Origin of the sequence: Streptomyces sp. NPDC046862 (genome assembly GCF_040704615.1) — a bacterium.
Taxonomy (GTDB): Bacteria; Actinomycetota; Actinomycetes; order Streptomycetales; family Streptomycetaceae; genus Streptomyces.
This window is the reverse complement of the sequence record NZ_JBEYXP010000023.1, coordinates 55,766-113,436: the sequence shown is the minus strand read 5'-3', so window position 1 is coordinate 113,436 and position 57,671 is coordinate 55,766. Positions and strand designations below refer to the sequence as shown.

General features: G+C 70.6%; 47 protein-coding genes (1 of these 47 cut by a window edge). 21 read left to right on the top strand and 26 right to left on the bottom strand.

Features of this window, described 5'->3' with window-relative positions; all coding sequences use genetic code 11:
- Positions 1-73: 73 nt before the first annotated feature.
- Complete coding sequence (locus AB0959_RS25475) at positions 74-835, bottom strand: class I SAM-dependent methyltransferase (protein ID WP_366828848.1); 762 nt, start codon at positions 833-835, stop codon at positions 74-76.
- 355 nt (positions 836-1,190) lie between these two features.
- Here AB0959_RS25475 and AB0959_RS25470 point away from each other — a divergent pair, with 355 nt between their 5' ends.
- The 4 genes from AB0959_RS25470 to AB0959_RS25455 all read left to right on the top strand — a co-directional run bounded on the left by AB0959_RS25470 (position 1,191) and on the right by AB0959_RS25455 (position 6,042).
- Entirely contained in the window at positions 1,191-2,207 is a 1,017-nt protein-coding gene (locus AB0959_RS25470; RefSeq protein WP_366828847.1) for a LacI family DNA-binding transcriptional regulator, read from the top strand.
- 191 nt (positions 2,208-2,398) lie between these two features.
- Positions 2,399-3,865, top strand: coding sequence for a C4-dicarboxylate transporter DctA (gene dctA, locus AB0959_RS25465; protein WP_366828846.1), 1,467 nt, complete (start codon positions 2,399-2,401; stop codon positions 3,863-3,865).
- Positions 3,866-3,903: 38 nt separating this feature from the next.
- On the top strand, positions 3,904-4,800 hold the full coding sequence (locus AB0959_RS25460; protein WP_366828845.1) for a LysR family transcriptional regulator: 897 nt from the start codon (positions 3,904-3,906) through the stop codon (positions 4,798-4,800).
- 159 nt (positions 4,801-4,959) lie between these two features.
- Entirely contained in the window at positions 4,960-6,042 is a 1,083-nt protein-coding gene (locus AB0959_RS25455; protein ID WP_366828844.1) for a tartrate dehydrogenase, read from the top strand.
- 157 nt (positions 6,043-6,199) lie between these two features.
- Here AB0959_RS25455 and AB0959_RS25450 read toward each other — a convergent pair whose 3' ends face one another.
- The 12 genes from AB0959_RS25450 to AB0959_RS25395 form a co-directional block, all read right to left on the bottom strand.
- Positions 6,200-7,006: a phosphotransferase gene (locus AB0959_RS25450; protein WP_366828843.1), complete on the bottom strand. Its 807-nt coding sequence runs from the start codon at positions 7,004-7,006 to the stop codon at positions 6,200-6,202.
- Between the two features lie 15 nt (positions 7,007-7,021).
- Positions 7,022-7,294 (bottom strand): hypothetical protein, encoded by a 273-nt coding sequence (locus tag AB0959_RS25445; RefSeq protein WP_366828842.1) that lies wholly within the window; start codon positions 7,292-7,294, stop codon positions 7,022-7,024.
- Complete coding sequence (locus tag AB0959_RS25440) at positions 7,291-8,133, bottom strand: phytanoyl-CoA dioxygenase family protein (protein ID WP_366828841.1); 843 nt, start codon at positions 8,131-8,133, stop codon at positions 7,291-7,293. The genes AB0959_RS25445 and AB0959_RS25440 overlap by 4 nt, the downstream gene beginning before the upstream one ends.
- A gap of 158 nt (positions 8,134-8,291) precedes the next feature.
- Positions 8,292-8,945: a DUF3105 domain-containing protein gene (locus AB0959_RS25435; protein ID WP_366828840.1), complete on the bottom strand. Its 654-nt coding sequence runs from the start codon at positions 8,943-8,945 to the stop codon at positions 8,292-8,294.
- A gap of 119 nt (positions 8,946-9,064) precedes the next feature.
- Positions 9,065-9,832: a hypothetical protein gene (locus AB0959_RS25430; RefSeq protein WP_366828839.1), complete on the bottom strand. Its 768-nt coding sequence runs from the start codon at positions 9,830-9,832 to the stop codon at positions 9,065-9,067.
- A 227-nt stretch (positions 9,833-10,059) separates the two neighbouring features.
- Positions 10,060-10,797 (bottom strand): DUF1775 domain-containing protein, encoded by a 738-nt coding sequence (locus AB0959_RS25425; RefSeq protein WP_366828905.1) that lies wholly within the window; start codon positions 10,795-10,797, stop codon positions 10,060-10,062.
- Between the two features lie 831 nt (positions 10,798-11,628).
- Positions 11,629-12,297, bottom strand: a complete 669-nt coding sequence (locus AB0959_RS25420) for a thioredoxin domain-containing protein (RefSeq protein WP_366828838.1) — start codon at positions 12,295-12,297, stop codon at positions 11,629-11,631.
- Positions 12,294-14,423, bottom strand: coding sequence for a cytochrome c oxidase assembly protein (locus AB0959_RS25415; protein ID WP_366828837.1), 2,130 nt, complete (start codon positions 14,421-14,423; stop codon positions 12,294-12,296). The genes AB0959_RS25420 and AB0959_RS25415 overlap by 4 nt, the downstream gene beginning before the upstream one ends.
- Positions 14,413-15,006 (bottom strand): copper resistance CopC family protein, encoded by a 594-nt coding sequence (locus AB0959_RS25410; protein WP_366828836.1) that lies wholly within the window; start codon positions 15,004-15,006, stop codon positions 14,413-14,415. The genes AB0959_RS25415 and AB0959_RS25410 overlap by 11 nt, the downstream gene beginning before the upstream one ends.
- Positions 15,007-15,092: 86 nt before the next feature.
- Complete coding sequence (locus AB0959_RS25405; protein WP_366828835.1) at positions 15,093-15,779, bottom strand: hypothetical protein; 687 nt, start codon at positions 15,777-15,779, stop codon at positions 15,093-15,095.
- 380 nt (positions 15,780-16,159) lie between these two features.
- Positions 16,160-17,470, bottom strand: a complete 1,311-nt coding sequence (locus tag AB0959_RS25400; RefSeq protein ID WP_366828834.1) for a pectate lyase — start codon at positions 17,468-17,470, stop codon at positions 16,160-16,162.
- A 142-nt stretch (positions 17,471-17,612) separates the two neighbouring features.
- Positions 17,613-18,641, bottom strand: a complete 1,029-nt coding sequence (locus AB0959_RS25395) for a LacI family DNA-binding transcriptional regulator (protein ID WP_366828833.1) — start codon at positions 18,639-18,641, stop codon at positions 17,613-17,615.
- A 349-nt stretch (positions 18,642-18,990) separates the two neighbouring features.
- Between AB0959_RS25395 and AB0959_RS25390 the strand changes: the two genes are divergently transcribed.
- The 8 genes from AB0959_RS25390 (at position 18,991) to AB0959_RS25355 (ending at position 33,963) form a co-directional block, all read left to right on the top strand.
- Positions 18,991-20,307, top strand: a complete 1,317-nt coding sequence (locus AB0959_RS25390; protein WP_366828832.1) for a sugar ABC transporter substrate-binding protein — start codon at positions 18,991-18,993, stop codon at positions 20,305-20,307.
- A 212-nt stretch (positions 20,308-20,519) separates the two neighbouring features.
- Positions 20,520-21,488, top strand: coding sequence for a sugar ABC transporter permease (locus tag AB0959_RS25385; protein ID WP_366828831.1), 969 nt, complete (start codon positions 20,520-20,522; stop codon positions 21,486-21,488).
- A 29-nt stretch (positions 21,489-21,517) separates the two neighbouring features.
- Positions 21,518-22,339 (top strand): carbohydrate ABC transporter permease, encoded by an 822-nt coding sequence (locus AB0959_RS25380; protein ID WP_366828904.1) that lies wholly within the window; start codon positions 21,518-21,520, stop codon positions 22,337-22,339.
- Between the two features lie 65 nt (positions 22,340-22,404).
- Positions 22,405-24,417: a beta-L-arabinofuranosidase domain-containing protein gene (locus AB0959_RS25375; RefSeq protein WP_366828830.1), complete on the top strand. Its 2,013-nt coding sequence runs from the start codon at positions 22,405-22,407 to the stop codon at positions 24,415-24,417.
- A 23-nt stretch (positions 24,418-24,440) separates the two neighbouring features.
- Positions 24,441-28,592 carry an Ig-like domain-containing protein gene (locus AB0959_RS25370; RefSeq protein ID WP_366828829.1) on the top strand — a complete coding sequence of 1,384 codons (4,152 nt, stop codon included), beginning with the start codon at positions 24,441-24,443 and terminating at the stop codon, positions 28,590-28,592.
- Between the two features lie 105 nt (positions 28,593-28,697).
- On the top strand, positions 28,698-30,881 hold the full coding sequence (locus AB0959_RS25365; RefSeq protein ID WP_366828828.1) for a beta-L-arabinofuranosidase domain-containing protein: 2,184 nt from the start codon (positions 28,698-28,700) through the stop codon (positions 30,879-30,881).
- A gap of 160 nt (positions 30,882-31,041) precedes the next feature.
- Positions 31,042-31,863 (top strand): inositol monophosphatase family protein, encoded by an 822-nt coding sequence (locus tag AB0959_RS25360; protein ID WP_366828827.1) that lies wholly within the window; start codon positions 31,042-31,044, stop codon positions 31,861-31,863.
- 75 nt (positions 31,864-31,938) lie between these two features.
- Positions 31,939-33,963 carry a GDSL-type esterase/lipase family protein gene (locus AB0959_RS25355; protein ID WP_366828826.1) on the top strand — a complete coding sequence of 675 codons (2,025 nt, stop codon included), beginning with the start codon at positions 31,939-31,941 and terminating at the stop codon, positions 33,961-33,963.
- 43 nt (positions 33,964-34,006) lie between these two features.
- Here the strand turns inward: AB0959_RS25355 and AB0959_RS25350 are convergent, their stop codons facing one another.
- Positions 34,007-34,540 carry a hypothetical protein gene (locus AB0959_RS25350; RefSeq protein ID WP_366828825.1) on the bottom strand — a complete coding sequence of 178 codons (534 nt, stop codon included), beginning with the start codon at positions 34,538-34,540 and terminating at the stop codon, positions 34,007-34,009.
- 1 nt (position 34,541) lies between these two features.
- Positions 34,542-35,321, bottom strand: a complete 780-nt coding sequence (locus AB0959_RS25345; protein WP_366828824.1) for a sulfite exporter TauE/SafE family protein — start codon at positions 35,319-35,321, stop codon at positions 34,542-34,544.
- Positions 35,322-35,405: 84 nt separating this feature from the next.
- Between AB0959_RS25345 and AB0959_RS25340 the strand changes: the two genes are divergently transcribed.
- From AB0959_RS25340 to grpE, 4 genes are all read left to right on the top strand, one after another.
- A complete protein-coding gene (locus AB0959_RS25340) occupies positions 35,406-36,347 on the top strand; it encodes a LysR family transcriptional regulator (protein ID WP_366828823.1) in 942 nt (313 codons plus the stop codon).
- 89 nt (positions 36,348-36,436) lie between these two features.
- A complete protein-coding gene (locus AB0959_RS25335) occupies positions 36,437-36,826 on the top strand; it encodes a YrdB family protein (protein WP_366828822.1) in 390 nt (129 codons plus the stop codon).
- 122 nt (positions 36,827-36,948) lie between these two features.
- Positions 36,949-38,865 carry a molecular chaperone DnaK gene (gene dnaK, locus AB0959_RS25330; protein ID WP_366828821.1) on the top strand — a complete coding sequence of 639 codons (1,917 nt, stop codon included), beginning with the start codon at positions 36,949-36,951 and terminating at the stop codon, positions 38,863-38,865.
- Positions 38,866-38,867: 2 nt separating this feature from the next.
- On the top strand, positions 38,868-39,398 hold the full coding sequence (grpE, locus tag AB0959_RS25325; RefSeq protein WP_366828820.1) for a nucleotide exchange factor GrpE: 531 nt from the start codon (positions 38,868-38,870) through the stop codon (positions 39,396-39,398).
- Here grpE and AB0959_RS25320 read toward each other — a convergent pair.
- From AB0959_RS25320 to AB0959_RS25305, 4 genes are all read right to left on the bottom strand, one after another.
- Entirely contained in the window at positions 39,384-40,004 is a 621-nt protein-coding gene (locus AB0959_RS25320) for an L-threonylcarbamoyladenylate synthase (protein ID WP_366828819.1), read from the bottom strand. The two genes, grpE and AB0959_RS25320, sit on opposite strands and share 15 nt — an antisense overlap.
- A gap of 138 nt (positions 40,005-40,142) precedes the next feature.
- Positions 40,143-41,507, bottom strand: coding sequence for an FAD-dependent oxidoreductase (locus AB0959_RS25315; protein WP_366828818.1), 1,365 nt, complete (start codon positions 41,505-41,507; stop codon positions 40,143-40,145).
- Between the two features lie 127 nt (positions 41,508-41,634).
- Positions 41,635-42,849 carry a hypothetical protein gene (locus AB0959_RS25310; protein WP_366828817.1) on the bottom strand — a complete coding sequence of 405 codons (1,215 nt, stop codon included), beginning with the start codon at positions 42,847-42,849 and terminating at the stop codon, positions 41,635-41,637.
- Between the two features lie 70 nt (positions 42,850-42,919).
- Positions 42,920-45,568, bottom strand: a complete 2,649-nt coding sequence (locus tag AB0959_RS25305; protein ID WP_366828903.1) for a SpoIIE family protein phosphatase — start codon at positions 45,566-45,568, stop codon at positions 42,920-42,922.
- Between AB0959_RS25305 and AB0959_RS25300 the strand changes: the two genes are divergently transcribed.
- Positions 45,464-45,754: a hypothetical protein gene (locus AB0959_RS25300; RefSeq protein ID WP_366828910.1), complete on the top strand. Its 291-nt coding sequence runs from the start codon at positions 45,464-45,466 to the stop codon at positions 45,752-45,754. The genes AB0959_RS25305 and AB0959_RS25300 overlap by 105 nt on opposite strands.
- A 161-nt stretch (positions 45,755-45,915) precedes the next feature.
- On the opposite strand, the gene AB0959_RS25295 is transcribed toward AB0959_RS25300, so the two are convergent.
- The 3 genes from AB0959_RS25295 to AB0959_RS25285 all read right to left on the bottom strand — a co-directional run bounded on the left by AB0959_RS25295 (position 45,916) and on the right by AB0959_RS25285 (position 49,303).
- Entirely contained in the window at positions 45,916-46,383 is a 468-nt protein-coding gene (locus AB0959_RS25295) for a peroxiredoxin (RefSeq protein ID WP_366828816.1), read from the bottom strand.
- Positions 46,380-46,760: a hypothetical protein gene (locus tag AB0959_RS25290; RefSeq protein ID WP_366828815.1), complete on the bottom strand. Its 381-nt coding sequence runs from the start codon at positions 46,758-46,760 to the stop codon at positions 46,380-46,382. The genes AB0959_RS25295 and AB0959_RS25290 overlap by 4 nt, the downstream gene beginning before the upstream one ends.
- Positions 46,761-46,984: 224 nt before the next feature.
- Complete coding sequence (locus tag AB0959_RS25285; RefSeq protein WP_366828814.1) at positions 46,985-49,303, bottom strand: M4 family metallopeptidase; 2,319 nt, start codon at positions 49,301-49,303, stop codon at positions 46,985-46,987.
- A gap of 503 nt (positions 49,304-49,806) precedes the next feature.
- Between AB0959_RS25285 and AB0959_RS25280 the strand changes: the two genes are divergently transcribed.
- On the top strand, positions 49,807-51,756 hold the full coding sequence (locus AB0959_RS25280; RefSeq protein WP_366828813.1) for a DUF1996 domain-containing protein: 1,950 nt from the start codon (positions 49,807-49,809) through the stop codon (positions 51,754-51,756).
- Here AB0959_RS25280 and AB0959_RS25275 read toward each other — a convergent pair.
- The gene (locus AB0959_RS25275) at positions 51,727-52,701 is read right to left on the bottom strand and encodes a hypothetical protein (RefSeq protein WP_366828812.1); all 975 of its coding nucleotides are present in this window, start codon (positions 52,699-52,701) and stop codon (positions 51,727-51,729) included. The two genes, AB0959_RS25280 and AB0959_RS25275, sit on opposite strands and share 30 nt — an antisense overlap.
- A gap of 57 nt (positions 52,702-52,758) precedes the next feature.
- Complete coding sequence (locus tag AB0959_RS25270) at positions 52,759-53,658, bottom strand: LysR family transcriptional regulator (RefSeq protein WP_366828811.1); 900 nt, start codon at positions 53,656-53,658, stop codon at positions 52,759-52,761.
- A gap of 107 nt (positions 53,659-53,765) precedes the next feature.
- Here AB0959_RS25270 and AB0959_RS25265 point away from each other — a divergent pair, with 107 nt between their 5' ends.
- The 3 genes from AB0959_RS25265 (at position 53,766) to lpdA (ending at position 56,796) form a co-directional block, all read left to right on the top strand.
- Entirely contained in the window at positions 53,766-54,152 is a 387-nt protein-coding gene (locus AB0959_RS25265; RefSeq protein ID WP_366828810.1) for a RidA family protein, read from the top strand.
- 82 nt (positions 54,153-54,234) lie between these two features.
- Positions 54,235-55,206 carry an LLM class F420-dependent oxidoreductase gene (locus AB0959_RS25260; RefSeq protein WP_366828809.1) on the top strand — a complete coding sequence of 324 codons (972 nt, stop codon included), beginning with the start codon at positions 54,235-54,237 and terminating at the stop codon, positions 55,204-55,206.
- 177 nt (positions 55,207-55,383) lie between these two features.
- Positions 55,384-56,796: a dihydrolipoyl dehydrogenase gene (lpdA, locus tag AB0959_RS25255; protein WP_366828808.1), complete on the top strand. Its 1,413-nt coding sequence runs from the start codon at positions 55,384-55,386 to the stop codon at positions 56,794-56,796.
- Positions 56,797-56,919: 123 nt separating this feature from the next.
- On the opposite strand, the gene AB0959_RS25250 is transcribed toward lpdA, so the two are convergent.
- Together AB0959_RS25250 and AB0959_RS25245 are read right to left on the bottom strand one after the other, a co-directional pair.
- Complete coding sequence (locus AB0959_RS25250) at positions 56,920-57,354, bottom strand: nuclear transport factor 2 family protein (RefSeq protein ID WP_366828807.1); 435 nt, start codon at positions 57,352-57,354, stop codon at positions 56,920-56,922.
- 118 nt (positions 57,355-57,472) lie between these two features.
- A protein-coding gene (locus AB0959_RS25245) for a GNAT family N-acetyltransferase (protein WP_366828806.1) crosses the window boundary here: on the bottom strand, positions 57,473-57,671 show its end. The gene runs 434 nt beyond the window's last position; 199 of the gene's 633 nt are visible here — the last part of the coding sequence; the start codon falls outside the window, past its right edge — the gene reads right to left on this strand; its stop codon occupies positions 57,473-57,475.

Below are 57,671 nucleotides of genomic sequence, written 5' to 3'. Positions count from 1 at the left end.
AAGTCAGCGACGTGAACGCGTCAAGATGCGCGCAGCAGAACCTGCGTGTTCGTTGTGGCGCGCGTGGGGTCCCTTACCGGCCTGACCCCTTTCCGGCGTGCGCGGTGAGGACCATGTACGGCGCGACGCGGGTCTCGGCGGGCCCTTGTGCGCTGCTCTCGTCGCCGTGCGGCATGAGCGGCAGGTCGAGGTCCGGCGAGGTGAAGCCGGCCTCTGTGAGGAGTGCTTCGTAGTGCGTGAGGGAGCGGTAGTGGCAGGCTGTGGTGACGGTCGTTCCGCTCAGCCTCCGCAGTGTGGTGGGGACGGTGTCCCCGTCGGCGTAGTCGGCTCCCGGCTCGCCGTAGCGAAGAGTGGAGAAGGCCTCGCCGGTCGCCTGCGGATTCAGGTCGGCGAGGACGAACGGCGCGCCGGGGCGCAGTACGCGGTGGATCTCGCGGGTCAGATCCGCGAGTCTGTGGTCGTCCGGGTCGGTGCAGTAGACCAGGCAGCAGACGACCGCGTCGACGGCGTCGTCCGCGATCCAGTGCAGGGACCTGCCGTCGAACAGCCGGTAGTCGACCAGAGGATGGGGCCGGTCGGCGCGGGCGATCTCCAGCATGGAGGAGGAGGGGTCGATTCCCTGCACGGTGCAGCCGCGGACTTCGGCCAGGTGTGCGGCGAGGGCCCCGGTTCCGCAGCCGACGTCGAGGACGACCTGGCCGGTGGCGTCCGCCGGGCCGAGGCGCCGCAGCACTGCCGGGAAGATCAGCTCACGGGCGAGCCTCATGTCGCGGTCCCGGTAGGCGTCGGCCGCCTGCGCGGTGTCCCAGGGCAGGGGCGGGTGGGATTCGCTCATGGGAGGGCCTTTCGGGTGGTGGGTGACGTCGTGGCCCACGCCCCGGCCCTGCGATGCCCTCGGCCGGAGCGGTGAGCCTGCCGGTGCCCTCCCCCTCCTCGATCACGGACAAACTCGATCATTTCGGCAAAATCCGTGTCCTTGTTCGGTGTTGGGAGGGGTTCATGGCGGTGACTCCCAGGTGGCCTCGATCATGGTGGGTGCCCTCCAGGGCGAGGTCATCGGCACAGGTACTGTCGTCGCAGACGTGGAGGTCGCCAAGGTGCCGGACCTCGCGGAGCACGGAACGACAGCTGTCGCCGGCGGCATGGGCGGGAGGAATCGCCCTCGCTGTCGCAATTGAGGGGATTTGACCATGCCTGTGGCCCGCCGCCCCACGCTCAGTGATGTGGCGCAGGAGGTCGGCGTCAGCGCCAAGACCGTGTCGCGCGTGCTCAACGACGACGGTCCGGTCTCCACCGAGACCCGTGAGCGGGTGATGGAGGCCGTACAGCGGCTCGGCTTCCGGCCCAACCTGATGGCGCGACACATGCGGCTCGGCAAGAGTGACAGTGCCATCGGGCTGGTCGTGCCGGACATGAGCAACCCGTTCTTCGCCACGGTGGTGAGCGGGATCGAGTCGGTGACCCACGGCCGGGGCCTCACCCTGCTCATCGGTTCGTCCGCGCAGGACGCCGAGCGCGAACGCTCGCTGGTCGGCACGTTCCTGGCCCGCCGGGTCGGTGCCCTGCTCATGGCGCCGACCCCGAGCGCCGACCACGGCTATCTCAAGGCCGAACGCTCCGCCGGGCTGCCCGTGGTCTTCCTCGACCGCCCAGGAACCGGACTGACCGCGGACAGCGTGCTCAGCTCCAACCGCGGGGGAGCGCGGGAGGGTGTCGCGCACCTGATCCGGCACGGCCACCGCAGGATCGGCTTCATCGGCGACACGCCCGCAGCCCTCTACACCCGCCGGATGCGCTTGCGGGGCTACCGTGACGCCCTCGCCGCGGCCGGACTGCCGTACGACAAGGCGCTGGTGGCGGGCGGCCACGACGCGCAGGCGGCGGCCGAGGAGACCGAGCGCCTGCTCGCCCTGACGGACCCGCCCACCGCGCTGCTCGCGGCGAACAACTTCGCGTCCATGGGGGCCGTCGTCGGCCTTGCCCGGGCCGGCCGCAAGGACGTCGCGCTCGTCGGCTTCGACGACATTCCGCTCGCCGGGGTCCTCGAACCCGCCCTCACCGTGGTCGCCCAGGACCCGGCGGCCATGGGCGCCGCGGCCGCGACGATCGCGCTGTCCCGACTGGACGGCGACCGCTCCCGGGCCCGCTCCGCCGAGATTCCCACCCGGCTCATTCCCCGCGGCTCCGGGGAGCTGCGGCCACGCTGAGACGGCGGCCGCGCTGAGACGGGCGCGTCGAGGCAGCGTTCCCGCGGCGCTTCGTATAGGCGAAGCCTATGCGGGGCATCGGTTTTTGGTCGTGGACCTCGCCATCCGTGACTCGCTTCACTGAGCCGGTGAGTGGTGCGACGACCGGCCGGGATCCGGTGTCGTACGGGTCTTCAAGGCCGGAGGTTGCAATGACGCATGCCCCGAAGCAAGCCGCAGGCGACAGCGCGGTGCGGAAGAAGCCGTGGTACCGGCAGCTGTACGTGCAGGTGCTGGTGGCGATCGTCATCGGGATCGTGCTCGGGTGGCGGTGGCCGGATCTGGCCACGTCGATGGAGCCGATCGGCACCACGTTCATCACCGCGATGAAGATGCTCATCGGGCCGATCGTGTTCCTGACCATCATCGGCGGCGTGGCCGGAGTGGCGGACCTGAAGAAGGTGGGCCGCACCGGGATCAAGGCGCTGACGTACTTCCAGCTGGGCACCATCGTCGCCCTGGCCGCGGGGCTCGTCGCGATCAACGTCTTCCGGCTCGGTGACGGCGTGCACGCCGATCCCTCGCGACTGGACGTCTCGGGTGACGCCGGTCAGTACATCAGGACGGGGGAGCACCAGCACTGGTGGGAGTTCCTCACCGGCATCGTGCCCAACAGTGTCTTCGGCGCGTTCGTCGAGGGCGACATCCTGCAGGTGATCTTCCTCGCGGTGATCTTCGGAGTCGCGCTGAAGTCCGTCGGCAAGGCGGGCGAACCGATCATCGCCGGCGTCAACCGCCTGACCGAAGTGGTGTTCAAGGTGCTTTCCTTCGTGATGAAGGTGGCTCCGCTGGGTGCCTTCGGGGCGATGTCCTACGCCATCGGGAAGTTCGGCCTGTCGACGCTGACCAGCCTCGGCTCGCTGATCCTGCTCTTCTACGTCACCTCTGTCCTGTTCGTGGTGGTCGTGCTCGGAACGGTGCTCGCGGCGTTCGTGCGGCTGAACATCTTCCAGCTCCTGCGCTACTTCAAGGAGGAGTTCGTCCTGATCCTCGGCACGTCGACCGCCGAGCCGGCCCTGCCGGGCCTGATGCGCAAGCTGGAGTTCATGGGCGCCGAGAAGTCCACGGTCCGCCTGGTCGTGCCGACCGGCTACAGCTTCAACCTCGACGGCGCCGCGATCTACCTCTCCCTGGCCACTCTCTACATCGCCCAGGCCACCGACACCCCGCTGTCCATCGGCCAGCAGCTCGGCCTGCTTGCGGTGATGCTGCTGACCTCCAAGGGAGCGGCCGGGGTCGCGGGCGGCGGCTTCATCGCCCTGACCGCGACGCTGTCGACCGTCGGCCACGTGCCCGCCGCCGGGATCATGCTCGTCTTCGGCATCGACAAGTTCATGTCGGAGTGCCGGGCGCTGGTCAACTTCTACGGCAACGCGGTCGCGGCCCTCTTCATCGCCCGCTGGGAGAACGGCCTCGATCTGACGCGAGCCCGCCGGGTGCTGTCCGGTGAGATACGGGAGGAAGCGGAGAAGCGGGAGGAAACGGGAAACCAGGAGGGTCAGGAGAAGCGGGAGGAAAGGGGCGAGCGAGTCGACGTACCCGCCGCCCGTGCGGACGAGGTCGCTCTGCCGTCCGCGCGACCGGCCGAGGAGAACCGGGCGGTCCCCGTCAAGCCGTAGAACGATAAGGAACGATTGAGAACGATAGGGTCCGCCTGGTGGACGCCCGGCAGCTCGAATACTTCCTCGCCATCGTGGAGCACGGCGGATTCAGCAAGGCCGCCGCCGCGCTCCACGTGGCGCAGCCGTCGCTCTCGCAGGCCATGGCGAACCTGGAAGCGGATCTGGGCGTCTCGCTGTTCCACCGTATGGGCCGCGGGGTGGTGCTCAGCGAGGCCGGCGCGGAACTCCTCGAACCGAGCCGCCGCGTGCTGCGCGACCTGGCGGCCGTACGGGACAGGGCAACCGCGCTCTCCGGGCTGCACGGCGGCACCATCGAGGTCGCCGCCATGCCCTCACCCGGCATCGAGCCGCTGACCACGCTGATCCAGCGCTTCAACGAACTGCACCCGTCCGTCACCGTCAGCAGCCGGGCCGCCTTCACACCCGATGACGCGGTGGAGCTCGTCCGCAGTGGCGCCTGCGAGCTGGGGCTGCTCGGCGCGGCCAGCCCGGTCGCGGTGCCCGGCATCGACGTGCTGCCCCTGGAGGAGCAGCCGTTCGTCGTCGTGGCCCCGCCCGGCGGCGACCTCGTGGACGGCGCCACGTTGCGCCCGGAGGACCTCGGCGGGCACAAGCTGATCGCCTCCCGGCCGGGCAGTCTGATGCGCACCATCGTGGACGACATCACCGCGCAGACCACCGGCACCGACATCGTCGCCGTCGTCGACCACCGCACCTCCATCCTTCCCCTCGTGCTGAGCGGCGTCGGCCTCGCCGTCCTGCCCGCCTCCTGGACGCGGCTCGCCCGGCGCTGCGGTGCCGCCGTGGCATCCATCGAGCCCACGGCCCACCTCCATGTCGCCATGATCAGTCTGCCCGCCCACCTCACTCCGGGCGCCCGCGCGTTCCTGGAACTGACCCGGTCGTACGCCCGACGCAAAGGCTCGCCGTAGCCGTAGCCGTAGCCGTAGCCGTAGCAGTCGCATCGATCGGCTCCGCCTATACGCCGTATCGAAAGCTGGTCTTGGACGGGACACCGGCCCGCTGGGTTGACTCGGAGGCGTCGAACACGACGTCGGAGAAGACGCCGGAGAACGCCCCCGGAGGCCCCTGTGACCGCAACCCGCACCTTCCGTATCGCAGCCATCCCCGCCGACGGCGTCGGCGCCGAGGTCGTCGCCGCGGGCCGCGCCGTACTGGACGCGCTGGCCGCCGACTCGCACGGGGCCTTCGCCTTCGACTGGCAGGAGTTCCCCTGGGGCTGCGAGTTCTACGAGCGGACCGGCAGGATGATGGACGACGACGGCCTGGAGCAGCTCAAGGACTTCGACGCCATCTACTTCGGCGCCGTCGGCTGGCCGAACGTCCCCGACCACATCAGCCTGTGGGGCCTGCGGCTGAGGATCTGCCAGAGCTTCGACCAGTGGGCCAACGTCCGCCCCGTGCACTTCCTGCCCGGTGTCACCAGCCCGCTGCGCAAGGCCGACGACACCGAACTGGACTGGGTCGTCGTCCGCGAGAACAGCGAGGGCGAGTACGCGGGTCTCGGCGGCCGCAACCTCTCCGGCCGCGGACAGGGCGGCGAGATCGCCGTGCAGTCGGCCCTGTTCACCGAGGTGGGCTGCGAGCGCATCATGCGCTTCGCCTTCGACCTGGCCCGTACGCGCACGCGCCGCAAGGTCTCGTCCGTCACCAAGAGCAACGCGCAGCAGTACGGCATGGTCCTGTGGGACGACGTCTTCAAGCGGGTCGCCGCCGACTACCCGGACGTGGAGACGGAGAGCGTGCTGGTCGACGCGATGTCCGCGAAGTTCGTCCTGCGCCCCGAGGACCTCTCCGTCGTCGTCGCCTCCAACCTCAACGCCGACATCCTCTCCGACCTCGGCAGCGCCCTCGCCGGCAGCCTCGGCCTCGCCGCCAGCGCGAACCTCAACCCCGAACGCCGGTTCCCCAGCATGTTCGAGCCGGTCCACGGCTCCGCCCCGGACATCGCGGGCCAGGGACTCGCCAACCCCGTCGGCGCCGTCGGCAGCGCCGCCCTGATGCTGGAGCACTTCGGCCTCCCCGACCAGGCGGCCCGCCTGCACAAGGCGATCGAGGCCACCACGGGCGCCGGCATCCTCACCCGCGACGTCGGCGGTACCGCCACCACCGAGGATGTCACCAAGGCCCTCATCGACGCGCTCCAGGTCTGACCGTCGAGGAGGTCACCCCCCCCGGACGTCCCTGCCTGTTCCCATGTCGCGCCGACGGGCCGGGACGGGCCGCCCACCGAGACGGGCGGCCACCCTCCGTGCCGGGCCCACGAGCCACTGTCGCTCCGGGCCCGGCACGCTGTGCTGGAGCGGTCCTTCACCTCCCGCGGAGCTCGGACCGCAACGCCGTAACGCCGCGGCGTCGCAACGTCGCGGCGAACTCGGCGCGATGAGCGGCCGTGTGGTCGTGCTCCCGCTCGGACCAGGCGACTCGGGCGGCGATCTCGTCATCGCCGACTCCGTGCGGCCGGGGCCCGTGAAGGTGTCCCCGCCACCAGAGGGCGTTACGGACCTGACGGTCAAGCATCGCGTCGATCAGGCGGACGCGGTCCTGCGGAGCGAGACCGTAGGAGTCGGCGAGCAGCCGTACCTGAGCGGCCTGAACACCGACGGGCCCTCTGTCGGGCCGTGAGGAAACGCACCAGGTCCAGGCCATGTAGCCGAGGTCCTCCAGAGGGTCACCGGGCGCCGCGGTGTCGAAGTCGATGAACGCGACGGGCCGGTCGTCGTGGAAGACGACGTTGTTGGGGCCCGGGTCGTGGTGGCAGACGACAGGATGCGTGCCGGTCAGGCCGCTGGTGCGGGTGGCTTCATGCAGCTCCCGCAGCAGGCCGCCGGCCGCGGCGATCTGCGGATCGGCCCAGCGACGGAACCTGGCGGGCACCCACCCGGGGATGTAGCTGAGAACATCGCGGCCCTCCTCGTCGGTGCCCAGGTGGCGCGGGGAGCCCGCGAACCCGCGCTGTTCGAGGTGGGCGAGAAGGGCCGAGACGAAGGGGGAGGCCGCTGTTGACGGCCGGCGTACGGTGTCCGCGACCCGGACCACCCCTTCCGTGACGCGCCCTCCGGTCAGGGGCACTTCCTGGGGGCCGTTGGGCACGAACTCCTCCTGGGCCGCGGACAAGTGGTCATGATGTTCCTACACCTCGACCAGCTGCTCGAAGAAGAACTCGTGCTTGAGGAACGACACGTCGTACTCGTGGCCGGGGGAGGGCGGCAGCAGTTGGGACGCCTGGATGAGGCGCCAGCCGTCGAGGAGGGCGTCCAGGCCGGTCGCGTAGGGCGGCTCGTCGCTGTCGCCCGCCGTGGGATTGGTGCGGCCGGTGCCGTCGTACCGGGACCAGCCCACCACCTTGCTGTCGAGAGCGGAGGTCGCCAGATAGAGGACGAGCACGCGCTGACGTGTGGTCATGAGGTTTCGTCTCCGGAGCGGTCGGCGGCGACAGCGGTCGGCTGGTTGGTCACGCGGGTCACCCAGTGGTCGAGGTCGAAGTCGTCGGCGCCGGTCAACTGGCGCCAGAGCAACGCCCGGTTGTAGATCTCCAGCCGCCCGGTGGCCTGTTCGTACCAGGGAAAGGTGCGGGTGAGTTCCTCACGTACCTCGGGCGAGTGCAGGTCGGAGGTGTCCCAGAGGAGCCGCTGGCGCACGGTCGGGTTGAAGCGGATCTTGAACATGTAGCGCACGGTGTCGCTGTCGTTGCGCCTGCCGCCGTGCCAGAGTCCGTGGTGCACGAACACCACCGTGCCGGCCGGGCAGACGAGACGGCTCTGGCCCAGCAGGTTCTGGTAGCGCCCGGTGTCGGTCTCGTTCGTGCGGCGCAGATGGCTGCCGGGCACGCTCAACGTGCCGCCCATCTCCAGGGTCACGTCCTGCGGGTAGTACATGAGCTGTACGTCGAAGGCCTGGGCGCGCACGTCGATGATCGCGTCCCCGTGCAGCGGCTGGGCGCTGCCCTCCTTCGCCCCGCGGATGTGGACGGCGTGGTGGTCGACGCGCGGGTCCGGTCCGACGAGGCTGTGCAGAGCGCCTGCCACCTCGGGGATCCGGAGGAGTCGGCGGGGGAAGGAGTCCGCCGGGTAGGCCTCGGGCACAGGGATCCCGTACGGGACGCCCGGCACTCCGGCGGCAAGGAAGGGAAGCGCCTCCTCGTTCATCTCCTGGGGGACGATTCCGTCCAGGCGCAGTGAACCAAAGGCTGCGAAGCGTGCCATCTGCTGGGAACTCAGCAGTGGTGGGCTGCTGTTCGTCATGACCTCGACGGTAGGTGGCGACGCCGGAGCGGCGCGTGGGCACGGTTCACCACTGCTGGTGGTTTCTCACCACAGCCTCCCACGGTCCGCGAGCCGTGGGGCCCGGCGTCGGCCGGAAGGAAGACCCCACGGAACCCACGGACCGCGCGGCCGCCTCGTCAGGCGGTCAGACCGCCCGTACAGGCGGCGCCCGGCTCGGGCGTCTGCGCTCCTTGGACGTACTTGGACAGGAACTGCTCGACACGGGAGTCGGACGCCTTGGACACGCTGAGCTGTATGCCCCAGGCCGACAGCATGATGGGACCGGACTGGTCCTTGTCCGGGCTCATCAGCGTGTACGGGGTCCGGGAGACCTTGTCGCCCAGCGTCTTGATGTCGGCCTCGGCGGCCTTGTCGTTGTACGTGATCCACACCGCGCCGTGTTCGAGGGAGTGGACGGCGTTCTCCTTGCCGATGGCCTTGGTGTAGACGGTGCCGTCGCAGGTCATCCACGCCTGGTTGTGGTCGCCGCCGACGGGCGGGTTCATCGGGTAGTCGACGGCGCCCTGGACGTGGTTCTGGGTGAGCTTCTTCTTCTCCCACGTCTTCTCGCCGCGCACCGGCTTCTTCGCCTCGGCGGCCTGCTGCTCGTCCTTCTCGTTGGCGCTGGTGAGTGCGTACCCGCCCCAGCCGACCAGTCCGGCGACGATGACCGTGCTGAGGGTGATGGTGAGGACGCGGTTACGGCGCTCGCGGACCTTCTCGGCGCGGCGCATCTCCTCGATCTTGGCCCGCCGTGCAGCGGACGCCGCTTTCTTGCTGGTCTTGCTCATGGTTGTGTGTTCCTCGTCTCCGTCGGGCGGTGGCGCCGCGCGGCGGTGGGTGCGGGGGACTGGTGGAGGGACGAGCACGGCCGCCCGCACGCGCGAGCGCACGGTGCCGTGGGGGTCGTCTAGGTCCGTTGCACCTGGAGGACGTGGAGGTCGGGAGCGACGCCGCTCGGCGCGGGTTCGGCGCACCGCGAGGAGATGCCCGGCACGGGCGGGTTCGGCACGCGGGACAGGACCGCCGGCATCGGCCGGCCGGGAACGGCGAGCACGGCCCGCGCCCTGTCGGCGGCCGGGGCGCAGCAGACGTCGCCGTACGGACAGCCGACCGAATGGGCGCCCGTCGGCCCGTGGTGACGAGTCGGGAAGTCCGCCGGAACCGCGTCGACGGGCGTCGGCTCCATCGGCCCCATCGACTCCCGCGACGCGGTCGAGGCGCCGACTGGTCCGCCGGCGCCGTGGGACAGGGACACGGAGACCAGACACACGACCAGCGTGGCGAGGAGTACGAGCAGGGCGGAGCAGAGCGTCGCGATCCGCGTGGGTCTCCACGCTGCGCGGGTCGTGTGCTCGGCCTGACTCCTCATCACCGCTGATCCTATGCGGTCGTTGATGGTGCGCCCGCGGCTTCTCCGGTCACGCGATCGGGACCGCGCCGTGAGGCGCAGCGCCCTGCGGGCGGCCGTCATCGAGGCCTTCAGCAGCGCGCCGACGGCCGGTCCGCACCATGCGACGGGTGACTCGCCGGTCTCGCTCCCGGCGGTGGGTCTATCGGCGTGCGTGCCGTTCCTGGCCGTGTTCGCCGTGTTCGCCGCGTTCGCGCTCTGCTCGGCGCGTACGACGGCCGGGGCCCTCGCGGTCGCGCAGGCACTTCTGCCGGTCTGGCTCGACACCACTGAGGCGCGGACGGTCTGGGAGGGTCACTGCCGACTGCCGCCCGCGTGGCACCACGACGCCCCCGCCATGGCCGCTCTGAACCTCGCGGCGGACCTGGCCTGGCCTGGCCGCTGCGCAGCTCCTGTGAGCTATCCGCATGTCCGCCGCTGTCGCCCGGCGGCACGACGGCGGCAATCGACTGCGGGGTGGGCCGACCGTCCCGGCCGGCCCACCCCCTGCCGCGTCAGCTCTGTGACGATGCGGTGCGCCGCTTCACCAGCCACCACGCACCGCCGCCGAGGACGGCCAGTGCCACGACCGCCCCACCGACGACCAGGCCTGCGGAGCTGCCCTCGTCGTCCTCGGCGGCCTTGGCGTCGGGCTTGGAGTCCGTGGCCTCAGCGGTCGGCTCGCCGGCCGACGGGGCCGGGGCGGCCTGCTCGTTCTTCGTCGGGCCGGCGCTGGGGCCGTCCGGCTTGGCGCCGGGGGCAGCGGCCTTCAACTTCAGGGCCGGTGCGGGCTGTTCGGGCTCGTCGCCGCCGGTGGGCAGCTCGATCCAGCGGGAGACCTCGCCGTCGCTGTAGGTCTCGACGGTCTTGAACGCGATCTCCTCGGCGTCCGGGAGCTGCCGGACCTTGATCTGGTGCTCGGCGTCGACACCGGCTTTCAGGGCCGGCCCGCCGATGGTGTACCCCTCGCTGGTGGCCTTCAGTTTCCAGCCCTTGGGGGCCTCGCCGAGCGTCACGTCCGCAGGAGCGATGCCTTCGGGCAGTACCACGCGCAGTTCGGTGAAGCCCGCCGACTCGGACTCGGCCTCGGACACGAAGGTGAGAGTGACGTCCTTGGCGAGGGCCTGGGGCTTGTCGGCCTCGACCTCCGCGTGTGCGGCGGCGGGTGCGGCCAGGGCGAGCGTGGCCGTCAGAGCGGCAGCACCGGCGAGAGCGACACGACGGCCGACGCGGGCCACCGGACGCGTGGACATGGACATGGACACGGACACAGGGGGACTCCTTGCTGGTACGGGAAGAGCCGGTCCCGCGGACGCCGGGACCGTGACGAACCGAAAGGCGCTCCCGCCGTGGTGGTCCCCTGCGCACCACCACGTGTTCCAGAAGCGCCTCCCGTGCCCGCACCGCGACCTCGCGGAACGCGCCCGACCTCCGGCCGAACAGCGTCGGCAGCAGCGGATCGACGCCGACCACAGGCCGCGGCAGCACCTGGGCCAGGGCGGCAGTGACCGCCCGGGCCAGAGTGCGCAGCGTGCCGAGCGCTGCCGACATCCGTGCGTCCGCGCGGTGCAGCAGCCACGCCACGACGAGCGCGGCGACCGCGTGGACGGTCGTCATCGCCGCTCCGGCGTGATGCCAGGCATGGCCGTCTCCCGCCGCGGCAGCCGGATGCCCGGCGTGCGTCGCGTGCCACGGCCCCACGGTCGGCGCGTCGCCGTCCGCGTAGGACAGTGCGAGATGCAGCATGCCCTGCGTCGCCAGGGTGAACGCGACGGTCGCGGTGGGCGTGTAGCGGCGGCACGCGAGCGGCCAGACCGCGGCGAACTGGGCCACGATCGCCGTGCCCACCAGCCGCCAGGGCACTACGCCTTCGGAGACTGCGTGATGCCCGAAGGTCGCGAGCACGGTGCCGAGCACGGCGAACACCCCGGCCCGCGCCCACGTTCCCGTACGGCTGCCCCGGCCCGGCCCCGCACGTCCCTCGTGCACGATCACGGACGCCGCACGATCAGGCGTCCGGCTGGCGGAGGTCACGGGCTTTCACCTTGTCGTATACGTCGGGTCGTGCATGGCTGTTCACACGGTCACTTGGACAGCCGGTCGTCGATGAGTGCCTTGAACACCTCGTAGGAGGCGGGTGTCGGGATCATGGTTCCGTCGACGAAGAAGGTCGGGGTGCCCCGCACGCCCAGGCCGAGTCCGTCGCGCTGGTCGTCCTGGACGCGTCCGGCGGCCTCCGGATCGGCGAGGTCGGCGTCGAACCGGTCCATGTCCAGGCCGAGTTCCTTCGCGTAGCCGCGGAAGACGGACTCCTTCCAGTCCTGCGACTCGCCCCACTCCTTCTGGGTGTCGAAGAGCTTGGTGTACATGTCCTCGAACCTGCCCTGGCGCGCGGCGGCCTCGGCGGTACGCGCGGCGAGTTCGCCGTTGCGATGGCCGGGCATGGGGAAGTAGCGGGCGACGAAGGTGACCCGGTCGCCGTACTCCTCGCGCAGCTTCTCCACCACCGGGTACGTCACCCCGCACGCCTCGCACTCGAAGTCGAGGAACTCGACGATCGTCAGCTCGCTCCTCTCCGGGTCGGTGAGGCGGTGGCTGTCGTCGCGGACGGTCAGCGCCTCGGCCGCCGGCTGCACGTTCACGCCACCGGCGTCGCGGTCGTCGGGGGAGAACAGCACGAACGCGCCTAGTGCCGCAGCGAACACAGCCACGATCACCGCGGCCACGGCAAGGTGTTTCCTGAGCTTCTTCACGATTCCTCGCTGGGCGTGGTCGTATGCGGGGGCGGGGTCGAGGTCGAGGTCCGGGACGGGGTCGCGGGGTACATGGGGCGTCGGTCCCGGGCGTGCAGGCTCGCCAGGTAGGCGTTGTAGGCGGCGAGCGGGTCGTTGCCGTCGCCGCGGTCGATCTGCCGGTCGACACGGCGGGCTTCGCGCTGGTCGGAGCGGACCCACTGGACGGCCAGGATGATCGTGGTGATGAGAACGGGGATGTCACCGGTGGCCCAGGCGATGGCCCCGGCGTTGTACTGGTCGTCCATCGCGTCCGTGACCCAGGGCCGGTCAAGCAGTGACCACCAGCCCTCGCCCAGCAGGTCGCTGGAGCTCATCAGCGAGATGCTGAACCACGAGTGGAACGGCATCGTCAGGATCAGCACGAACAGCCGTCCCAGATGCGGGGGACGGCGCGGCCCCGGGTCGATACCGATGACGACCCAGAAGAACAGCAGCCCTGCGACGAGGAAGTGCACCAGCATGACCAGGTGCCCGAGGTGGCTGCGCATCAGTGTCTCGAACAGCGAGGTGTAGTAGACGGCGAAGGCGCTGCCGATGAACAGCAGGCCCGCCACGGCCGGATGCGAGACGACCTTGACGTAGCGGCTGTGCAGCAACTTGAGCAGCATCTCCCGCGGGCCGGCCGGCTCTCCCTTCGCAGCGGCGGGCAGGGCACGTAGCGCGAGCGTGGCGGGGGCACCCAGGACGAGCAGGATCGGCACCGTCATCGCCAGGACCATGTGCTGGCCCATGTGCACGCTGAACAGCACCTTGCCGTATACCGCCAGCCCGCTCATCGTGGCGAACACGGTCACCGCGAGGCCCAGCAGCCATGAGATCGTCCGCCCGACGGGCCACCTGTCGCCCCGGGCACGCAACTTCCGTACTCCTGACAGGTACAGCAGCGCCGCGGCGGCCGTGCCGAAGGCGAACAGGGGGTCGAAGTGCCACTGGGTGAACAGCGGAGTCCACGGGAAGTCGCCGAGCGGCGGCGGCACGGGGAAGCCCAGCAGTTCCTCGGTGGTCGAGACGGAGGCGTCACCGGCGCCGGGGGCGGGCGTGCGGGACAGCCCCACGGCGAGGCCGACGGCCGCCGCCATGAGCAGGAGTTCACCGGCGGCGAGACGGACGAACCCGCGCCACTCGCCGTCCTTCAGAGCGGGCAGCGTACGGTGCCGGTGCCACCAGCCGATGCCGCACAGAGCCGCGAGCGCCAACGTCTTGGCGAGGACCATCAGCCCGTACCGGCTGGTGAACAGGTCCCCCAGGGAGGGCAGTCGGACCGCGACGTTGACGATGCCGCTGGCGGCGACCGCGAGCAGCGCCCCCGTGGCGAGCGGACTGAAACGCCGCACCGCGTCCGGCGCCCGCTCCTCCCGGCGCGCGACCACGACCAGGACGAAGACCAGCCCGCCGACCCACACCGCGACACCGAGCAGGTGAAGGGCGAGGCTGGTGACCGCGGCGTCATGGTTGCCCGCCGCCGAGGAGTGCCCGGTGAACGCGGGCGGCAGGAGCCCGGCCAGCGCGACGACGAGAGCCAGTCGGGCCCAGCGGGCCGTTCCGATCCCCACGCCGAGCGTCGCGATCACGCCGGCGGCGCCCGTCATCAGCGCGTATGAACGGCCCTGCGCGTCCGTGACGACGAAGTCCGCCAGCACGGCGAGGGAGAGGACTCCGGTGACCGGCTGGGCGAACAGGTCCGAGAGCAGGAAGGCGAGCGTGGCGGCCGACGCCACGGCCCACAGCGCGGCTGCGGCAGCCGCCCAGGTGAGATAGCGCAGTTGGGCCGGGCCGAGCCTCCTGCCGCCCGGCAGCAGCACGGCGACCAGCAGCAACGCGCCCACCGTCGCCGTGGCGGCCGCGTTGGTGACGGTACGGGCGGCCGGCAGGCCCCAGGCGGTGAGCGCTCCGGCGTCAGGGATGCCGGGGATCGCGGTAACGGCTCCGCCACCGGCCCATACGGCGATCGCGGCGACGGCGACGGCGAGCCCGACCGATCCGGCCAGCACGAGCGGCAACGGAGGCAGTCGCCTGGTCCTGGTCCTGGTCCTGGTCCTGGCTCCGGTGGCGGTTGTGGTCCCGGTCCTGGTCTCACTGGTCATGACGCGCTCGCTTCCGGCGCGCGACGAACGCCCCCACGAGCGCCAGGACCAGCACACCCATCGCTGCGAGAACGGGAACGCCCGAGCCGCCGGACTCCCCGCCGGCCCTGTCCGGCGCGGACCTCTCGGCGGCGCGAGGAGCCGCCGCACGGTCCGACTCCGTCACGCGAGGCGATGGACCGGAGGTATCGGCGGCCTTGACCGTGAAGGAGTACGCCCCCGAGACCGGATGGCCATCGGCGGAGACGACTCGGTAACCCACCGTGTAGCGCCCGGCGGACCGGGCCGGAGCCAGCGCGAGGGTGACCGTCTTCCCAGAGACCTGAGGCTCGCCTGCGGCGGCCGACGTGCCGTCGGGGCCGGTGACGGCGACCTTGGCGTACCTCTCGGTCATCGAGTCGCTGAAGGTCAGCGTGACGCGCGGTGGCAGTCCGGCGAGTGTGGCGTTCGCCCCCGGGCTGCTGGTGTCGAGCCCGGTGTGGGCAGCGGCCGGAGGGGCGGGGACGGCGAGAGCCGCCAGGGCTGTGGGCAGAACAAGGACACGTGCCGCCGTACGGACGGCACGTCGGTCAGTGACGTGCACGATGCGAGAACTCTCTGGGACACCCGTCGGCCCGAGCCGACGGGACGAGGAGGACCGGCTTGCCGGGCGGCCCTCCCGTCACCCCGTCAGAGCGGGTGGAGAGTGCCGATCGGCGTAGGCCGGAGAAGGACGAACGGGAGAAGGACGAACGGTCCCTGCGCGCGGCGCGGCGGCGCCCTGCCCCCGTGCAGCCGCACCAGCGGCAGCGACACCAGTGGCGAGGAACTCTCGCGGACCACGACCTGCGGACCGGTTCCGTGCGGGCCACCGAACAGTGGCCAGAGGAACAGCAGCAGACGCCGCACGACCACCAGGATCGACGTGCTCTGCCACAACAGCCGCTCCGTGACGCCCAGCAGACGAGCGGTGAGCAGCAGGGTGACCAGATGACCGGCGAGCAGCACACCGGAAGGCGGCCCGGCGGCCGCGCCGTGCTCGATCAGCCGGAGCGGACCGTCCACCGAGCCGCCCTGCCCCGTCACCACGGCACAGGCACCCGGCAGCGCGTACGCGACGTGACAGGCCAGCTGCGCGACGACGAGCACACCCAGCAGCTGGGTGTCCGTCAGCCGATGCCGCGTCAGGAAGACAGCCCCCGGCAGCGCGACGGCAGCCATGGCGGCCATGACGACCCACTGGGGCGCGTGCCCCTGCGACAGCACGTGTCCGGCCAGCGGCAACAACACGCACACCACCGCGAGTACCCCGGCTCTGAGCCCCCGCAGGCCGCCGGACGCCGGCGAGCCGGTTCCTCGCAGGCGGTGCGTACGCATCAGTTCGGGGCCTTCGGCGAGTCGGTCCGTCGCGGCAACGGAAGAGGAACGGTGAGGGTGCCGGATGCCGGATCAGGTGTCCCGCACTCCCGGCAGCGTACCGACCGCCCCACCCACGGCCGCACGCCAGGGTGGGCCGGAGCCGGATACCGAGACCCAGACCGGAGTCGGACACCGAGACCGAGGCCGCGATCAGCTGAACCAGACGACGAGCCGCACATACTCGGCACCGTGCAGTCCGGCCGGCGTCCTCATCACGTCCCAGACCGGTGCCCAGTGGGTTTCCTTCCCGGCGGCCTCACGTCGGCGGCTGAGACATGACCGCATCCTGTCCGGAAGGGACGTCGCTCGTCGCCTCGGTTTTCCACGGAGTGTCCGGCTCATCGAGGGCCCGAGTGGTGGAGGACGTGCCACCGGACGGCTGCCGCCGATCTCAGGGGGCGGTAGGCGTAGACGTCGGCCGGGTTCCAGCCGGTGTCGGTGGTGAAGTCGGCCGTGGCCTCGGCGGCGGCTGCCGCGTTGAGGGCCGCCGGGCGGCCGTTCAGCCAGGAGCCCGAGTCGCGGAAGCGCGTGCCGCCGTAGATGGCGACTGCCACGGCGGGGTGGGCGCCGGGGCCCTCGTAGAGGAAGACGTTCCGCTCGGAGACGATCGCGGACTCCAGGCCGATGCCGAGCGCGTAGACGGTGCTCCGGGCCCGGCCCCGGTACACGTTGTTGACCAGGTGGACCTGCCCGAAGCGGACGCGTGGGGCGCGCTGGGCGATGTCGGTGAAGAGGTTGCGGACGAAGGTCACCTTCAGGTGCCCGCGGTCGCGGTCGCCCCGCCCGTCGCCCGAGCCGATGAGGACCGCCTTGTCGTGGTCGGTGAACCGGCTGTCGGAGACGGTGATGAAGTCGGAACTGTCCTCGATGTCGAGCAGCCCGTCGTGCCGTTGGACCCGCTCGCCGTGGAAGCCCTCCGGCGCCTCGCGGTCCGGGAAGCGGCCGTCGGTGAACGTGCAGTGGTCGACCCAGATGTTCCTGCCGGTGATCACGGTCAGGGCGTCGAAGCGGGCGTTCCAGTTGCCTTGCTCTCCGTCGTCAGGAGACCAGGTGGTGAAGTGGTCGACGGGTGCCTCGAGTCGGAGGTCACGGACGATGATGTTGGTGCCCGTGTTGACGGTCAGGAAGACTCCGAGCAGGCGCGCGTCGCCTCGCGTCCCCATGAGGGTGGTGTTGCTGGGCACGGTCAGCTGGATCTGCTGCTTCTCCTTGTTCGAACCGGTCTGCCTCAGGGTCCGCTGTTGCCTGCAGTAGTCGTAACGGGTGTCGGACCATGCGGTGCCGTCCTCGCCGAAGCACGACATGTACTTGGCCAGGTCGTAGCCGGGGGCGTAGTCCTGTTCTCCGAGGAGGGTGCCGTCGTCGGCCTCGTGGCCGTTGATGTCTCCTTTGACGCGGATGATCTTGGGCGCGTCGGGAGCGCCGCGGTTGGCCAGCGCTTCCTTCAGCTCGGCGCGCGTCGAGACCGTCCAGGTCGACTCCGGGGCGGCCCCGGCCCCTCCCGTGGTGCCCGCGCCGGCGGAAGCCCAGCCGATCGGGCCGGCGGTGTCGGACCCGAGCACGGACGCGGTCGCCGAAGTCGTCGGTAGCAGGACGGCGACCGAGAGCACGGTGACCAAGAGCACGGCGACGAGGGCAGGCCCGCGCATCCCGTGTCCGGGCAACGCCACGCGCCGCCGACTGCGTAAGGGCGAGTGAATCGATTCACGCATCGTCACCGGCGCAACGGTAGGAGCTGTGCCCTCGCGGTTCAACAGTCGTGACGCACAAGGCGGGTTGGAGGCGTGCCGTTCAGGACAGCGGTGCGGTGGACCCCCGGATCACCACCCGGCAGGGCAGGCTCTCGACACCCGAGCGCCGTGCCCCGCCGATCGCCGTGAACAGCGCGTGCGCGGCCGCCCGGCCGACCTGTTCGAGGTTCATGTCGACGCTGGTCAGCGGCGGGCGGGAGGCGGAGGTCAGCACCCGCCAGTTGTCGAAGCCCATGACCGCCACGTCCTCGGGCACCCGGTGGCCGCGTTCGCGCAGTACGTCCATGACGCCGCGGGCTATCTGGTCGCTGCCGCACAGCACGGCGTCCACGTCCGGATGCTGGTCGAGCAGCATCGCGGTGGCCGCCCGCCCCCAGCCCTCCGACCACGCCCCGAACCGTGGCTCGCCGACCAGGGCGTGGCCCGCTTCGGCGAGCGCGGCCCGGGCGCCCTCGGCCCGCTCCCGCGCCGCGAGGTACCCGGGGTCGCCGGTGATGTGCGCGATCCGGGTGCGGCCACAGGAGAGCAGATGGTCCACCGCGATCCGGCCCGCGCCGACGCTGTCGGGCACGATGGACAGGTCCTCCGGGTCCTCCGACGGCGCGTACGCGTAGACGGCGGGCACGGGCAGTTCGCGCCCCAGGGAGGGGCGCGGGTCGGTCCGGCTGCCCACCACGATGAGGCCGTCGACCCGGCGGCCGAGCAGGGCGCGGACGTGGTGCTGCTCCCGGATCGCGTCCCCCCGGGCGTCGCACAGGAACACCGCGACCTCGCCCGCCCCGAACGCGTCTTCGGCACCCATGAGGATCGGGATGCTGAACCGGCCCTCCAGGTCGCTGGTGAGCAGACCGACGGTACCCGTCCGCCCGGCCAGCAGGCCACGGGCCACCTGGTTGGGGCGGAACGACAGCCGCTCCGCCGCTTCGATCACCCGCTGTCTGGTCTCCGCGCGCACCTGGCTGCGGCCGTTGAGGGCCTTGGACGCGGTGGCGACGGACACGCCCGCCAGCCGGGCGACGTCGCTGAGCGTGGCGGGTTGCGAACGAGAGGGGCCGGTGGCCTGTGCCATGGGTCTTCTCCTGTCTCGCGTCGCGTGCCCACGCCCGTCGAGCGTGGCACGCCGCGCGGAAAACAGTACGGGAAACCTTTCGGTCGCGGCATGCCAACGGGTTTCGTGCACCTGGCTCCAAGCACTTCCCGCAAGGGGATTGACGGTCGGTGAGCCGAGTTCTAGCGTCTCTGAAAGCCTTTTCGGTTCGTTTCTGTCGCTTCGCTTCGCTACTCGTTTCTCTGGAGCCCGTGACGAACCCCGTCACAGAGTTCGTCAGATTCCTCGTCGCAGAGTTCAGTGCCACCACATCCATCGTCCCGACCGGCCGGCCTGCCCAGGGCCCGCCGCCCACAAGGGGGGATCGACCATGGGGAGCACGGCCGGACAGTTCGGACGTTTACGCCGCCTCGTCACCGGCGCCATCGCACTCCTCGCCGCCGCGAGTCTGGCCACGGCCTGCGGGTCGGGCGAGGACGGCTCTGGCGGTGGGGGAGGGAGCGGAGCGGCGGACGCCAAGGGAGTTGACGACGGCGCCAAGTTGACGATGTGGACGCGTGCGGCGACCCGGCCGCAGAGCGAGGCCCTCGTCAAGGCGTACAACGCGAGCCACAAGAACAAGATCGAGCTGACCGTCATCCCCACCGACGACTACCAGGCCAAGGTCGGTGCCGCCGCCGGCTCCCGTGACCTTCCGGACCTGTTCGCCTCCGACGTGGTGTTCGTGCCGAACTACACCTCCAGCGCGCTCTTCGCCGACATCACCGCACGCATCGACGCCCTGCCGTTCGCCGAGAGTCTGGCCCAGTCGCACATCAAGGCCGGAACGTACGAGGGCAAGAAGTACGTCGTGCCGCACACGCTGGATCTGTCGGTGCTCTTCTACAACAAGGAGCTCTACCGCAAGGCCGAACTCGACCCCGAGAAGCCGCCCACCACCCTTGGCGAGTGGGACCGGCAGGCGCGGGCCGTGGACGCGCTCGGCGGAGGCGTCAACGGCACGTTCTTCGGCGGCAACTGCGGTGGCTGTGGCGTCTTCACCTGGTGGCCGTCCATCTGGGCAGCCGGTGATGACGTACTCAACAAGGACGGAACCGAGGCCCAACTCTCCTCCGGCACCGCGAAGAAGGTGTACGAGACCTACCGCGGCTGGGTGAAGGACGACATCGTGGCGCCCGGCGCGCGCGACGAGACGGGCACCACCTGGACCGGGGTCTTCCCGAAGGGCAAGGTCGGCGTGATGCCCATGCCGTCCACCACCCTGGGGCTGATGCCCAAGGACCTCGACCTCGGTGTCGCCCCCATCCCGGGACCCGACGGTGGCAAGTCCACCTTCGTCGGCGGTGACGCCATCGGCATCTCCGCGACCAGCAAGTCGGCCGATCAGGCCTGGAACTTCCTCGCCTGGTCCCTGGGCGACGAGGCCCAGGTCGACGTGGTCGCCGCGCACAAGGACGTCGTGGCGCGCACGGATCTGGCGTCCAACAAGTACTCCAAGGCGGACCCGCGGCTGGTCACGATCAACGAACTCGTGGCGCACGGCCGCACCCCGTACGCGCTGAAGTTCGGCCAGACCTTCAACGACCCCAACGGCCCCTGGCTGACCCTCATGCGCGACGCCGTCTTCGGCGACGGAGGCTCCGTGGACAAGGACAACGAGGCGGTCAGCGCTTCACTGGCCGACTGAGCGGCCCGAAAGATCCGGCACGAGGGATCCGGCACGACGGCTCCGGCCCGGGGCGCAGGCCCCGGGCCAGGGCCACAGCACGGCGAGTACGGCACGAGGGGTACGGCGTCCGGGGTGCGCCACGGGGCTCCGGGACCCAGGGGCGGCAGAGCCCGCCGGGCCCTGGACCGTACACCGGGCCCCCGCACTTGGACCTGAGCCGAAGGAGACCCATGCAGGTGAAGGCGCCCGACCGGCCGGCGGCCGAACGCCCATCGTCCCGGCCGGAACGACGGACCCGCGCACCCCGCGCGACGGCGCCCCGTTGGTGGCGGTCCCGCAAGGTCAAGGGCCTCGGCTACGCGGCTCCCACGGCCGTGTTCGTCGCGGTCTTCTTCGTGCTGCCCCTGCTGCTCGTCGGACAGATGTCGCTCAGCGACTGGCCACTGCTCGCGGGCGACCGGGGCGTCAACGCGCCCGAGAACTACACCGACATCACCGCCAGCACCCTCTTCTGGCCCGCGGTGCGCTTCACCCTCCTCTACACCGTGATCGTCACGGTCGTCCTCCTCGGGCTCGCGCTGCTCCTCGCCCTGCTGGTGCAGGAGTCACGCCCGGGCGCCGGCTTCTTCCGTACGGTCTACTTCCTGCCCAGCGCCCTCGGACTCGCCTCCGCCTCCCTGCTGTTCTGGGGGCTGTACAGCCCCACCACCGGCCCGCTCAGCCGGATCCTGGAGAAGCTCGGCCTCGTCGACGACCCCGTGTCGTTCCTCGGCACGCCGACGTCAGCCCTGCTGTCGACCGTCTTCCTCATCGTCTGGAAGTTCGCCGGCTTCTACATGCTCATCCTGCTCGTGGGACTGCAGCGCATCCCTCACGAGGTCTACGAGGCGGCCCGGATGGACGGCGCGAGCCGCGGCCAGATCTTCCGGTCCATCACGCTGCCGCTGCTGCGCCCGTCCCTCGCCCTCACCCTGCTGCTGTGTGTGACCGGATCCCTGCTCGCCTTCGACCAGTTCTTCATCCTCACCAAGGGCGGACCGGACAACAGCACCGTCACCGTCGTCCAGTTGATCTACCGGGAGGCCTTCCAGCGGCTCGACCTCGGTACGGCGGCGGCCCTGTCGATCATCGTGCTGGCCGTGCTGCTCCTGCTCAACGTCCTCCAGTTCCGCGGTCTGCGCCGCGCCGACGAGTCATGACCAACACCCCTCCACGAAGGGACATCACGGTGCTCACCCGCGCCCTGGGCCGGACACCCCACTACGTCGTCGCCGGAGGTCTGGCCGTCATCTTCCTGTTCCCCCTGCTCTGGAACACCTGGGCCTCAGTCAGCGGACAGGCAGGCACCGCGCAGGAATCCGGCTACGGTCTCGGCAACTACCGCACGCTGCTCGACTACGACGCGGGCCTGTGGCAGTACCTCCTCAACAGCACCGTCGTCTCCGCGCTGACCGTCGCCCTGACCCTCGGCGTGTCGCTGCTGGGCGGCTACGCGTTCGCCCGTTTCGACTTCCCCGGCAAGAACGTGCTGTTCCTGCTCACACTGGCCATCCTCATGGTCCCGTACGCCACGCTCCTCATCCCGCTCTACGTGCTGCTCGGCAGGCTCCACCTGCAGAACTCGCTGATCGGGCTGAGCCTCGTACTGGCCATGTTCCAGCTGCCGTTCGCCACCTTCATGATGCGGATCTCCTTCGAGGCGGTACCGCGCGAGTTGGAGGAGTCGGCGCTCGTCGACGGCTGCGGCACGGCGGGCGCGCTGCGCCGGGTCCTCCTCCCGGCGGTGCGACCGGGGCTGATCACCGTGGGACTCTTCGCCTTCCTCGCGGCCTGGAACGACTTCATCGCCCCCTTGATCCTCATCTCCGACAGCGAGAAGGCACCGCTGCCTCTGGCCATCGCGAACCTGCGGCAGCAGAGCATGGGCGCCGTCGACTACGGCGCCACCGAGGCGGGCGTGGTGGTCCTCGCCGTGCCCTGTCTCCTGCTCTTCCTGCTGCTGCAACGGCACTACATACGGGGCTTCATGTCGGGCGCGCTCAAAGGCTGAAGCGCCCTCGCACAACCCCACGGCACCCATCCACGACCGAAGGGACCGACCAAAGGCATGAACTGGTGAGGGAGAACACGACGCGGCCCACCGTGCTGCCGGTGGCGCCCAGCCGGGGCCGACTGCGGCCGCTCGGCCTGGACGAGGTCAGGATCACCGGCGGCTTCTGGGCCCGGCGCAGGCACACCAACGAGACCGCCACAATCGGCCACTGCCGGGACTGGATGGAACGCGTCGGCTGGACCGGCAACTTCCGGGCCGTGGCCGAGGGGCGGATCCACCAGGGCCGGCGCGGCCGGGAGTTCGCCGACTCGGAGATCTACAAGCTCCTCGAAGCCATGTCCTGGCAGGCTGCCGCAAGCGACGGATCCGGCACCACGCTCGACGCGGAGACAGCCGAACTCACCGAGGCCGTCGCATCCGCCCAGCAACCGGACGGCTACCTCAACACCGCCTTCGGGCACCCCGGACAGCAGCCCCGCTACAGCGACCTCGAATGGGGCCACGAACTCTACTGCTACGGGCACCTCATCCAGGCGGGCGTGGCCCAGGCCCGAGCGAGGGGCGAGGGCGAGCTGACGAAGATCGCCCGGCGGGCCGCCGACCACGTGTGCGCCACCTTCGGCCCGGGCGGCATCGAGGGAGTCTGCGGGCACCCGGAGATCGAGACAGCACTGGTGGAGCTCGCCAGGCTGACGGGGGAGCAGCGCTATCTCGACCAGGCCGCCCTCTTCGTCGACCGCCGCGGCCACCACGCGCTCACCGACATCGAGTTCGGCCGCGTCTACTTCCAGGACGACGTGCCCGTCCGAGACGCCACCGTGCTGCGCGGCCACGCCGTGCGCGCCCTCTACCTCGCGGCCGGAGCCGTCGACGTCGCCGTGGAGACCGGCGACGACGCCCTGCTCGCCGCGGTCGTACGGCAGTGGGAGGCGGCCGTCGCCCGGCGGACCTATCTGACCGGCGGCATGGGCTCGCACCACCGCGACGAGTCCTTCGGCGACGACTTCGTGCTGCCACCGGACCGCGCCTACTCGGAGACCTGCGCCGGGGTGGCCTCCGTGATGCTCAGCTGGCGGCTGCTGCTGGCCACCGGTGAGCCGCGCTTCGCCGACCTGGCCGAGCGGACCCTGTTCAACGTGGTCGCGACCTCCCCGTCCGAGGACGGCCGCGCCTTCTTCTACGCCAACACCCTGCACCGGCGCGCCCGGGGAGCGGTGCCCGCCGCGGACACCGACAGTCCGCGCGCCGAGTCGAGTCTGCGCGCACCCTGGTTCGCGGTGTCCTGCTGCCCGACCAACGTGGCACGGACCCTGGCCCAACTGCCCGCGTACGTAGCGACGGTGGACGACCACGGCGTACAACTGCACCAGTACGCCGACGCCGAGATCGCCACGTCGCTCGCCGGAGGCCACGGTGTCGCACTCCGGGTCCGCACCGACTACCCGTCCGGCGGGGCCGTGACGGTACGGGTGGTCAGGTCCCCGGACCACCCCTGGACCCTGTCGCTGCGCGTTCCCGAGTGGACCGCGGGCGCCCCGGCCTCGCTCGTCGACCCGGACGGGACACGCCGCACCGTCCCGCCGGGCACCGCCGGAGTCACCCGGGTCTTCCGGCCCGGGGACGAAGTGCGGCTCGAACTGCCCGTGACACCACGCTGGATCCGGGCCGACCCGCGCGTCGACGCGGTGCGTGGCACGGTGGCCGTCCAGCGCGGACCGCTGGTGTACTGCGCCGAGTCCGCGGACCTGCCGGACGGACGGGACGTCGACGCGATACGGGTCGATCCGTCCGTGAAGCCCCAGGACGTGCCGGACGACACGGGCGGCACCGTCGTCGTCGCCGGAGACATCGACGCGCACGCCGAACGGCCCGCCACCGGATGGCCGTACGAGCCGCTCGACCGCCCCGTGGCGAGGTCTGCCGACCGCACGGAGATCGTCCTGGTGCCCTACCACTCCTGGGCGAACCGCGGGCCCTCCACGATGCGCGTCTGGCTGCCGACGGCGGAACTACGCACGACAGAACCACGCACGACAGAACCGCACCCTGCAGAACCGCGCCCGACAGAACCGTAGGCAACGCTCACCTGGAGGCAGTCGTGCACGGACCGCGAAGACGGCACCATCGCAGAACCCTGGCCGGAGCGCTGGCTCTCGGGCTGCTGACCTCGCTCGCGGCCACCGCACCGGCCGAGGCGGACAACTCGGCCATCGGCTACCCGGTCTACACCGGATCCGCCGAGCCCGTGCCGGAGTTACCCGCGGGCTTCTCCGTCCGCCGCACGATGCGCGCCCAGTACGAGGCCGACCGGAAGACCGGGAACGGCACCGACTTCTGGATGGACCGCATGCTGGCCCGCAAGGGCGAGGACCCCTCCGGCGACTGGCTGTTCACGCGGGGCCGGGCCGTGTTCATGAAGGAGCACGACCCGTCCCGGCTCGGGTTCGCCGGCAAGGTCGCCTACTGGGAGAGCATCGACAACCGGTCCGCGTACACCATCACCCTCTCCGTGGACGGCGAGAACCTCACACTGCGGGAGAACACCGCCGCCAGGACACAGACCCCCAGCTACTGGCGCAGCGAGTTCACCCATGAGGACAGTGGGCTGAAGGTGACACAGACCAAGTTCATCACCGACGCGAACGTCGCCGTGACGAACCTGGCCCTCACCAACACCGGTTCCGCCCGCCGTGAGGTCACGCTGCGCGCCGCCTCCCCGTACACCACGACCAGCGAAGGCCGCGAACTCACGGGCGCCGTGGCCGCGAAGAACAACCTCACCACCGTCTTCCCACGACTCAGCGGCGACGGCATGACACCCGCGTCCGCCTCCGACGGCGAGGCCCTGACACGCTCCCTCGCGATCCCCGCGCGCGGCACCGTCACCACCAAGGTCCAACTCAGCTTCGTCACCGAGGAGATCGCCCGCTCCCGCCCCGCGTACGACTCCGTGCGCACCGCGACCCCGGCCGCCGCCTTCCGCACCCACGTGCAGACGTACAACCGCTGGTGGGCCGAGAACCTGCCCTACCTCGACGTCCCGGACGACAACATCGAGAAGACGCTGTACTACCGCTGGTGGCTGCTGCGGTTCAACTACCTCGACGCCGACATCCCGGGCAACGACTACCAGTTCCCCACCTCCATGGAGGGGGCGCTCGGCTACAACAACGCCATCGCCCTGACCGTGGGCATGTTCGTCGACGACCTCAAGTACCTGCGCGACCCGAGCTACTCGTACGGCCCCTGGGTCTCGGCCGGAGAGGTCTCGAAGAACGGCAAGTACACCGACAACCCCGGCGACCCGGAGAACTGGTCCAACAGCTACACCCAGTACATCTCCGAGGCGGCCTGGCGTTCGTACCAGGTGCACGGCGGGCCCGACGGCATCGTGCGCAACCTGGCGCGGTACGCCGAGAAGGACGTCAAGGGCCAGCTGGAGAACTACGACCACGACGGCAACGGGCTGATCGAGTACGACTGGGGCGCCATGACCGGCAACGACGCCGACGCTGTGTCGTTCGACTGGAAGCCCGGGAACCTGGACCGCGCCGAGTCGGCGTACGTGTACAGCAACGCGACAGCGGCGGCCCGCGCGTACCAACTCCTCGGCGAGACGGACAAGGCCGACGAGATGCGCGGTACCGCGAAGCGGGTCAAGGACGCGGTCCTGAAGTACCTGTGGGACCCGAAGGACAAGCTGCTCAAGCACCGGCACGTCGCCAGCGACACGCTGGTGCCCTGGAAGGAGATCAACAACTACTACCCGTACAGCGTGGGCCTGATGCCCACCCCGGACGAGGACCCCCAGTACCTCGAAGCGCTGCGGCTGTGGGCCGACGCCAAGCAGTACCCCGTCTTCCCGTTCTTCACCGCCAACCAGGCCGACAAGGCGGAGGCGGCCGAGCAGGGGCACCCGGGGAGCAACAACTTCTCCGTCATCAACTCCACAGTGACCTTCCGTTTCCTCTCCTCGGTGCTGCGCAAGTACCCGAGCAAGTACATCGACCGCACCTGGTACAAGAAGCTACTGTCCTGGAACGCCTGGGCCCAGTACGTCGACGGCGACAACCGGTGGCCCGACCAGAACGAGTTCTGGGCCGACGGCAGCGCCGATCCGCAGAAGATCGGCTACCGCTCCTGGATCCACCACACCATCCTCGGCACCACCAACTGGACCGTGATCGAGGACGCGATGGGCTTCCGGCCGCGCGACGACCGGAAGATCGAACTCTGGCCGATCGACATCGACTGGCCGCACTTCGCCGTCACGGACATCAACTACCGCGGCAAGGACGTGGCCGTGCTGTGGGACGAACCGGGCGACGGGAAACGCCCGTACGGCAAGCGGGTCCCCGAGGGCTACTCCGTCTACCTCGACGGGAAGCTCGCCTTCACCGCCGACCGCCTCACCCACCTCGTGTACGACCCCGTCACCCGCAAGGTGACGTTCCCCGACGACTCGGGCGCCACGGCGCGTGTCACCGGCCTGCGAGCCGGAGTGCCGGAGCCGCAGGACGTCGAGTACGGCCGGAAGGACCGCGTCACCGACCTCTTCGCCAAGGCCGGCCGGGACCTGACGGGCGTGGCGAAGGTGAATCTCGCCTCCGGTGCCACGGCCCGAGCCTCCCACGAGGCCCAGGGCAGGGGCGTGTCCGGCGCCGTCGACGGCTTCACCATCAACGAGCCCTACTGGGGCGCCCGCGGCTCGGGCAACACCGAGGACTGGTACGAGGTCGACTTCGGGCGCAGGCGCGCGGTCGACGACGTCCGGCTGTACTTCTACAGCGACAAACGGCCGGGCGGATACGCCGAACCGGCCCTCTACACCGTGCAGTACCAGGACGGCGGAGGACATTGGAAGGACGTCCCACGCCCGGCCAAGTCCCCGATCCACCCCAGGGCCAACCTCAACCAGGTGCGCTTCCAGAAGGTGACGACCCAGAAGCTGCGGGTGCTGATGCGCCACCGGGACGGCCACACCAGCGGCCTGAAGGAGATCCAGGCGTTCGCCACCGGAGTCCGCCCACCGGCGGTCCGGAACCAGGCCCCCTACGTGGAGGCGTGGCGCGACACCACGTACAGCCGTCCGGGACAGGTCCGGCTGACCGGGATCGTCGAGGACGACGGGCTCCCGGAGCGGAAGCTCTCCGCCTCGTGGAAGGCGACGGACGGCCCGCAGGACGGCACCGTCATCTTCGACACCCCGGGTACCTCCACGACGGTCGCCCGCTTCACCAAGCCGGGCACGTACACGCTCGAACTCAGCGCCACCGACGGTGCGTTGGAGTCGTCGAAGAAGCTCGTGGTCAAGGCGGAGGGGCTCGGGGACCGGCAGGTGAACGTGGCACCCTCCGCGACTCCCACCGCCTCCTACACCTCGGGCTGGGAGTCCGTGGCCGCGATCAACGACGGGCGGGAACCCGCCTCGTCCTCCGACGCCCCGCGCTGGGGCAGCTGGCCGCAGAAGGGCACCCAGTGGGTCCAGTACACCTGGGACGACCCGGTCCGCGTGGACGGCTCCGACCTGTACTTCTTCCGCGACGCGCAGCCGGGCGCGGACGACGGCGTCGGCGTTCCGGCGTCCTGGGTCATCGAGTACCGCGACGGCGACACCTGGCGCGAGGTCGCCTCGCCCAGCGGCTACGGCACCGCCGAGGACCGCTACAACAGGACCACCTTCACCCCCGTCACCACGACGGCCCTACGCGCCCGTCTGACCGGTCACCCGAACCTGGCCCTCGGCGTGCAGGAATGGAAGGTGTACGCCGAGACACCCGAGTCCGTCCGCGAGGTCCATGTCCCCACGCCACGCGGCGAAATCCCCGATCTGCCCGGACAGGTGACACTGGTCTACCCCGACGGCTCCACGGCGCGCTCGCCCGTCGCCTGGCCCGCCCTCACCGAGGACCAGGTCGCCGAGGGCGGTACGAGCGTACGGATCACCGGGCTCGCCGACCGGGCCGCGCAGCCCGTCACCGCCACCGTGTGGGTGCGGCAGACCGACGCGGTCGAGATCACGAGCGTCGCCGAGGAACGCGTCACCACCCGGGCCGGCAAGGCGCCCACGCTCCCGGCCACCGTGGTCGCCACGTACAACGACGGCTCCAAGGACAGCCGGATCGCCGTCACATGGGACGCCGTGAAGCCCGACCAGTACGCCGAACCCGGGACCTTCGAGGTGAAGGGAACCGTGGCGGGCACCACCCACCGCGCCACGGCCACCGTCACCGTGACCGCCCCTTCATGACCGCCCCTTCATGACCGTGTGGTCGCCGTACCACGGAGACCATCCACCGCCCCATGTCCCAAGCCACCTCCCCCTCCCGAGCACCGACGATCGGAGTCCGAGAGCATGTCCCAACCCCCCACCCGCCGCCGCCTGTTGAGTCTCGCCGCCGGAGCCGCGGCCGCCGCCCCGCTCGTATCCGCCGCCCCCACGGCGCACGCGGCAGTCGGCCAGGCCCTGCCCGGAACGCCGGCCCAGGCGCTCTCCGGCGCGCCGGCGCAGGCCGCGGCCGCGCCTCCCGTCCCGTCCGCCTGGTCGGTGCGCCCCTTCCCACTGGACCAGGTCACCCTCGGCAACGGCGTCTTCCGGGCCAAGCGCGACCTGATGCTCGACTACGCGCGGTCCTACCCCGCCGACCGCATCCTGGCCGTCTTCCGGGCCAACGCCGGGCTCGACACCCGGGGCGCCCGGCCGCCGGGCGGCTGGGAGACCTCCGACGGCAACCTGCGCGGCCACTTCGGCGGCCACTTCCTCACCCTCGTCGCCCAGGCGTACGCCGACACCCGGGAGGCCGCCCTCAAGTCCAAGCTGGACTACCTCGTCGGCGCGCTCGGCGAGTGCCAGAAGGCCCTGGCCGAGAACGGTTCGCCCAGACCCAGCCACCCCGGCTTCCTGGCGGCGTACCCGGAGACGCAGTTCATCCTGCTGGAGAGCTACACGACGTACCCGACCATCTGGGCGCCGTACTACACCTGTCACAAGATCATGCGCGGACTCCTCGACGCGCACACCCTGGCGGGCAACGAGCAGGCGCTGACCATCGCCTCGAAGATGGGCGACTGGGTGCACAGCCGCCTCGGCGGACTGCCGAAGGCCCAGCTGGAGCGCATGTGGTCGATCTACATCGCCGGTGAGTACGGCGGCATGAACGAGGTGATGACCGACCTGTACGCCCTCACCGGCCGGGCGGAACACCTCGCCGCCGCCCGATGTTTCGACAACACCGCGCTGCTGGACGCCTGCGCCGACGACCGCGACATCCTCGACGGCCGGCACGCCAACCAGCACATCCCCCAATTCACCGGCTATCTGCGGCTGTTCGACCACACGGGGGACGCCACGTACGCTGCCGCGGCCCGCAACTTCTGGGACATGGTCGTGGGCCCCCGGACGTACAGCCTGGGCGGCACGGGTCAGGGCGAGATGTTCCGCGCCCGGAACGCCATCGCGGCCACCCTGAACGACAAGAACGCCGAGACCTGCGCGACGTACAACATGCTCAAGCTCACCCGGCAACTGTTCTTCCACGAGCCGGATCCCGCCTACATGGACTACTACGAGCGGGGCCTGACCAACCACATCCTCGCCTCCCGCCGGGACGCCCGCTCCACGACCAGCCCGGAGGTCACCTACTTCGTCGGGATGGGTCCGGGCGTCGTGCGCGAGTACGACAACACCGGCACCTGCTGCGGCGGCACCGGCATGGAGAACCACACCAAGTACCAGGACTCGGTGTACTTCCGCTCCACCGACGGCAGCGCCCTGTACGTCAACCTGTACCTCGCCTCCACCCTCCGCTGGCCGGAGCGGGGCTTCGTCGTCGAGCAGACGAGCACCTACCCGTCCGAGGGCGTCCGCACCCTGACGTTCCGCGAGGGCGGCGGCAGGCTCGATCTGAAGCTCCGCGTCCCGTCCTGGGCCACGGGCGGCTTCACCGTCACGGTCAACGGAGTCCGGCAGCGGGCCGAGGCCGAGCCCGGCAGCTACCTCACCCTGAGCAGGAACTGGCGGCGCGGCGACCGGGTCCAGGTCTCCGCTCCGTACCGCCTGCGCATCGAGCGGGCGCTGGACGACCCCACCGTCCAGTCGGTGTTCCACGGTCCGGTGCTCCTGGTCGCCCAGAGCCCCGAGCAGACGTTCCGCACGTTCTCCTTCTACAAGGACTTCACGCTCCGGGGCGACCTCGCCGCCGCGATCCGCCCCGAGGGCCGGCCGATGTACTTCACCACGCACGGCCTGACCCTCGCGCCGTTCTACGTCGCGGACGACACCCGCTACCACGCGTACTTCCGGCGCTCCGAACCGGTCGTCGTGTTCGGCAGGGCCGACTCGGGCGTCCCCAACCGCGCCGGAGGTGACGGTCTGACCTTCCTCGACACGCTCTGGCAGCAGGCACCCTTTGCGAACTCGGGTGCCTTCGTACAGGCAGTGCGCGCCCTCGCGGACCGATGGCTGTCCGAGGGCCTCTTCACGCGCGCCGAGCGGGACCGTGTCGTCGCGGCCGCGCTGGAGGCCGACTTGAGGCGCTGAGGGAGGGGAGTACGGCCGCCCCCGCCCGTGCGGGTCGGGGCGGCCGTACGCACGCATCGACAGGCTGCCGGGACGCACACCCGGACCGGCCGAGGCGGCGGCACGCGGCGGTCAGTACCTTTCTCAGGACCGTTCCTGCGTCCACCGGCGGTGAAGAACTGTGAGCAACCCCGACCCCGACATCGATCGCGATCTCGATCTCGACCGAGCACTGACCGTCGCGACCCAGCTGGCCGACTGGGCGGCGGCGATCCGCGGCTCCAGCGGTCGCGGCACGGCCGACGCCTCGGTGCGGCAGAAGGCGAGCCCCGCCGACATCGTCACGGACACGGACGAGGAGATCGAAGCCCATGTCCGCTCCGTCCTGCGCCGCGAGTTCCCGCATCACGGCATTGAGGGCGAGGAGTACGGCGTCCACGAAGCCGCACCAGACGCCCCTCGCTGGCTCATCGATCCGGTGGACGGCACCACGAACTACGCCCACGGCATCGGCTGGTGCTCCTTCTCCCTGGGCCTGGCCGCCGCCGACGGCACACCGCTCCTGGGAGTGGTGGCCGACCCGTGGCGGGCGGAGACCTTCACGGCCCTGCGAGGCCGGGGCGCCCACCTCAACGGCAGCCCGATCCGTGCGGCAGGCCACACCACCCTCACGGGCCACGTGGTGCTCACCGAATGGGCGGCCCACGCCCACTGGCCCGGAATGGACGACCTCCTGGCGGAACTCGCCGCCCGCCACTGCACGGTCCGGGTCATGGGCTCCACGGCCCTCTCCCTCGCCCAGGTAGCCGCAGGCCGGGCCTCGGCGACGGCGATCGGCGAGTTCCACGCGGTCGACGGCCTCCCCGCCCTGCTCATCGGCACGGAAGCCGGCGCCGTACCCCTGCCCCGACACCCCGCGTACGACGCGCCACTGCTCCTGGCCGCCCCGGGCGTGGCGACCGAGGTCGCCCAACTCTGGAGGAGGGCTTGCGGGACACCTTGACGGTGAATCGTTTCACTGCTTCCGTGGAAAGGCTGCCCATGGGAGCGCTCCCACGTCAGGTGAGAAAGGATCCCCATGCAGACATCCCCCCACCAGGAATTCCGCCCGGCCAGACCCCGCCCCTCCGGACGCGGTGTCGCGGCCCTCCTCACGGCCGTGCTCGTCGCCTGTCTGCTCTCCTTGGCCGGTGCCTCCCGCGCACACGCGGCCGCGGGAGACGGCTCGGTGTCCGATCCCAACATCGCCTACGTCGGGCGCTGGGACACCGGCTCGGGCACGACCGCCGTGGCCAACTGGACCGGCGCGTACGTGCAGACGTCCTTCACCGGAACCACGGTGAAGGTGAAGGCACGGGACGCCGTCAACTTCTACGCGAGCATCGACGGCGGGCCCGACGTCTTCCACGCGGGCGTGCGCGGCACGGTGAACCTCACTCCGCAGCCGTTGCCGGCGGGCACCCACACCCTGCGGATCGCCTACCGCTCCGGAGACACCGTCTTCCAAGGGCTGGTGCTGGACTCCGGCGCCCGCACGGTCGCCCCCAACACGCCGTCCGGACTCATCGAGTTCGTCGGCGACTCCATCACCGCCGGGGCCCTCACCGACCGGCTGGCGCTCGACTCGTACGCCTGGAAGACCGGCGAACGGCTGGGCATGCGGCACACACAGATCGCCCGCGCCGGCTACTGTCTCGTCGGCCAGTCCGGATGCACCGGTCTGAGCGGCCAGTTCTTCCGGACCGCCAGCACGGGCAGCCAGAGCTGGGACTTCTCCCGCTACCAGGCGAGCGCGGTCGTCATCAACCTCGGCACCAACGACGTCGGGCACGGCGTGACCGGAGCGGCGTTCCAGTCGGCGTACACCACGCTCCTGCGCGACATCCGCGCCAAGTACCCCAGCGCGGTCCTCTTCGCGGTGCAGACCCTCAAGAAGAGGTACGTCAGCGAGACCAAGGCCGCTGTCGACGCCCGCACCACCGCCGGTGACACCAGGGTGCGCTACGTCGACACCACGGGCTGGCTCACCGACGGCACCGACTACGAGGACGGCAACGGACACCCCAACGAGACGGGCCACACCAAGTTCGCGAGCCGCCTGGCCCCCGTCATCAGTGCCGCCCTGAGCGCCACCACGAGCCGTTCCGCTTCAGCGGAGGCGGCTGCGCCCGGCCAGCCCGGCGACCCGAACATCAAGTTCGTCGGGCGCTGGGACACCACCAGCTCGGCCACCGCCTACACCCCGTACTGGGCGGGCGCGTACTACCGCGTCGGCTTCACCGGAAGGACCGTACAACTCAAGCAGCGCGGCACGATCGACTTCTGGGCACGGATCGACGACGGGCCCGTGAAGTTCTACGACGACGTCAGGGGAACGGTGAACCTGACCCCGACCGCACTGGCTGCCGGGCGCCATATCCTCCAGGTCAACTACCAGGTGGTCGCGGGCTCCTACCGCGGTGACGCCGTCTTCCAGGGACTCGTCCTCGACAGCGGCGCCACCACCTTCGCACCGTCCGCCCCCGGCAAACTGGTCGAGTTCGTCGGCGACTCGATCACCGTGGGCACGACGACCTCACAGAACGCCCGCACCGCCTACGGCTGGCTGATCGGGGAACGGCTCGGCGCCGAGCACACGCAGATCGCTCAGGGAGGGGCCTGTCTCGTCGCCGCGGCGGACGGATGCGTGGGCCTGGAGCGGCAGTTCACCAAGCTCAACCCGAACGCCTCGACACCCGACTGGGACTTCACCCGCTACCGGGCGAACGCCGTCGTCATCAACCTCGGCACCAACGACGTCGGGCACGGGGTGAGCTCGGCCCAGTTCCAGGCCGCCTACAGCAGCCTGCTGCGCAAGGTCCGCGCGGCCCACCCGCAGGCGTGGATCTTCGCGCTGGAGACCTTCCGGGGACGGTTCGTCCCGCAGACCGAGGCAGCCGTCAGGGCGGCTGTCGACGGCGGCGACACGCGGATCTCCTACGTCGACACGACGGGCTGGCTCGGCTCCGGCGACCTCACGGACTCGGTCCACCCCAACGACCAGGGCCACCGCGTCATCGCGGACCGTCTCGCGCCGATCGTCGCGGCAAGGATCGGAGCCTGACCGAACGCCGCTTTCGGCACCGTGCCGTACCGGGCCCCACTGCTCAGAGTTCCCGGGTCAGGCCCCCGGACACCGGCGCGGTGCCGAGTCCGCTGTCGCCGTCCTGGTGGCGCAGTACCCAGTCGTCGAGGTCGAGGGCCGCTTCGAGGGGTTCCCTGGCCATGTGAGCCCGCCACCAGCTCACCCCGCAGGGGGAGCCACCCTGCTCGGAGGCGGCCCCGGCGGGGAAGAACAGTCCCTTCCGGAAGCGCGCCTCGGCCGTCGCGAAGCGTGCCCGCGCGGTGTGCGCCGGCACCCCCAGGACCTCGCCGAGGAGCTCCCAGCTCGCGCCACCCAGCCGCTCGAACACGGCGGCGGCTTCGACGTACCGCCGCGCGGCCACGAGCACACGGGCCGCGTCGGCCAGAGCCACGCCCGGGTCGCCGACGGTGCCGTCGGGATTCAGTTCGTGCTCGCCGACCGGAACGGCGGCTCGGGCGAGGTCGGCCAGCTCGCATGCCTCGTAGGCCGCCACCAGCCGCGCTCGCGCCGCGTCCGTGAACGGTGCGGCGCCTGCTTCCGCGTCACCTTCGGCCATGTCAGCCGGCCCACGGGAAGGAGGTACGCAGGAAGTAGAGGACCGTCATGGTCACGGCGGTGGTGAGGATGACGCCCCGTAGCAACCGCGCGGAAAGCCGGCGCGCCAGATGGGCCCCGGCGAAGCCGCCGACCACCGCACCGGCCAGCATGCCGACGAGGAGAAGCGGAGCGCTCAGCGCCTCCGAAGCGACGAGGAACAGCGCGGTCGCGCTCAGATAGACGGCGGCGACCTGGGTGACCCGCATCGGATTGCCGGTCGCGGCGTCGAGACCGAGCCCCACGCTCCACAGCGCCAGCATCAGGATGCCTACGGCGCCGCCGAAGTATCCGCCGTACAGGGCGAGGAAGAACTGGCCTACGAGGACCGTCCGGGGACTCATGCCGACCGGGCGGCCCACCGCGGTGCTCACCGCACGGGAGAGATGCCGCCCGAAGGCGAGGACCACCGTGGCGAACGCGAGCAGCCACGGCACCGCGGTGTCGAACGCCGCCGCGGGCAGTGCCAGCAGCAGTCCGGCGCCGAGCCCGCCCCCGACGACGCTGACCGTGGTCAGAGCCGTCGTGGACGTCGACCCGACCGGCGTGATCTCGCGCCGGTAGACCCAGGCGCTGGCCACCGAACCGGGGACGAGGGCGATGCTCGACGCCGCGTTCGCCGTCACCGGAGGCAGGCCGACAGCGACCAGGGCGGGTAGCGCCACGAACGTGCCGCCTCCACCGACGGCGTTCAGCGCTCCGGCGGCGGCACCGGCCAGCAGGACGAGCAGGGTCTCGGACACCCGATGAGCATCGCTCGGTGACCGGGCGCCCCACAATGCGTAATCGGCGTACCCAGCCTAAGGCTGAGCCATAGGCTGATCCTCGTGCGCTTTGACCTGGACGATCTCCGGCTCTTCCTCGACGTCGTCTCGGAGGGGTCGATCACGGCGGGCGCCCGCCGGATGCACCTCAGCCTGCCCTCGGCCAGCGCCAGGGTGCGCTCCCTGGAGCACCAGGCGGGTGTGGCCCTGCTGATCCGTGGGCGACGGGGCGTGCGGCCCACCCCGGCGGGGACGACCCTGGCACGGCACGCCCGCGAAGTCCTCGCGCAGACGGCCCGGCTCGAAAGCGCCGTAGCGAGCTACACCCGGTCCCCGACCGCTCCGCTGACACTGCTGAGCGGTGGCTCCGCGATGCACCGACTCGTGCCGCAGGCCCTGGTCTCGTTCCTGCGGGCGCACCCGGACGTCGACGTCAGGGTGTCGGAGAGCCGCACCCCCGAGACCGTGCGGAAGCTCACCGACGGTGAGGCGGACCTGGGGGTGGTCGTCGACGACGAGGCCCGCGACTGCGGTCTGGTCATGGAACCCCTCGGTGACGACTCCCTCGTGGTGATCGGCCAGGCCGACGGGATCCTCGCCGGCCGGGGCGCGCTGACGTACAGCGAGGTCGCCGAGCACCCTCTCGTCGGCCTCGACCCGGGCTCCTCGCTGCGCCGCTGGATCGAGAGGCACCTCGGACCGCACGCGCCGGCCGTGCGGTACCGCACCACCGTCGCCGACCTCGGAGCCCTCGTCGCTCTCGCGGCCGCCGGCGTCGGGCTCGCCGTCGTGCCGCGCCGCGCCGTCGACCCCGGCCGGCCACTCGACGTGTGCGAACTCCAGGACGCCTGGGCCCGCCGCCACCATCTGCTCGCCTGGGGCGCCAAGGGCCGGACCTCGTCGACGGCCACCGCGGCGCTCGCCGAACACCTGCGGCGGGCGGCGGTATCCGAGTCGGCGTCCTTCGGCAGACGCGGGGACTCCGGCGATCGTCACGGCGGCTGATCAACGGCGGGCAATCTCCTGGATCCCCGCATCCGTGGCAGTGCCATGCTGGGCGTCCAGACTTCGTCCAGACTTACGGGGAGGACAACATGGCGGGGGACCCGGGCACCATGGGCGCGCTGAGCGGACGGCCGTGGTACGCGGCCAACGAGGTGCTGGCGTTCCTGCTCGAGCTGGCCGCACTGGCGTGTCTGAGCTGGTGGGGTTTCGCCGCGGGGCACGAGGGTGCTCTCCGGGTCGTGCTCGGCGTCGGGACGCCCGCCGCGGCCGTCGTGCTGTGGGCGTCGTTCGCAGCGCCGAGAGCCAGGTGGCGACCCGGGCTGCCGCTCGTTCTGGTCGTCAAGACGGTGGTGCTCGGCGGCGGTGCCGCTGCCCTGTACGGAGTCGGGCACCCCGTGGCGGCAGTGGTCCTCGCGGTGGTGATGGTCGCCAACACGGCCGTGGCCGAGACGTTCCGCCGTTCTCCTGGTGGGCGCTGAATCCTCGGGTACCCGGCGCTCGTACGGCCGAGCCCATTCGGGGGAGTGCTGAAGCGGCACTGGATGAAAAATAGGGGTAAACCAGGATATGACGACAGGGAGAACGAGGAGGGTGAGCCCTGATGACGCGTTCGGTCGGTATCGACCTCGGCACGACGAACTCGGTGGTCTCGGTCCTCGAAGGCGGCGAGCCCACCGTCATCACCAACACGGAGGGGGCCAGGACCACACCGTCCGTCGTGGCCTTCGCCAAGAACGGTGAGGTGCTCGTCGGGGAGGTCGCCAAGAGGCAGGCCGTGACGAACGTGGAACGCACCGCGCGCTCCGTCAAACGGTACATGGGGGACAAGGCCTGGCGGTTCCCGGACAGCGGGAGCATCGACGGCAAGCAGTACACCGCGCAGGAGATCTCCGCCCGTGTGCTGCAGAAGCTCAAGCGGGACGCGGAGGCGTACCTCGGCGAGGACGTCACGGACGCGGTGATCACCGTACCGGCCTACTTCGACGACGCCCAGCGGCAGGCCACCAAGGAGGCCGGGGAGATCGCGGGCCTGAACGTCCTGCGGATCATCAACGAGCCGACGGCCGCGGCCCTCGCGTACGGCCTGGACAAGGAGAACGACCAGACGGTCCTGGTCTTCGACCTCGGCGGCGGCACCTTCGACGTGTCGCTGCTGGAGATGGGCGAGGGCGTCATCGAGGTCAAGGCCACCAACGGCGACACCCACCTCGGCGGCGACGACTGGGACCAGCGGATCGTCGACCACCTGGTCAAGCAGTTCAAGAACGCGTACGGCGTCGACCTGGCCAAGGACAAGATGGCCGTGCAGCGGCTGCGCGAGGCCGCCGAGAGGGCCAAGATCGAACTGTCCAGTTCGACGGAGACGAACATCAACCTGCCCTACGTCACGGCCTCTTCGGAGGGCCCGCTGCACTTGGAGGAGAAGCTCACCCGCGCCCAGTTCCAGCAGCTGACCGCCGATCTGCTGGAGCGCTGCACGGGCCCCTTCCACCAGGCCGTCAAGGACGCGGGGATCAAGCTGTCCGACATCGACCACGTGATCCTGGTGGGCGGTTCCACCCGCATGCCCGCTGTCACGGACCTGGTGAAGGAGCTGACGGGCAAGGACCCGCACAAGGGCGTCAACCCGGACGAGGTCGTGGCCGTGGGCGCCTCGCTTCAGGCCGGTGTGCTCAAGGGCGAGGTCAAGGACGTCCTGCTGCTGGACGTGACGCCGCTGTCGCTCGGTATCGAGACCAAGGGCGGCATCATGACGAAGCTCATCGAGCGGAACACGACGATCCCGACCAAGCGCTCGGAGATCTTCACCACCGCCGAGGACAACCAGCCGTCCGTGCAGATCCAGGTCTTCCAGGGCGAGCGTGAGATCGCGGCGTACAACAAGCGGCTCGGGATGTTCGAGCTGACGGGTCTGCCGCCCGCGCCGCGCGGTGTGCCGCAGGTCGAGGTCTCCTTCGACATCGACGCCAACGGCATCATGCACGTCACCGCCAAGGACCTCGGCACCGGCAGGGAACAGAAGATGACCGTCACCGGCGGCTCGGCCCTGCCGAAGAACGACATCGACCGCATGGTCCGTGAGGCCGAACAGCACGCCGAGGAGGACCACCGTCGCCGTGAGGGCGCCGAGACCCGCAACCGGGCCGAGCAGCTCGTCTACCAGACCGAGAGGCTCATCAAGGACAACCCCGAGAGGATCCCCGCCGACGCCAGGAGCGAGACCGAGGCCGCGCTCACCGAACTGAAGGAGAAGCTGAAGAGCAGCCAGGACGGGGCGGAGGACACCGCGGGCATCCAGCAGGCCACGGACAAGGTCGCCGCCGCCGCGCAGAAGATCGGCACGGCGCTGTACGACCAGTCCCGGGCCGAGGGCGCGACGAGCGCCGCCGGTGCTTCCGGAGCCACGGGCACGGCGGGCGCTTCCGACACCGCCGACGCGGAGGACGACGCGGACGACGACGTGGTGGACGCGGAAATCGTCGACGACGACAAGGGCGACAAGCCCGAGGCGGGCTGAAGATGGATACCGTCCGGCCGCGGAGCACGGAGTCGCGGCGCCTGCGGGAGGAACTGCGGGAGCGGACCGCCGACCTGCAGCGGGTGAAGGCCGAGTACGACAACTACCGCAAGCGGGTCCGGCGCGATCGGATGGCCGTGCGCGAGATCGCGGTGGTCAACGTCCTGGGCGCCCTCCTGCCGGTGCTCGACGCCGTGGACCGCGCGTGCGAGCACGAGCCGATGACACCGGGGCTCAAGGAGATCGCCGCCACCCTGGAGAGCCAGGCCGGCTCGCTGGGGCTGGAGGCGTTCGGAGAGGAGGGCGATCCCTTCGACCCCACGTGCCACGACGCCCTGGCCCACCACGTCTCGCCGGACGCCGACCGCCTCACCTGCACGACGGTCCTCCGCCCCGGCTACCGGCTCGGCAGCCGGCTCCTGCGCCCGGCGCACGTGGAGGTCACCGGGCCGCCTCCGCCGGGCGGAAAGCCGGGCCTCCGGCGCGACCTGACCGGGACGGGCCAAGCCGGAGGGCCGTCACTCGAACCGTGAGACGTCTCCCGCGCCCCGGCGGACGATCTCGGCCTCCCCGCCGGAGAAGTCGATCACCGTCGTCGGTTCCGTCCCGCAGTCACCGGAGTCGACCACCGCGTCGACCACGTGGTCCAGGCGCTCCTTGATCTCCCAGCCCTGGGTCATCGGCTCCTCCTCGTCGGGCAGGAGCAGCGTGCTGGAGACGAGCGGCTCGCCGAGTTCCGCGAGCAGCGCGTGGGTCACGACATGGTCCGGGATGCGCACGCCGACGGTCTTCTTCTTCGGGTGCATCAGCTTGCGCGGCACCTCCTTCGTGGCGGGGAGGATGAAGGTGTAACTCCCGGGCGTGGAGGCCTTGATGGCGCGGAACACGTCGTTGTCGACGTGCACGAACTGGCCCAGTTGCGCGAAGTTCTCGCAGACGAGGGTGAAGTGGTGACGGTCGTCGAGGTTCCGGATCGAGCGGATCCGCTCGATGCCGTCACGACTGCCCAGCTGGCATCCCAGAGCGAAACATGAGTCCGTCGGATACGCGATGAGGGCACCCTCACGGATGCTGTGAGCCACCTGACTGATGGAGCGCGGCTGGGGATTGTCGGGGTGCACGTCGTAGTACTTGGCCATCTGCCGAGCTTATGCCCAAGTCGGGGCCGCATCACGAAAGGGTCGTGCCCCGTAAGGGGCGCGGGGAACTGCGCGACCAGCCACGGACGACCCGCAGCCTCAGGAAAACCGGCAGTCCCCCAACAGCCCGGCGGAGCCCTACGCTCCGCTCTCCCTGAGCATGTCCTCCCGCTCCACGAGCTTCACGCGCTCGCGGCCCTGGGGTTCGCCCAGCGCCTTCTCGGCGGCGTCGAGGCGGTACCAGCCCTCCCACGTCGTGAAGCGGACGTTCCGCTCGGCGAGGAAGGAGTCCACGGTCTCCGGAGCGGGCGAGGCGGGCTCGTGCAGACGGCCGTTCGCGAAGTCGTCCAGCAGGTTGGCGACCGTCTCGTTGGCGTCGCCCTTGGTGTGTCCGATGAGGCCCACGGGACCGCGCCGGATCCAGCCGGTGACGTACGTCGACTGCAGGTGCGCGCCGGTCTCCTCGATCACCCGGCCGCCCTCGTCGGGGACGGTGCCCGAGTCGACGTCCCACGGCAGCTTGGGCAGCTTGTCGGACAGGTAGCCCACGGCGCGGTAGACGGCGGTGACGTCCCAGTCCTTGAAGGTGCCGGTGCCCTTGACGTTGCCGGTGCCGTCGAGCTCGGTGCGCTCGGTGCGCAGGCCGACGACCTTGCCGTCCTCGCCGAGGATCTCGGAGGGCGACTCGAAGAAGTGCAGGAACAGCCTGTGCGGCCGGTCGCCGACGTCGCGGATGGCCCAGTTCTCCAGGGTCTTGGCGACCATGTCGGCCTGCTTGTTGCCGCGCCGGGTGGCGATGGAGCCGTCGTCGTAGTCGATGTCCTCGGGGTCGACGATGACCTCGATGTTGGGGGAGTGGTCCAGCTCGCGCAGCTCCATCGGGCTGAACTTCGCCTGCGCCGGTCCACGGCGGCCGAACACGTGGACCTCCAGGGCCTTGTTGGCCTTGAGACCGTCGTGGACGTTCGGCGGGATCTCCGTCGGCAGCAGCTCGTCGGCCGTCTTGGCGAGGATGCGCGCCACGTCCAGCGCGACGTTGCCCACACCGAGGACGGCGACCTTCTCGGCCTCCAGCGGCCAGGTCCGCGGCACGTCCGGGTGGCCGTCGTACCAGGACACGAAGTCCGCAGCCCCGTAGGAGCCGTCGAGCTGCATGCCGGGTATGTCGAGCGCCCGGTCGGCCGTCGCCCCGGTGGAGAAGATCACCGCGTCGTAGAAGGCGCGCAGATCGTCCAGGTTGATGTCGTGCGGGTAGTCGACGTTGCCGAAGAGACGTATCTGCGGCTTGTCGAGCACCTGGTGCAGGGCCGTGATGATGCCCTTGATGCGGGGGTGGTCGGGGGCGACGCCGTAGCGGATCAGTCCGAACGGCGCCGGCATCCGCTCGAAGAGGTCGATGGACACACCGGGGTCGGCGGCCGCGTCGGACTTCAGCAGCGCGTCGGCGGCGTAGATCCCGGCAGGTCCGGCTCCGACAATGGCTACCCGCAGGGGGCGGGGCATGGTGAGGTTCCCTTCGAGCGGTGATGACGATCTCGACGGCAACCTTAAGCTAAGGCAAGCCTTACTTGGTACGGGGGTCCGGTTGATGACCCCATAAAGTGATCTTATGGGGCGCAGTGGTCCCCGATCACGGGGTGCCGCGCTCCGAAGACCCGGACTCCGCACCGGAGTTGGACGGCTCACCGTCCTCGCCGCCCTTGTCGTCCTTGCGGCCCGAGGAGTCCGTCTCGGGAGCCGGGGCCTCGTTGCCCGTCGGGCGCAGCAGCTTGCCCCCGCCTCCCACACGCTCCAGCGGCTTCGTCAGCGCGCGCAGGGAGAAGCCCCCACGCTTGCGCGGCTCCTCCCGCGCCGCGGGGACCGCCGGGGTCGCCGAGCCCTCCCGGAAGGCGGCCAGCGCCTCATGGGCGCGTTCGGCGGCCTCGCGGTACAGGTCGCGCGACTTGGTCATGGCCTTCAGGGCTTCGGAGTACTGGGCCACCAGGGCCCGCGCCTCGTCGACGGTGTACAAGTGCCAGTCGTCCCGCAGCTCGGCCGTGGCCTGCTCGGCCCACGGCGCCAGCGGCCTGGGCAGCCCGGCGTAGCGCACCAGTCTGTCGATGAGCTCCGTGGGCTTCGAACCGTCGAGGAAGACACTGCGTACGGTGAAGTCGTGGTCCTCGTAACCGGGGCGGGGCGGCGCCCCGGGCAGCACGACGGCGCCGCCGCGCGGCACCCGCACTCCCAGGTCGTAGAGCGCCCAGTTGACGATGCGGTACTGGTCGGGAGCGGCCCGGTGCTCCACGATGCGGTGCCGCAGGCTGGCGGGCATCAGCGGTGCCAGGGGACGCTGCCCGAGTTGATCGGGCGTCATGGCCTCGTGGACGACGACGTGGATGCTCCAGGTGTTGCGGCCGCAGTCCTTGAGCAGGCGCTTGAGGTCCTTCTCGTCCGCGGGCAGCGCATTGGACTCACGGAACCGGAGCCCCGGAACCAGGTCGTGGTCCCACGAGGCGTCCTCGGGCCAGAACATGGCGGCGGGCGACGGCCAGTCGAGCTCCCAGGGCCGGTCCGCCTCCGCGACCAGCACCCACTCCCGTGCGTCGTCCATGTCGCTCGGGGGGCCGATGGTCAGCCGTGCCCGCACCACGACGTCGTCGGCGACCCGCCAACGCGCCTCGAAGGCGTGCCGTTCCACGTCGTCGAGCGGGGCGTCGTACTCCAGGTGGTCGTCGATCTCCCCGTCGTCTTTCAGTCCCGTCAGCCGTTGCCGGACGGATTCCTCGGCGCCTGAGCCGACGTGGCGCCCTCGGGAGAGCCAGACGGTGTCGGGAGCCGTGGCACGGGCGGTGGGGGACTTGGCCATGGATCACTCTGCGCAGGTGGGGGTCGGCGGACAGACCCAGTATGGTCCGCGCACGTCGGGCACCGGTAATTCACACACCGGAAAAGAAGTCAGCCTTGAACCCTCCGGCCAGGGACTGTTCGGCCCAGATGACCTTGCCCTCGGGGGTGTAGCGGGTGCCCCAGCGCTCGGTGAGCTGAGCGATCAGGAACAGGCCGCGGCCTCCCTCGTCCGTGTCGGCGGCGTAGCGCAGGTGGGGCGAGGTGCTGCTGGTGTCGGAGACCTCGCAGATCAGACTGCGGTCGTACAGCACACGGACCCGGATGGGACCGCTGCCGTACCGGATCGCGTTGGTGACCAGCTCGCTGAGGATCAGCTCCGTCGTGAACTCCAGCTGTTCGAGCCCCCATTCCGACAACTGCCGGGACACCGAGGCACGCACCTGGCCGACGGCCGCCGGGTCGGACGGCACCTCCCAGTCGGCGACACGGCCGGCGTCCAGTGCGCGGGTGTCGGCGACGATGAGGGCGATGTCGTCGCTCGCCCGGCCCGGCAGCAGGGCGTCGATCACGGCCCGGCAGGCGCCGTCCGGAGAGGCGTCGGTGCCTGCCTGGACCAGGGCCGTGCGCAGAAGCTCGAGGCCGACGCCGATGTCCCGTTCCCGGTCCTCGACGAGCCCGTCCGTGTACAGCACCAGGCGACTGCCCTCCGGCAGTTCCAGGTCGGCGGTCTCGAACGGGAGACCGCCCACGCCGAGCGGCGGACCGGCCGGCACCTCGGGGAACTCGACACTCCCGTCCGGAAGGACCACCGCCGGCGGCGGATGACCGGCCCGGGCCAGGGTGCAGTGCCGCGAGACCGGGTCGTAGATCGCGTACAGGCAGGTGGCGCCGGTGACCGCGGCACCGCTCCCCTCCTCCGCCTCGTCCTGGTCGATGCGGCCCACCAGTTCGTCCAGGTGCCCCAGCAGCTCGTCGGGCGGCAGGTCCAGGGAGGAGAAGTTGTGGACCGCGGTCCGCAGCCGGCCCATCGTGGCCGCGGCGTGCAGCCCGTGGCCGACGACGTCACCCACCACGACCGCGACCCGGGTGCCCGACAGCGGCAGTACGTCGAACCAGTCGCCGCCCACCCCTGCCTGTGCGGGCAGGTACCGGTAGGCGAGGTCCAGGGCGCTCTGCTCGGGCAGGCTGCGCGGGAGCAGACTGCGCTGCAGGGTCACGGCCATGGCGTGCTCGCGCGTGTAGCGGCGTGCGTTGTCGATGGAGATCGCGGCCCGGGCCACGAGTTCCTCGGCGAGGGCCACCTCCTCCGGGTCGAAGGGCTCGGGCTTCTCCGAGCGCCAGAAGTTGACCAGGCCCATCACCAGGGGGCCGGCCCGCAGCGGGACGGTGATCAGGGAGTGAATGCCGTACTCCACGACCTTCGCGGCCCGCTCCGGGTCCTGTGCCATCCACCAGGGCGCCCGGCCGAGGTCGGGCTCGAGGTGGGCCTGGCCGGTGCCGAGGCTGCGCGCCTGCGGAGAGGAGGGGACGAAGACGATCTCCTCGCCCAGCGGGTAGAGGGGAGCGTCCTTGCGGATCCCGCCGACCGCCGTACGGCGCATCGTGGTGCCCGCGTCGGGCTCCTCACCGGTCAGCACGGCGTGGGACAGGTCCACGGTGACGAAGTCCGCGAACCGGGGGACGGCCACCTCGGCCAGCTCCTCGGCGGTACGGGTCACGTCCAGGGTCGTACCGATGCCCACCCCGGCGTCGTAGAGCAGCTTGAGGCGCTCCCGCGCCACCTCGGCACGGCCGGACAGGGCGCGCAGCTCGGTGGAGTCGCGGAGCGTGGCGACGCTGCCCGACGGGGCGCCCTCGAGGTCCGTGGGCCGCTGGTTGATCGCCAGCAGCCGGTCGTCCACCAGGTGCACCTCGTCCGTGGCGACCCGTCCGGAGGCCAGCAGCTCGGCGGTGTCCGCGTCGAGGCCGAGGGCGTGGACGTGCCGGCCCTCGGCGTCGGCGGGCAGGTCGAGCAGGCGCTGCGCCTCGTCGTTGGCCAGCAGCAGCCGTCCCCCGCCGTCGATGATGATCACGCCCTCGCGGACGGCGTGCAGCACCGCGTCGTGGTGCTCGTACATCCTGGTCATCTCGGTCGGGCCCAGGCCATGGGTCTGGCGCAGCAGCCGTCTGCTGACGAGTGCGGTGCCCGCCGTGGCGAGGGTGAGCGCCGCGGCCGCCGCGCCCAGGAGGATCGGCAGCTGCCGGTCCGCCACACCGCCCACGTTCTCGGTCGTGATGCCGGCCGAGACGAGACCCACGACCGTGCCGTCGGGATCCTTGACCGGCACCACGGCCTGCACGAGCTGCCCTATGGTGCCGTTGATCTCCTCGGTGACGGTGCGGCCCCGCAGCGCGGGCTCGATGTTCCCGACGAACTTCTTGCCGATGCGATCCGGCTTGGGATGGGTGTAGCGGATGCCGTCGGTGTTCATCACCACGATGAAGTCCATCTTCGACTGCTTGCGAGCGGCCTCGGCCCTCGGCTGCAGCACGGCGGTGGGATCGGGACTGGACAGCGCCTCCCGGGTGCCCGGTGCGTTGGCGAACGTCTCGGCGACGGCGAGCGAACGGTTGCGGGCCTCCTGGGTGCTGTCGTGACGCACCTGCAGCACGAGGGCTGCCACGGCCGCCACGACCAGCAGCAGCACGATCACGACCTGGAACAGGAACACCTGGGCGGCGACGCTGCGCCCGCCCAGCGCCGACCGCAGCCCGGCGACCGGCCGCCACCCGAGTCGATCGTCCCGCCGCCGGCGATCGCCCGGTTCGCGTGGCGCGTCGTGTGCGTCCTGCTGCTCGTGCGCTCGCCGGGCGTGGTCGCTCTGGTGTCCTCCGCGCGGACCGCCGGACCGACGGGCCGACCGACCCCGTGCTCGACCCAATAGTCGGATCATGTGCCCATGTCTACACTGCCCCGCGCCAGGAGGCGAGGGGCGTCACACACGGTGACAGACAGTCATCGCGGCCACCGCCCCGCTCAAGGTGGAGGAGGTCCTCGGCGTTGCCCCGAGGAGAGGGCGTTGTCACTGTCCGCCGCGTACCCGGATCACTTCTCGCGGTCGCGGAGCGCGGCCAGGGCACGGTCGGCGTGGGTGCTCATCCGCAGTTCGCTGCGCACCACCTCGAGGACCGTCCGGTCCTCCGCGATCACGAAGGTCACCCTCTTGGTCGGCGCCAGGGAGAAACCGCGCTTGACCCCGAACTGTTCACGGATCTTCCCGTCCGCGTCGGACAGCAGCGGGAAACCGAGCGTGTGCCGCCCGGCGAACTCCTGCTGACGGTCGACCGCGTCCCCGCTGACCCCCACGGGCCGCGCACCGGCGGCGGCGAACTCGGCGGCCAGGTCACGGAAGTGGCACGCCTCGGCGGTGCACCCGGGAGACAGGGCGGCCGGGTAGAAGAACAGCACCACCGGCCCCTCGCCGAGCAGCTCCGACAGCCGGCGCACGGTCCCGGACTCGTCCGGGAGCTCGAAGTCCTCCACCTTGTCGCCGACGTCCACACCACGTGTCATGACCGGCCCTCCTGCCCCTTCGCGACACCCCGTGCCCACAGCACGAGCGGAACCTGCAACGGAAGCCGGGCGAGGGCAGCCGTCCGCAGCGGTGCGGAACGGTGCCGCCAGTCCACGGCCATCTGGACGTTGGCGGGGAAGACACCGACGAAGAAGGCCGCCGCGGCCCGTGCCGAGGCCCGTCGTGTGCGGGGCAGCGCGACACCGGCCGCCAGCGCCAGTTCGGCCGCGCCGCTCGCGTACGTCCAGGCGCGGGGTGACCCCGGCAGGGCGCGCGGGACGGTGGCGGCGAACGGGCGGGGCACGACGAAGTGACAGACGCCCGCCCCGGCCAGCAGACCGGCGAGCAGCAGAGCCGAACGTTCCGAGCGGGACACGCTTCTCCTTCTCCGGGGCGGCACTCAGGCAGTCCCGGAGACAGTCCCCGAGGGCCCCAACGGCCACAGAGTAGTCGGCCGTTGATCGCTTCATCCGGCCGGGCCCCAGTGTCACTGACGGCCGCCGCCGAAGCCGGTCGGGGGCCCGCCCCGCAGGACGAGCCCCCGACTGGTTGTGCCCGATGCGTCACCGCACCGTGTGCTCAGTGCTCAGTGCTCAGTGCTCAGAAGGTGAGCTTCCAGCTGTCGATGTAGCCGGTGTCCAGGCTGGCCACGTCGTGCACGCGCAGCTTCCAGACCCCGGCGGCCGTCTCCGAGGAGGCGTCGACGGTGTACGTCGCGTTGACGTTGTCGGCGGAGTCGGAGGCGGAGGAGTTCTTCAGCCGGTACGCCGTGCCGTCCGGCGCGACCAGGTCGATCTCCAGGTCACCGCGCCAGGTGTGGACGATCTTCACGTCCACGCTGAGCGTGCTGGAGGCGGGGCCGCCGCGGTTGACGTTGATCGGAGACTCGACGGTGTCGTTGTCGGGGATCTGGTAGTCCGAGGTGTTCTCGAAGACGGTGCCGTCGCCCTCCTCGTCCACGGTCCAGGCGAAGCTCGCCGTACCCGTCTCCCCGGCCGCGTCGGTCACCGTGATCGTCGGAGTGAAGCTGCCGGCCGCGGTCGGCGCCCCTGAGACGCGGCCCGTGGAGGCGTCGATCGACAGCCCGGCCGGCAGGCCCGTGGCCGCGTAGGACAGAGCGCCCGCGTTGGTCGACGACGCCCGCACGTCGAGCGTGACCGACTGGCCGACCAGGGAGTACTGGCTGCCCGGAGGCACCACCGTCACGCCGTCCACGATCCGGGAGCCCACGTTGATCGCGGCCCAGGCGTTCGCGGTGTTGTTGTACGTCTCCGAACCGAACCCGAACAGGTCGGCGGCGGCCTGCAGAGTGGCGGTGCGGGCACCGGCGTAGTTGGTGGTGGACGTCATGTACGTGGTCAGCGCCCGGAACCAGATCTTCTCGGCGTTGGCCCTGCCTATCGGCGTCACCGGGAGACCGTCGTAGGTGGGGGAGTCGTAGTCGACCCCGTTGACGGTCTTCTTGCCGCTGCCCTCCGAGGCCAGGTAGAACCAGTGGTTCGCCGGGCCGGAGGAGTAGTGGACGTCGATCGAACCCAGAGAGGAGGACCAGTTGTCGCGTGAGGCGCCGTCCTTGCTGGGCTTGTCCATGTAACGCAGCGGCGTGCCGTCGCCGTTGATGTCGATCTTCTCGCCCACCAGGTAGTCGCCGACGTCCTCGGAGTTGCCGGCGGCGAACTCGACGGCAGCGGCGAAGATGTCGGAGGTCGCCTCGTTCAGACCGCCCGACTCACCGCTGTAGTTGAGGCCGGCGGTGACCGAGGTCAAGCCGTGCGTCATCTCGTGCGCGGCCACGTCGATCGACGTCAGGGGGTTGGCGTTGCCCGCGCCGTCGCCGTAGGTCATGCAGAAGCAGGCGTCCTGCCAGAAGGCGTTGACGTAGTTGTTGCCGTAGTGGACCCGGCTGTACGGCGCCACCCCGTCGCCCCGCAGACCGTCGCGGCCGTGCACGTTCTTGTAGTAGTCCCAGGTCAGCGCCGCCCCGTAGTGCGCGTCCGCGCCCGCCGTCTCCGCGTTGGCCGCGGTGCCGTCGCCCCACACGTCGTCGGTCCCGCTGAACAGGGTGCCCGTACCGGAGCTGCCCCGGTTCAGGTCGTAGGTGCGGTGGTTGCCCCGGTCGGCGTCGGTGAGCGTGTACGTCGACCCCGACTGGCTCGTGCCGAGCGAAACGGTGCCGCTGTAGCGCGTGTTGCCGGTCCCGGTGTCCACGCCCTCGTACTCGAACAGCGTGTCGCCGTTCTGCGCGTCGGTGATGACGTGCAGTTCGCTGGGCGTGCCGTCGTCCTGAAGTCCGCTCACCACGGTCTCGTACGCCAGCGTCGGGGTGCCCTTGGCGGCCCAGACGACCTTGCGTGTGCTGTCCGCCGCGGCCTTGGTGGAGCCCTCGGCCCGCGCCGCCTTGACGGCCTGCCGCTCGACCGCGGCCCGGCTCACCTCCGGCTTGAGGTCCTTCACCTTCAGCAGCGGCTTGTAGCTTCTGGTCACACTGTCGATGGCCCCGGACTTCGACGCGTGGACGACGAGGTCGCCGCCGAGCACGGGGAGGCCGGCGTACGTGCGCTCGTAGCGGGTGTGGACGGTGCCGTCGGCGTCCTTGACGACGTCCCGTACCTTCAACTCCTCCTGGGCGCCCAGGCCGAGGCGGTCTCCGGTGGTGTCGGCGGCCTTCTCGGCGCCGCGTATGAGGGTTTCACGCTGAGAGGGGGTCAGTTTCGCGGGCAACGCCCCGCGGTCGGGCTTGGCGGGTGCCACGACGCGTCGCGCGTCGGCGGCGTCGTCGCTCCGGGCGCTCGCCGGGGCGCCCTGGGCCGTGACCGCCAGGACGGTCGCCGCCGCGACGAGCGAGGCCGCGGTCACGGATCGGCTGCGGGTGGAACGGAGGACCGATCTGCGGGTCGGTCTGTGGGGGGTCGAACTCACGCGGACTCCTTGTGCTACGGCCGACGTTGGACGAGCGGCCGAACGACGGGCCCGGCACCCGGAAGCGGGCGCGGGTCGTGCAGGGAGAACTGCGGTGCGGGTGCGGGACTGCGATGCGGGTGCGCGTGCGCGTGCGCCGCTGGTGTGCGGAGTGGGCACAGAGTGTCAGATGTGAAGGTCCTGTGTCAGGATCACATCAAGTGAATGGCCGGAAAGTGTCCGTTCTCAGAGGTCACGCCTCCGCTTTCCGGACAAGTGCCGAGGCTCGGGAAGAATCTGCTCATGCGGGACGGTGTCTACTCTTCGCTCGCCCGCGCGGCCGCATCATGAGAGATTTCTGTGAATTTCGGGAACGGTTGAACGCGCGCGGTTTCTGCTTCGTATGCGGCTGGGGATTTTCATGCCCCGCCGGCGACGAAGCGTAGGAGTACCCCTTGAGCCGCAACACGCGCAGAAGACGCCCGACTGGCGCACGGCGCGCAACCTCTGGAGCGATCGCGCTGATGCTGGGCGGAGGTGGGCTGGTGGTGGCGAACGTCTACGCCTCGGCCACCGAGAGCCACGGTGTGTCGCAGCGCACGGCCCAGAGCACGGCAGGCCGGGCGGCGGCCTCGGGAGCCGCCACGATCGACTGCCCTGACGTCGGCAGCCAGTTGACCGCGGTGCCCGACCAGGCACGCCCTGAGGTCGACAGGGAACTCGCCCTGCTGGACAAGCAGGTCGCCGAGGCCTATCAGCGCCTCCAGGGCACCGTGCGGGCCCAACTGCAGGACAGCGGTTTCACCGACTCCGCGATCATGAACCCGCTGAAGGAGAAGAGGGCCGCGACGATCGAGCGGATCCTGATCGCCGTCGACCGCGTGGGCGACCGTCCCCAGGGCCTGGAGGCCTTCGCCCCCTGTACGTTCCGTGCTTCCGGCAACCAGGGCCGGCCGGAGGACGGGCAGAACGGCGACCAGGGCGACGCCGGCCGGCAGGACGACGGCGGCGACCAGGGCGGCCAGGATCAGAACCAGGACGAGGGGCAGGGGCAGGGCGAGGGCCAGGGCAACGACAACGCCGACCAGAGCGGCAACGGCGGCCAGGCGGGCAACGGACCCGTCGCCGCCGACTTCGTGGACATCACCACGGTCCAGCCCAACGTCCAGAAGCCGCGACCCCGAAGCGGCGCCTCCCGCGGCACCTTCACCACCGACTGCGGTGTGAACGCGGGCGGCTTGTTCAACTCCGACAACGTCATCGTGGCCCCCGGTGTCTCCAACGGTGCCCACCACTTCCACGACTATGTCGGCAACCAGGCCAACAACGCCTTCGCGAGCGACGAGGACCTGACGAAGGGCAGGACGAGTTGTGAGGCGGAAGGCGACAAGTCCTCCTACTTCTGGCCCGTCCTGCGCCTGCAGAACGGCACCCGCGAGCAGGACGCCGACTCGCCCGGCGGCGGCATCGAGGGCAACGCCGGCGAGATCGTCACGCCCAAGCAGGTCACGATGACCTTCGTGGGCAACCCGGCCGGCAAGGTCACCGAGATGCCGAGGCTGCTGCGCATCATCACCGGGGACGCCAAGGCGTTCGTCAACGGCACCGCCAACGCCAACGCGTCGTGGAGCTGCACCGGCTTCGAGAACAAGGTGCAGTTGAAGGACAAGTACCCCGTCTGTCCCCGGGGCAGCGACGTGGTGCGCACCTTCAGGTTCCAGAGCTGCTGGGACGGCCGCAACATCGACAGCGCCAACCACCGCACCCACGTGGCCTTCGCCGACGCGGACGGCACCTGCGCGAACGGGTTCCGCGCCATTCCGCAGCTCGTCCAGCGCATCGTCTACGACGTCGACGCGCCGAGCCTGGACGACGGTGGCAGGACGACCCCGCTGTTCGCGGTCGACTCCTTCCCCGAGCAGTTGCACAAGCCGGTCACCGACCACGGCGACTTCATCAACGTCTTCGACGAAGACCTCATGCGCGAGATGGTCGACTGTGTCAACAGCGGCCAGAAGTGCGACGCCGCCTCCGGCGCCGCCGGGAACCCGGAGCCGGGCACCGGCGGTGAGGATGCATCAGGCGGGCAGACCCTGGCCCCCGCCACCAACAAGCCGGCCCCCGAACAGGACGACGACCAGACGGAGCAGGCGGAGCAGCCCGCAGACGAGGACGCCGACAACGGCGCCGGCAAGGGTCGCGACAGCGGCAGCGCGGAGCCCAGGACCTACGCGCTGCCCTCGGCCACCCACCGCGAGCAGACACCCTCCACGGCCGATCCCGGCGGCGCCACTCCCGGCCCTGAACCGACCACGGGCTACACCGACCAGTCGGGCGGCTCCGGGACCGCACCGCAGGCGATCACGGGCGACCTCGCCGACACCGGTGCCCGGCTGTGGCCGGCCGCGATCGGAGGTGTGCTGCTGTTGGTCGGCAGCGTGCTGCTACGCCGTATCCGCCGCAGGACGTGGTGACATCGCCCGGCGGGCACTGAGTGCCGCGGCCAGCAGGCGCTCGTCCAGTGCCATCTCGCCGTCGGGTGTGGAGTCGTTGCACGGGATGCGGGTACGGCGGTCGATCAGGGCCGTCACGTCCGGCAGCGCGGCCGAGGCCTGAGGCCCCATCCGCCCCAGCCCCCGCAGGTAGCACTCGCCGATCGCGTAGTCGTCCAGGTACGGCGTCATGAGGGCGAGGAGCCGCCGCAGCGCGCCCGGCCCCGCGTGCCGCAGCCAGACGGGAGCGCACTGGGCCTGGGAGCGGCCCGGCCATCGGAACGTGAGGTTGTACAACTGGGCCGCCTGCCGGAAGGTCAGCGGCCCGGCGTCCAGCAAGACACCGAAGATCTCCGGGGCGCGGTCGAGACGGGTGACGCCGATGGGCTTCCCCGCGAGCAACGCGGCGGCGGACACGGGGTCGTGAGCAGGCACCGCCGCGGTCGGAGTTGGCGGACGGCGGGGCTTCGGGTACGGCTCGAAGGGCACCCCTCGCAGCAGAGCACCGTGCACCCGCATCGCCTCCTCGGAGATCGAGGCCGTGCGGAAGGCGTCCGCGAAGGCCGGACCGATCTGTGGCCCGCCGCTCCGGACGAGCAACGGCAGCAGCTCCACCGCTGCCGCACGCCACAGTTGGCATGCCGCGCGGGCGAGTTGGGCACCGATGTCCCGGGTGATGGGATCGGCAAGAAGACGGGCCACGAGAGCATACGTGTGGGTCTCGCGCCCGAGCGTGTGCAGTGCCCGCCCCCACAACTGCCCGATGCCCTCGGGGTCCAGGCGCGGGGCGGCCTCACGGACCTCCGCGAACAACGCGGCGTCCAGGCTCGGCCACCGGGCGGGAGCGGCGGCCCGCAGCGACGTGAGGAGGGTGAGGGGGATCGTCATGGCGGCGCCGTCGCCCACGGCGTCCTCCCGCCACGTCATCGGCCGGGGCGGAGGCCGCCCTTCCGTGCGGAGGTCTCGATCATGCGGTCGATCATCTCACGGAGGAGCACTCCCCACCGTGTCCAGCAGATGCGCGACCAAGGGATTCTGGTCACCCTTGCGCCAGGCCACGGCGACCCGCGTGCGGGCGGTGGCCGGTTCGATCCGGCGGAAGGCGACCCCTTTGAGCCGGATGCGGCGGATGCTCGCCGGGGCCAGGGAGACGCCCAGGCCGGTCTCCACCAGGGCGCAGACGGTCTGCCATTCCACGGCGTGCTGGGCCACCCGGGGGGTGAAACCCGCCGAGGCGCACAGACCGGTGATCTGGTCGTACAACTGCGGTCCGACCGCGCGGGGGAGGAGCACGAACGGCGAGTCCGCCAACTGGCCGACTCGGACGGTGCGCCGGGCCGCGAGCGGGTGCGCGGACGGCAGGACCGCCACGAAGGGCTCGCTCAGAACCGTCCTGAAGTCGAGCTGCGGCTCGTCGGCGGGCGGTTCGCGCAGCAGACCGATGTCGATGGTCCGGTCGTGCAGGGCGGCGAGCTGGGGTGCCGTGGTCATCTCGTGGATGTCGAGACGCACCTGCGGGAACCGCTCGCGGTGCGTGCGCAGCAGGCCGGGCAGAACGGTCAGGGCGAGGGAGGCGGCGAAACCGATCCGCAGCCGTCCGGTCCGGCCACTGCCGACGGCCCGCGAAGCGGCCAGGCCGTCGGCAACGGCGCTGAGTGCCCGGCGGGCGGCAGGCAGCAGTTCCCGGCCCGCCGGAGTGAGGGCGACACCTCCCGGATCACGGCTGAACAGCGCGTGGCCGACCTTGTCCTCCAGGCGGCGGATCTGCTGGCTCAGCGGGGGCTGGGCGATGCCCAGGCGGGCTGCCGCGTGGCCGAAGTGCAGTTCCTCGGCGAGCACGACGAACGCGTGCAGTTGCGGCAACGGGAGTTCGGGACGGTCCATACCCCAGAAATAGCAGCAGAGAGATCAGCAGGGATATCGGCAGTGGTATGAGTCCATGCCGTTCCACGTATTAGACGTATCCGCACTGGTCACCTAGCGTGCGGCGCATGACAGAGCGACGCGCGATCCTCAGCGGTTCGACGTTCGAGGAACAGATCGGTTACGCCCGTGCCGTGGTCGACGGCGACTGGGTTCATGTGTCCGGGACGACCGGGTTCGACTACGCCACCATGACGATCTCCGAAGACGTGGTGGAGCAGGCCGGGCAGTGCCTGCGCAACATAGAAGCCGCGCTCGCCGACGCCGACTGTACGTTCGCCGACGTCGTACGCGTGCGCTACCTGCTGCCCGACCGCGACGACTTCGAGCCCTGCTGGCCGCTCCTGCGCCGGGCCTTCGGCGAGGTCCGTCCGGCCGCCACGATGCTCATGTGCGATCTCTACGATCCCCGCATGAAGATCGAGATCGAGGTGTACGCCCGGCGCGGCCGCTGAAGGCCGACGCGTGGGCCGGCCGCGGAACCCCGTCGACCGAACGGCCCGTTTTCACCCGGCGATGACGGGATACGCGATCCTCATGGTGCAAATCGGATACACGATGATGACGGAGCAGGCCGGTCCGCGCGACCTCGTCGATCACGTCGTAGGAGCGGAGGAAGCCGGCTTCGACTTCTCCGTGACGAGTGACCACTACTTCCCCTGGCTGCGGTCCCAGGGCCACTCGCCCTACGCGTGGACCGTCCTCGGCGCCGCGGCCCAGGCGACGTCGCGCATCCCGCTGATGACGTATGTGACGTGTCCGACGTTCCGCTACCACCCGGCCGTCGTGGCCCAGAAGGCGGCGACCCTGCAACTGCTGTCCGGGGGCAGGTTCCGCCTGGGCCTCGGTTCGGGTGAGAACCTCAACGAGCACGTCGTGGGCCGTGGCTGGCCGTCCGTCGACGTACGGCACGAGATGTTCGAAGAGGCCGTCGGGATCATCCGCGCGCTCTTCGAAGGCGGACACGTCACCCACCACGGCAAGCACTACGACGTCGACTCGGCACGCCTTTGGGACCTGCCGGACGCCCCGCCGCCCATCGGTGTCGCCGTGTCCGGCGAACGGTCCTGTGCCCTCGCCGGACGCCTGGCCGACCTGGTCATCGCCACCGAGCCGAAGGCGGAACTGGTCAGCGCGTTCGACCGGCACGGTGGCTCGGGCAAGCCGAGGGTGGGGCAACTGCCGGTCTGCTTCGACACCGACCGCGACGCGGCCATCGCCCGCGCCCACGACCAGTTCCGCTGGTTCGGCGGCGGCTGGAAGGTCAACTCCGAACTCCCGCATCCCGATTCGTTCGACGGAGCCACACAGTTCGTGACGCGGGACGACGTCGCCGAGTCCATCCCCTGCGGTGACGACCCGGACGTGTTCGTCTCGGCCGTACGGCCCTACGTGGAGGCGGGATTCACCGAGGTCGCCCTCGTGCAGATCGGCGGCGACAGCCAGCCCGCCTACCTGGAGTGGTCGGAGAAGACGCTGCTGCCCGCGCTCAGGGACGCGTTCGCCTGAAGCACACGCGACCCGGACCCGCGGCGCCCGGTGGGTCGAGCGCCCGCAGACTTCACACCGACAAGAGAACGATCAGGATGCGAGCGAGCGTCACCCGCCGGTGGCAAGGTGGGAGGGAACCGGACTCCAGCCGGACGGCGTCCGAGGGCACGCCGCCCCGTGAGAAGGGAACTCCCGATGGCCGAGCAGGACGAGCGGTTCGACGTGGTCGTACTCGGTGCGGGCCCCGGCGGCTACGTGGCCGCCATCCGCGCCGCCCAACTGGGTAAACGCGTCGCCGTCGTCGAGGAGAAGTACTGGGGCGGTGTCTGCCTGAACGTGGGCTGCATCCCGACCAAGGCCCTGCTGCGCAACGCCGAACTGGCGCACATCGTCACCCGGGAGGCGAAGACCTTCGGCATCAAGATCGACGGACAGGTCTCCTTCGACTACGGCGAGGCCTTCCGCCGCAGCCGCCGGGCCGCGGACGGCCGGGTCAAGGGCGTCCACTACCTGATGAAGAAGAACAAGATCGCGGAGATCGACGGCCGCGGCACCTTCCTCGACCCCCACACACTCGAGGTGGCCGGCTACGACGGCGACACCCGCACCATCGGCTTCGACCACTGCGTCATCGCCACCGGCGCCACGCCGAAGCTGCTGCCCGGCACCCGCCGTACGTCGCGCGTGGTGACGTACGAGGAGCAGATCCTCGCCGAGGAACTGCCGCAGTCGATCATCATCGCGGGCGCCGGGGCCATCGGCATCGAGTTCGCGTACGTCCTGAACAACTACGGCGTGAAGGTCACCGTCGTGGAGTTCCTGGACCGCGTCGCCCCGCTGGAGGACGCCGACGTCTCCGCCGAACTGGCACGCCAGTACCGCAAGCTGGGCATCGACGTCCTCACCTCCACCCGGGTCGACGCCATCGACGAGTCCGGCCAGCAGGTCCGCGTCACCGTCACCGGCAAGGACGGCGCGCAGCAGGTCCTGGAGGCCGACAAGGTGCTCCAGGCGATCGGCTTCGCGCCGAACGTCACCGGCTACGGCCTGGAGAACACGGGCGTGAAGGTCACCGAGCGCGGTGCGATCGACGTCGACGGCCGCTGCCGCACCTCTGTGCCGCACATCTACGCCATCGGCGACGCCACCGCCAAGCTCATGCTCGCGCACGCCGCGGAGGCGATGGGCGTGGTCGCCGCCGAGACCATCGCGGACGCGGAGACGATGGAGCTCGACTACGTGATGATCCCGCGCGCGACCTACTGTCAGCCGCAGATCGCGAGCTTCGGCTACACCGAGGCCCAGGCGCGGGAGAAGGGCTTCGACGTCAAGGTGGCGAAGTTCCCCTTCACCGCGAACGGCAAGGCGCATGGCCTCGGCGACACCACCGGCTTCGTGAAGCTGATCAGCGACGCGAAGTACGGGGAACTCGTCGGCGCCCACCTCATCGGCCCCGACGTCACCGAGCTGCTGCCCGAGCTGACGCTGGCCCAGCAGTGGGACCTCACCGTCCACGAGGTGGCCCGCAACGTGCACGCCCACCCCACCCTGGGCGAGGCGGTCAAGGAGGCGGTGCACGGCCTGGCCGGGCACATGATCAACATGTGAGGCGGCACAGGAGGCTCGTTGCGAGCGGCTCCCTCGGATGGGGGTAGTGGAGCTTTCAAGCATTCGGCCATGGTGACGCGCCGACCAGGTGCGGGTGAGGGCTCTACCGTGTCCTCACCCGCTTCACAGGGGCGCTTCGGGCATGATCCCCAGTTGCGTGAACAGATCCGCCTGGTCGAAGTAAAGGCGGTAGCTGACGATGACCCCGTCCTCCACCGTGGCGAGGTCGCAACCGAGGAGCCGCACCTCCTGCTCCGTGGCCGGGAGGGTCTCGCCGGTGGGCAAAGCGATGGGTCCGGTGTTGCGGCCGCCGAAGTACCCCTCGTCGATCGCGGTGTCACCGGCCTCGTACTTGTGCAGCGACTCGAACGTCGCCTGCGGGATCATCTCCGTGATCTGATCGAAGTACTCGACGATGTTGTCACGGCCCCTGAGCTCCCCGGCATCGGGTGTGACGGCGACCGCGTCCTGCGCGAAGCACTCCGCGACGGCCTTCGGATCGCGGGCCGTCGTCAGCGCCTCGGTGAGCCGGTCCATGACCTCACGTGCCTGTCCCATGATCTACCTCCTGCGCCCCCACCGCGTTGTGACCGCTTCCATTCTCCTCTCGCGCCCCGGGCCCCGCGCGCCCTGCCCGGCACGGCGCTGAGGGGAGCCGGTCCGTCACCAAAGGCAGTCACGGCATGGCGGGCGCCTTGGTCGAGCGCCCGAGCCATGTGACGGTCGCAGGGCCCGGCACGTCGATCTCGTGGAAACCCAGACGGTCGTAGAAGGCCCTGGCGGGAGTGTTGGCCGTCACCATCGACAGATGCACGGCCGGCACACCGCGGTCGTGAAGGGCACCCAGAAACGTCCGCGTCAACGCGCGCCCGTGG

Bases quoted from the DNA above. Each gene is read 5' to 3' on its own strand.
- AB0959_RS25475 (WP_366828848.1), bottom strand. From the start codon at position 835: ATGAGCGAATCCCACCCGCCCCTGCCCTGGGACACCGCGCAGGCGGCC.
- AB0959_RS25470 (WP_366828847.1), top strand. From the start codon at position 1,191: ATGCCTGTGGCCCGCCGCCCCACGCTCAGTGATGTGGCGCAGGAGGTC.
- dctA (WP_366828846.1), top strand. From the start codon at position 2,399: ATGACGCATGCCCCGAAGCAAGCCGCAGGCGACAGCGCGGTGCGGAAG.
- AB0959_RS25445 (WP_366828842.1), bottom strand. From the start codon at position 7,294: ATGACCACACGTCAGCGCGTGCTCGTCCTCTATCTGGCGACCTCCGCT.
- AB0959_RS25440 (WP_366828841.1), bottom strand. From the start codon at position 8,133: ATGACGAACAGCAGCCCACCACTGCTGAGTTCCCAGCAGATGGCACGC.
- AB0959_RS25435 (WP_366828840.1), bottom strand. From the start codon at position 8,945: ATGAGCAAGACCAGCAAGAAAGCGGCGTCCGCTGCACGGCGGGCCAAG.
- AB0959_RS25425 (WP_366828905.1), bottom strand. From the start codon at position 10,797: ATGTCCACGCGTCCGGTGGCCCGCGTCGGCCGTCGTGTCGCTCTCGCC.
- AB0959_RS25415 (WP_366828837.1), bottom strand. From the start codon at position 14,423: ATGACCAGTGAGACCAGGACCGGGACCACAACCGCCACCGGAGCCAGG.
- AB0959_RS25405 (WP_366828835.1), bottom strand. From the start codon at position 15,779: ATGCGTACGCACCGCCTGCGAGGAACCGGCTCGCCGGCGTCCGGCGGC.
- AB0959_RS25400 (WP_366828834.1), bottom strand. From the start codon at position 17,470: ATGCGCGGGCCTGCCCTCGTCGCCGTGCTCTTGGTCACCGTGCTCTCG.
- AB0959_RS25395 (WP_366828833.1), bottom strand. From the start codon at position 18,641: ATGGCACAGGCCACCGGCCCCTCTCGTTCGCAACCCGCCACGCTCAGC.
- AB0959_RS25390 (WP_366828832.1), top strand. From the start codon at position 18,991: ATGGGGAGCACGGCCGGACAGTTCGGACGTTTACGCCGCCTCGTCACC.
- AB0959_RS25385 (WP_366828831.1), top strand. From the start codon at position 20,520: ATGCAGGTGAAGGCGCCCGACCGGCCGGCGGCCGAACGCCCATCGTCC.
- AB0959_RS25365 (WP_366828828.1), top strand. From the start codon at position 28,698: ATGTCCCAACCCCCCACCCGCCGCCGCCTGTTGAGTCTCGCCGCCGGA.
- AB0959_RS25355 (WP_366828826.1), top strand. From the start codon at position 31,939: ATGCAGACATCCCCCCACCAGGAATTCCGCCCGGCCAGACCCCGCCCC.
- AB0959_RS25350 (WP_366828825.1), bottom strand. From the start codon at position 34,540: ATGGCCGAAGGTGACGCGGAAGCAGGCGCCGCACCGTTCACGGACGCG.
- AB0959_RS25335 (WP_366828822.1), top strand. From the start codon at position 36,437: ATGGCGGGGGACCCGGGCACCATGGGCGCGCTGAGCGGACGGCCGTGG.
- dnaK (WP_366828821.1), top strand. From the start codon at position 36,949: ATGACGCGTTCGGTCGGTATCGACCTCGGCACGACGAACTCGGTGGTC.
- grpE (WP_366828820.1), top strand. From the start codon at position 38,868: ATGGATACCGTCCGGCCGCGGAGCACGGAGTCGCGGCGCCTGCGGGAG.
- AB0959_RS25320 (WP_366828819.1), bottom strand. From the start codon at position 40,004: ATGGCCAAGTACTACGACGTGCACCCCGACAATCCCCAGCCGCGCTCC.
- AB0959_RS25315 (WP_366828818.1), bottom strand. From the start codon at position 41,507: ATGCCCCGCCCCCTGCGGGTAGCCATTGTCGGAGCCGGACCTGCCGGG.
- AB0959_RS25310 (WP_366828817.1), bottom strand. From the start codon at position 42,849: ATGGCCAAGTCCCCCACCGCCCGTGCCACGGCTCCCGACACCGTCTGG.
- AB0959_RS25295 (WP_366828816.1), bottom strand. From the start codon at position 46,383: ATGACACGTGGTGTGGACGTCGGCGACAAGGTGGAGGACTTCGAGCTC.
- AB0959_RS25280 (WP_366828813.1), top strand. From the start codon at position 49,807: ATGCTGGGCGGAGGTGGGCTGGTGGTGGCGAACGTCTACGCCTCGGCC.
- AB0959_RS25275 (WP_366828812.1), bottom strand. From the start codon at position 52,701: ATGACGTGGCGGGAGGACGCCGTGGGCGACGGCGCCGCCATGACGATC.
- AB0959_RS25270 (WP_366828811.1), bottom strand. From the start codon at position 53,658: ATGGACCGTCCCGAACTCCCGTTGCCGCAACTGCACGCGTTCGTCGTG.
- AB0959_RS25265 (WP_366828810.1), top strand. From the start codon at position 53,766: ATGACAGAGCGACGCGCGATCCTCAGCGGTTCGACGTTCGAGGAACAG.
- AB0959_RS25260 (WP_366828809.1), top strand. From the start codon at position 54,235: ATGGTGCAAATCGGATACACGATGATGACGGAGCAGGCCGGTCCGCGC.
- lpdA (WP_366828808.1), top strand. From the start codon at position 55,384: ATGGCCGAGCAGGACGAGCGGTTCGACGTGGTCGTACTCGGTGCGGGC.
- AB0959_RS25250 (WP_366828807.1), bottom strand. From the start codon at position 57,354: ATGGGACAGGCACGTGAGGTCATGGACCGGCTCACCGAGGCGCTGACG.